This is a genomic window from Pseudomonas guariconensis (assembly GCF_015680235.1).
GTDB classification, from domain to species: Bacteria; Pseudomonadota; Gammaproteobacteria; order Pseudomonadales; family Pseudomonadaceae; genus Aquipseudomonas; species Aquipseudomonas guariconensis_A.
On the sequence record NZ_JADLJL010000013.1, the window covers coordinates 57505 to 115175 of the forward strand.

Sequence of the window (57671 nt, forward strand, 5' to 3'; positions counted from 1 at the left end):
TGACCGCCGGGCAGTTGCGCATCAGCCTGGACATGACCCAGTTCCGCCAGCCGATGACCATCAGCCTGCAGAGCATGGGCATCCTGGGTGCAATCCTGCTGGCCTTGGCGTTGGCCCTGAGCCTGCGCCTGGGGCGCCACATTTCCACGCCGCTGCTGCAGCTGCGTGTGTGGCTGCGCGACCCGCACCACTACACCCCTGGCACCGACCGCCACGACGAAATCGGCGATCTGGCCCGCCAGTTGCACAACCGCCTCGCCCCGCCGCCGCCGGAGCCTGAGGAAGTGGAAGAGGACGATTTCGATGTGGACGAGGTGGATGAGCACGCCGCCGCGCCCAAGCCGCTGGCGAAAGCCAAGGCCACGACCACCGATGACGAAGACGACGATGCCTTCGCCGACCTGATCGACACCGAGCAGAGCCCGGCCAAAGCGGCGGCGGTCGAGTCGGACGAACCGCAGTACAGCGCCGTGCTGGCTGTGCAACTGGGCTCCCAGGAGCAACTGCGCCGCCTGCCACGCACCCGCCTGACCGAACTGCTGGAGCGCTACCGCGACTGCCTGGAGCAGGCGGCTTCGCTGTACGAAGGCGAAACCCACACGCTCAAGGATGGCAGCACGCTGTTGCTGTTCCATAGCCGCAACTGTGGCGAAGACTACCTGACCAACGCCATCTGCTGCGGCGAGCTGCTGCGCGCCCTGGGCCATGCCCTGCAGATCGAGGTGGCCGACAGCGGCATCACCCTGCAGCTGCAACTGGGCCTGACCCTGGGTGACGACCTGCAAGGCCTGGAGCAGGTCGACCTGCTGATGGCGGAAAAGGCCCAGGACGCCCTGGCGCTCTCCCAACACAGCCGCAACCTGCTGCTGGTGGAACGCAAGATCAGCGACGACACCCTGATCCGCCAGCGTGCCCGCATCCGCCCGATCGCCAGCCCCGAAGGCGCCTGCTGCGTCGAGCGCCTGATGGAGCCCTATCCCTCCATGCTCGAACGCCAGCTGGCACGGATGCACGAACGCCGGGCCTGACAGGAACATCCGCCAGCGCGGCCCCTCCTGTAGGAGCGGCCTTGCGCCGCGATGGGCCGCAAAGCGGCCCCAAAACCTGTGAATTCAATGTACCTATGCCAACGAGGCGCCTGGTTTACGGCCGCTTCGCGCCCGATCGCGGCGCAAGGCCGCTCCTACAGGGGGCCTGTATAAGCCAAAAAAAAGCCCGCATCGCTGCGGGCTTTTTTTGTGTCCGGTCAGAACCGGTAGACCTCCATGTCGGTCCGAATGGGCGAAGCCATGGGGATCTTCGGCTTCTCTGGCCCTTTCTTGACCTGGGTCGGTGCGGACTTCTTTGGTGGCGCTTCCTCGGCGATGGCCGGCTGGTTGGCCAGCGGCTTGAGCGCTGTGCTGAGCTGCTCGGCCAGTTTCTGCAGCAGTTGCCCCTGGGCCTGCACCTGTGACGACTCGGAGCCCTCGTGCGGTTGCTCCAGGTGCACGATGCGGTTGTCCCGCACCTTGCCGCGGCGATCGAGCAGGCGCCATTGGGCGTCCAGGATCGCCGGCTGGTTGCGGCCGGAGTCCAGGCGGGTGATCGACAGCAACACCTGCACGTCCGGCGAGAAGCCGGCGGTGGCCGGTGCCAGGACGACGCGCTGGCTGTCCAGGCGCCAGGCGAGCTGGCGCACCAGCAGTTGGTCGATGTCCGCCGAAAGGCTGCCCGCCCAACGACCGTCGGTCGCCGATGTCAGGCTGCCGTCAGGCTGACGCTGCAGGAAGGTTTCACGCTGAAGGTAATCGGCTACCGATACCGGGCCGAGTACGACGGCCATGCCGGCACTCTGCGAGGGCTGGCCTGGGTCACCACTGTCCAGCTGATACAAGGCCACCGGCTGATGCATGCTGCATCCGCTCAGTCCCAGCAGACCCGTCATCAACAGCGCAAATGGAAGGCGCAGAAATTTCATTCATCCCATCCAAGCGGTCGCCCCGAGGCAAACCGCAGTGATACTCATGTAGATTCTTGCAGGCACACAGCCACGCTGGCGCCGCAAGGGCACTATCATCCGCGAAATAACCGTCCGACTCCAGCATTTCTGCCTGGAATGACGCTGAAATTGCCGCTCCAGACAGACAGCCGGTTCACTCGGGGCGTTCCACCGCCATGCCATCGACCCGCTGGAAGCCGCGTGGCAGCTTGCTGCCGCGCCGGCCCCGCTCACCTTTATAGTGCTCAAGGTCATCGGGCTTGAGAGACAGAGTACGCTTGCCAGCCTGCAATACAAGCGTCGCGCCCTCACCCACGACGGCAAGATCGGTGACGTATTCTTCCCGGTTGGCGACCCGGTCCCCGGGTACGCCGATGATCTTGTTGCCCTTGCCCTTGCCCAGCTGCGGCAGGTCGCTGACCTTGAAGATCAACAAGCGACCCTCGGTGGTCACGGCTGCCAACCAGTCTTGCTCACGGTCGGCGACCGGCCGTGGCGTCATTACCTTGGCGCCGTTGGGCAAGCTGAGCAGGCCCTTGCCGGCCTTGTTCTTGGCCTGCAGGTCCTCGCCCTTGACCACGAAACCATAGCCGGCATCCGACGCCACCACATAGAGCGCGTCATCTTCGGGCAGCAGCACGCAGTCGAAGGTCGCCCCTGGCGGCGGCGCCAATCGACCGGTCAATGGTTCGCCCTGGCCCCGCGCCGATGGCAGGCTGTGGGCGGCCAGCGAGTAGCTGCGCCCGGTGGAGTCGATGAACACGGCAAACTGGTTGGAGCGACCGACGGCAGCGCCTTTGAAGCCATCCCCGGCTTTGTAGGAAAGCCCGGTGGCATCGATATCGTGACCCTTGGCACAGCGTACCCAGCCCTTTTCCGACAAGACGACGGTGACCGGCTCGGTCGGCATCAGCTCGTTTTCCGACAAGGCCTTGGCCTCGGCACGCTCGACGATCGGCGAACGGCGGTCGTCGCCGTAGGTCTCGGCATCCTTGATCAGCTCGCTGCGTACCAGCTTGCGCAGCTTGGCGTCGCTGCCCAACAGGGCCAGCAGCTTGGCCTGTTCCTTGAGCAGTTCGTCCTGCTCGCCGCGAATCTTCATTTCCTCCAGGCGCGCCAACTGGCGCAGGCGCGTCTCGAGGATGTAGTCGGCCTGGATCTCGGTCAGCTCGAAGCGGGCGATCAGCGCCTGCTTGGGGTGGTCTTCGGTGCGGATGATGTGGATCACTTCATCCAGGTTGAGGAAGGCGGTGAGCAAGCCTTCCAACAAGTGCAGGCGTTTCTCGACCTTGTCCAGGCGGTGCTGCAGACGGCGGCGCACGGTGCCGATGCGGAACTGCAGCCACTCTTGCAGCAGCGCACGCAGGTTCTTGAGCTGTGGGCGCCCATCGAGGCCGATGATGTTGACGTTGACCCGGTAGCTGCTTTCAAGGTCGGTGGTGGCGAACAGGTGCTGCATCAGCTCGTCGGCATCCACACGGTTCGAGCGCGGGATGATGACGATGCGGCACGGGTTCTCGTGGTCGGACTCATCGCGCAGGTCAGCGACCATCGGCAGCTTCTTGGCCTGCATTTGCGCGGCGATCTGCTCCAACACCTTGGCCCCGGAGACCTGGTGCGGCAGCGCGGTGACAACGATGTCGCCATCCTCGACCCGGTACACGGCACGCATGCGGATCGAGCCGCGGCCGCTCTCGTAGAGCTTGAGGATTTCGGCTCGCGGCGTGACGATCTCGGCCTCGGTCGGGTAGTCCGGGCCCTGGATGTGCTCGCACAGTTGCTCGATGGTGGCCTTGGGCTCATCCAGCAGGCGCACGCAAGCACTGGCGACTTCCCGCAGGTTGTGCGGCGGCACGTCGGTGGCCATGCCCACCGCGATACCGGTGGTGCCATTGAGCAGGATATTCGGCAGGCGCGCCGGCAGTACGGCCGGCTCCTGCAAAGTGCCGTCGAAGTTCGGCACCCAGTCGACGGTGCCCTGGCCCAGCTCGCTGAGCAGCACCTCGGAATAGCGCGACAGGCGCGCCTCGGTGTAACGCATGGCGGCGAACGACTTGGGATCGTCCGGCGCACCCCAGTTGCCCTGGCCGTCGACCAGGGTATAGCGGTAGCTGAACGGCTGGGCCATCAGCACCATGGCCTCGTAGCAGGCCGAGTCGCCGTGGGGGTGGAACTTGCCGAGCACGTCGCCGACGGTACGCGCCGACTTCTTGTGCTTGGCGTCGGCATCGAGCCCCAACTCGCTCATGGCATAGACGATGCGTCGCTGCACCGGCTTCAGGCCGTCGCCGATATGCGGCAAGGCACGGTCCATGATCACGTACATGGAATAGTTGAGGTAGGCCTGTTCGGTGAAGTCAGCCAGGGAACGGCGTTCGACGCCTTCGAGACTGAGTTCCAGTGAGTCGCTCATGCGGGCCTCGTCATTTCAAGTTCTGGCGCAGCAGCAAGGTACCGCCACGCTGGGTAAATTCAAGTTGTTTCAGGGCGCTCATGCCCAGCAGCACCTGCTCGCCATCGAGGCCGGGAACCACCAGTGCGCGCACGTCGCGCAGGTGGATATCGCCCAGCTGCAGGTCGCTCAGACGCGTGCGGTAGCCTTGGGTGCGGCCGTTGGCGGTGCTGAGGATCACCGGCGCGCCGGGCTGCAGGTCGAGGTCGCGGGCCAACGACTCGGGGATTGCCACATCGGTGGCCCCGGTGTCCAGCATGAAACGGACGCTGCGGCCGTCGATCGCGCCGTCGGCGATGAAATGACCCTGGCCATTGCTCAGCAGGCGCACCTCGATGAAGCCTTCGCCGTGCTCGGACTGCACCTGGGTATTGGGGTTCTGCTGACGCTCTTCCCATTGGCCGAAGAAGCGCGTGGCGAGGAACATCGCCCCCGCCCAGGCCACCACCAGCAGGACACGCCCCGCACGCTTGCCTGGCGGTTGGCTCACGGCTTGGCGCTCCAGCCGCCCTCAGGGGCTGCGAACCGCCATACGATCGGGCGCCTCTCGCCATCGGCGCGGTCACCGCTGTTGTTGTCCAGGCCGATCCAGGCGCCGGAGGCATCGATGACCAGAGCCTCGGCCAGGCCGTACGGCTGGTCGTAGCGACGCTCGTCGACCAGCGCATCGGCAGCGAACGACCAGCAGCGCTCGACCTTGCCGCTGTCGGTGTCGCGACGGCAGATGCGGTAGGCATTGCGCTCGAGGGTGAACAGCTTGCCTTCGTACCAGGCCAGGTCGGAGAAGTCGCGCGACATGGCCTGGGGCTCGGGCATCTGCGGCGGCTGCATCTCGACCCCGGCTTCGCTGAGCAGCACGCAGCGGCGCCCGCAATTCCACACCGACTGCTGGCGCTCGATGGCGACCAGGCCGCGCCGTTCACGCTCGGCAGCCAGCCACAGGCGGTTGCCCGCCGGGTTGATCGCCAGGCCCTCGAACAAGGCGTTGAAATGCAACAGCATGCCACTGGCGCGGGCCTGTCGGACCATGGACGGGTCGATGTGTAGCCATTCAGGCTCGCCCTCGACAGGCACTTGCAGCACCGCCGCATGGGCTTCGCTGACCAAGTAGAAATTGCCGGCCTGATCGCACGTTATGCCTTCGAAGTCCAGCTCACCGCCGCGAATGTAGGACACCGCCCAGTTACGCGAGCGCAACCCCCACGGCAGGCCGCTCTGCGGCACCGGCGGCGGGGTGAAGGTCAGCGGCTGGGCACGCCATACTTCGCCCTGCTGGTCGAGGCGGTAGATGCGGTCATCGTCGCGGTCGGACACCGTCCACAACGCGCCACGGCACCAGGCCAGGCCCGAGAGGTTGCCGCCGCGCATGCCTTCGACCGGGTACTCTGCACCGAGCTTGAGCTCCGGCCAACTGCCCGCCTGGCTCGGCAGCGCCAACAAGGCCAGGCAAACGGTAGCCAGCAGGCGGATCAAACCAGAACCTCGGCGAGGTTACCCTTGGTTTCCAGCCAACTCTTGCGGTCGCCGGCGCGCTTCTTGGCCAGCAGCATGTCCATGATCTCGGTGGTGCCTTGCACATCGTCCAGGGTCAGCTGCACCAGACGCCGGGTATTCGGGTCCATAGTGGTTTCGCGCAGCTGCGGCGGGTTCATCTCGCCCAGGCCCTTGAATCGGGTGACCTGCGGCTTGCCACGCTTCTTCTCGGCGACCAGGCGGTCGAGGATGCCATCGCGCTCGGCTTCGTCCAGGGCGTAGTAGATCTCCTTGCCCAGGTCGATGCGGTACAGCGGCGGCATGGCCACGTAAACGTGGCCGGCCTCCACCAGCGGGCGGAAGTGCTGGACGAACAGTGCGCACAGCAGGGTGGCGATGTGCAGCCCGTCGGAGTCGGCGTCGGCCAGGATGCAGATCTTGCCGTAACGCAGTTGCGAGAGGTCGGCAGCACCCGGGTCGACACCGATGGCCACGGCGATGTTGTGCACTTCCTGGCTGGCCAACACCTCACCGCCATCGACCTCCCAGGTGTTGAGGATCTTCCCGCGCAGCGGCAGGATGGCCTGGTACTCCTTGTCCCGTGCCTGCTTGGCCGAGCCGCCGGCCGAGTCACCCTCGACCAGGAACAGCTCGGCGCGCATCGGGTCCTGCCCCGCGCAATCGGCCAGCTTGCCCGGCAGCGCCGGGCCTTGGGTGATGCGCTTGCGCTCGACCTTCTTGCTCGCCTTCAGGCGCCGGCCGGCGTTGCTGATGGCCAGCTCCGCCAGTTGCATGCCCAGCTCCGGGTGAGCGTTGAGCCACAGGCTGAAGGCATCCTTGACCACACCGGAGACGAACGCCGCCGCCTCGCGGGACGACAGACGCTCCTTGGTCTGGCCAGAGAATTGCGGTTCCTGCATTTTCATCGACAGCACGAAGGTGATGCGTTCCCACACATCCTCCGGCGCCAGCTTGACGCCTCGCGGCAGCAGGTTGCGGAACTCGCAGAACTCGCGCATCGCATCCAGCAGGCCCTGGCGCAGGCCATTGACGTGGGTACCGCCCTGGGCGGTAGGGATCAGGTTGACGTAGCTCTCCTGGACACTGTCGCCGCCTTCCGGCAGCCACAGCAGGGCCCAGTCCACGGCTTCCTTGTTGCCGGCCAGGCTGCCGCAGAACGGCTCGTCGGGCAGGCGCAGGAACTCGCTGACCGAGTCGACCAGGTAGGAGCGCAGGCCGTCTTCGTAATGCCACTCGACCTTCTCGCCGCTGGCCTTGTCCTCGAAGCTGACCAGCAGGCCTGGGCAGAGCACGGCCTTGGCCTTGAGCACATGCTTGAGTCGGCTGATGGAGAACTTGGCCGAGTCGAAGTACTTGGGGTCGGGGCTGAAGTACACGCTGGTACCGGTGTTGCGCTTACCAACCGTACCGACCACCTCCAGCTCGCTGGCCTTGAAGCCATCGGCGAAGGTCATCTGGTATTCGTTGCCATCGCGCTTGACCCGCACACGGACCTGGGTCGACAGGGCGTTGACCACCGAGATACCGACGCCATGCAGGCCGCCGGAGAACTGGTAGTTCTTGTTGGAGAACTTGCCGCCGGCATGCAGCTTGGTGAGGATCAGCTCGACCCCGGACACGCCCTCTTCGGGGTGGATGTCCACCGGCATGCCGCGACCGTCGTCGCACACTTCCAGGGAATGGTCGGCATGAAGGATCACCTGCACCGAGCGGGCATGGCCAGCCAGGGCTTCGTCGACACTGTTGTCGATGACTTCCTGGGCCAGGTGGTTCGGCCGGCTGGTATCGGTGTACATGCCCGGCCGCTTGCGGACCGGGTCAAGGCCCGAGAGGACTTCGATGGCGTCTGCGTTATAGGCGCTAGCGCTGGGATTGGCCATGGGGTCTCGTCGTCAGTCTGGTGAATGCAAAAAGATCAAAATACAGAAAAATCGAGCGTCGCATACTGCCCGCGGGCGATGCCGGCGAAGGCCAGCAGGGACGGCAGGCGTTCGGCGAAGCCTTGGAAGCTGTGGTCGCCGCCGGCCTGGATACGCAAGGCACAGGCTTGGTAATAGCGTTCGGCGTGACGATAGTCCAGGGTTTCGTCGGCGGTCTGCAACCATACCTGGTAGCGGCTGGCGTCCTGAGGCGGCGGTACTTCGAGTTCGGCCAGGGCCTGAACATGGTCCAGGGTCAGTTCCCAGGTCTCGTCGGTGTACAGGTTGCGCTGGGAGCCCAGGTAGCCATCGAACAGCCGGTGTGGCCCGACTGCCGGGTTGATCAGCAGGGCCTTCAGACCATGGCGCTCGGCCAGGTAGGTGGCATAGTAGCCACCGAGCGAGCTTCCCACCAGCAAAGGGGCATCGAGCTCGGCGATGGCCGCTTCCAGCTGGGCAATGGCCTGACGCGGGTGATGATGCAAGGCCGGCACGCGCAGGCGTTCGGCCAGGCCCAGAGCCTGCATCACTGCCTCGAGCTGACGCGCTTTCTTCGACAGCGGCGAGCTGTTGAAGCCATGGATATAAAGGATGGAACCCGACATGCTGCTCCCGGAATCTGCGGCTTCGCGCCCGCTGAGGCGGGCGCAGGGACGCGCAGTGTAGCGCGTTCACCGGGTTTTGGCGCCGCACAAGGGTTTTAGCAACATATTCGTCACGGCCGAAGGGCCGCTTCGCGCCCCATCGCGGGACAAGCCCGCTCCCACACGAATCACCGCCAAGCCTGTGGGAGATATCTTAACCCTTTGGGCTGCGCTGTCGCGCAAAGAACAGGTAGCTAGCGCTGGCCCCCTGTGGGAGCGGGCTTGTCCCGCGATGGGCCTTTGCAGGTCCCTCAGTACCCCGGGCTGTCGAAGTCCAGCTTCACCTCGAAATCCCGCGCCCGCTCGACACCCGTTTCCACCCGCCCGTCGCCATGCAGGCGCAGCCAGCGATAACCCGGCTGCTCTTCGCTGACCTGGAAATCCTCGCTGCGGGCCGCGAACTGGATGCAGGTCGATGGCGTGGCCAGCAGGCGAACGCCATCACGCCGCTCATCCCACGGCTGGTGGATATGCCCCCAGAGCACAGCCTTGACCTGTGGATAACCGCGCAGGCACGCCCACAGTTCATCAGCATTGCGCAACCCGATCGGCGCGATCCAGGCACAACCGATATCCACCGGCTGATGGTGCAGGCACACCAGGCAATGCCGCTCACCGGCACCGGCCAGCGCCTGATCCAGAATGGCCAGCTGGTCCTCGGCCAGCCAACCATGGGTGGCGTCGGGCACGTTCGAGTTGAGCATGACGATGCGCCAGGCACCCAGGTCGGTCACCGCCTGCACCAGGTCGCTACCCTGCGCGACCTCGGCCATCACCCGGGCCTCGTCATGATTGCCCGGCAACCATCGGCTCGGTGCGCCAAGCGAGGCGCTCAACTGGCGGAAGGCTTCGTAGGAGGCGACGCTGCCATCCTGGGAAAGGTCGCCCGTGCACAGCAGCAGGTCGATGCGCCGCTGCTCGCGTCGTACCTGCTCGACCACATGACGCAGGCTGTCGCGGGTATTCATGCCCAACAAGGTGCCGCCAGGGGTGGCGAACAGATGGGCATCGGTCAGTTGCACCACATGAAGCGGCGCCGGGTCTTGGGCGTGATTGGGCTGCGGCACGGGCCGTCTCCTCGAGCGGATTCAGCGCGATTATCGGCTGCCTGCGCGCGCCGGGCAAAGGGCCTTGCCCGACCGGCGTCACATTTTCAGCGAACGGCTTCCAGTTCGTGGCCGCAAGCCAGGCAGTGGCTCAGCCATTCACCCAGGAACAGGTTGAGCTGGGCCTTCTCGTCCGGCTGGTGCATCGCCGCGTTGGGGTACGGGTAGATGCTGCGCAGGCGCCGGGTGTGCTCGGCGCTGACCACCTCGGCCATGCGCGCGTCGTGATACACCTGCACCTCCAAGTGCGGCACCGGTAGCCACGGCAGGCTGTGCTCCTGGCGCACCCGAAGGGTAGTGGTGTAGGGGCAGGCCAGCAGCACATCGAGCACCAGCACGCCGAGCATCTGGTCGCCCTGGGTCATGCCGATGCGGCGCGAGCTTTGGGTGGTGCGCATGTCAGGCAACAGGCGCATCAGCCGGGCATAGTTGGCCTCGCAGGCGGCCTGCAGCCCGGCCAGGTCGACCCGGTAGCGCTCGCGCAACAGGTTCACTTCCACATACCTCGCACTTCATCGCGGTTCAGCGCCAGCCATTGCAGGCCGATGATGGTCGCGGCGTTGCAGATGCGCCCGTCGCGCACGGCCTGCAAGGCATCCTCGAAGGCCCAGACGCGTACGCGGATGTCCTCGCCCTCCTCCTCCAGGCCGTGAAGCCCGCCGGCGCCCTCGCTGCTGCAACGCCCCAGGAACAGGTGAACATATTCATCGCTGCCGCCCGGCGACGGGAAATAGCGGGTCATCGGCCACAGCGCGCTGAACGCAAGGCCCGCTTCTTCTTCAGCTTCGCGGTGGGCGACTTCCTCGGGCTGCTCGTCCTTGTCGATCAACCCGGCGACCATCTCGATCAGCCAGGGGTTTTCCACCTTGCCCATGGCACCGACGCGGAACTGCTCGATCAGCACCACCTCGTCGCGCAGCGGGTCGTACGGCAGTACGCAGACCGCGTCGTGGCGCACGAACAGTTCGCGGCTGATCTCACGGCCCAGACCGCCGACGAACAGTTCGTGACGCAGGCGCACTTTGTCGAGCCGGTAGAAGCCCTGGAAGCAGTTGGCCCGTTCGACGATCTCGACCGCCTTGGGTTGCGAATTCAACGTGTCTGACATGGAAATCCTCGTTACCTCGTTTACCGCATCGCGCCATCCTACTCTGCGTACCGCCGTGTTTCACCCCTTTCCGGCGACCGTTGAGGCAACCGGGACAGAGCCTCTCTACTCTGTTAGCTTAGTGGCGAACCGACGGCTTCGCCGACGGTCAAAGGCCGACTCCCTTTGTTCTGCAAGGATCATCATGACGCTTGTCAAACTGACTTCCGTGGCCGTGCTGGCAATGGCCCTGGGCGCCTGCCAGAGCTTGTTCGAGCCCAACTACCGGGCCCCGCTCGAGGTCAAGCGCGACGCCTGGGAACACGTCAAGCCCGGTTGCAGCGAGAGCGACTGCCCACTGGTGAACATCGACACCATCCACTTCCCGGCCCTGCCCAAGCTCGACGCCATCGTCGAAAAACGCCTGTTGCAGTTGACCGAGGACAACCAGCACAGCGGCGCGCCCACCTCGCTGCAGGCCTACGAGCAGCAGTACTTGGCCAGCGCCGAGAAGCGCAACAGCAGCTACCTGCAGGCCAAGGTACGCGAGCAGCATGACGGGCTGGTGATCATCGAGCTGTCCAGCTACCTGGACAGCGGCGGCGCCCACGGCATGCCCGGGCGCGGTTTCATCAACTATTCACGCAAGCTGGACAAGGTCCTGACCCTGCAGGACATGCTCCTGCCCGGCCAGGAAGACACCTTCTGGAAGACCGTGGAAGAGTCCCACCGTGCCTGGATGATCAGCACCGGCATGGACAAGGACCCGGAGTTCATCAAGACCTGGCCGTTCCGCAAGTCCCCCCATGTGGCCCTGACCTACGGCGCGGTCGTGGTCAAGTACGAGGTCTATGCCATCGCGCCCTATTCCATGGGCCACATCGAGCTGAAGATCCCCTACCCACGCCTGAACGGCGTGCTCAGGCCTGAGCTGTTTCCCGGCCGCGGCTGAGGCTCAGCAGGCCGTGCAGCCCCCCTGCCAGCAGCAGTGCCGGCAGGGTCGCCCCCAACTCCGGCGCGACATTCGCCATCAGGTGATACGCCGCCACGCCCACTGCCCAGGCCAGCAGTGCCTGCCAGTGTAGCCCGGCCACCAGCGTCGGCATCTGCCGCCGACGAACGACGAAGTGGTCCATCAGCACCACGCCGAACAGCGGCGCGAACACCGAGCCGATCAGCAGCAGGAAGTTCTGATACTGGGCCAGCGGCGCCAACAGGGCGACCAGGGTGCACAGCACGCCGATGGCCAGAGCCAGGTGCTCGACCTTCAAGTGCACCAGCAGGCCGGTAGACACCGCCGCCGAGTGGATGTCGGCGAAGGCGTTTTCCGACTCGTCCAGCAGGATGAGCAACAGCGGGATACCTAGCCCGGCACCGGCCAGGGCCAGCAGCAGGGCATTGACTTCACCACTGGGCGCGAAGGCCAGGGTGTAGGCCACGCCCAGGCTCATCAGCCAGGCATTACCGATGAAGAAGCCCAGTGCCGTGCCGCCGAATACACGGCCGGCGCGCTGGCCGAACCGCGAATAATCGGCGATCAACGGCAGCCACGACAGCGGCATGGCGATGACGATGTCGAAGCCCACCGCCAGCGACATCGAGCCATCGCCGGCGCGCTGCCACAACCCGGCCAGATCGGCCTTGGCGAACAGGTTCCAGGTCAGCCACAGGCAGGCGCCGAGCAGCAGCCAGATCCCCCACTTGCGCAGCACCTTGCGCACGAAGGCCAGCGGCCCGCTGACGGCGAGCAGGGTGGCCAGGGCGCCGAAGCACAAGGTCCAGAGCACCGGGCTGGTCCAGGCGCTGCCTTCGCCGAAGGCGCGGGCGCCCAGCAGGCTGGCGGCGTCACGCATGACGATGATCTCGAACGAGCCCCAACCGACCAGTTGCAGCAGGTTGAGCAGCGCCGGCAGGCGCGCGCCCTGGCGGCCCAGGCTGAGCCGCAGCGTGGCCATGGCCGACAGGCCCGTGTCGCTGCCGATCACCCCGGCGGCGGCCAACAGCAGCACGCCGACCGCCGTGCCCAGGACGATCGCCAGGATCGCTCCCGCCAAGCCCAGGCCCGGCGCCAGCAGCGCGCCGACCTGCAGGACCATCAGGCCGATGCCGAGGGAGAACCAGAGGGAAAACAGGTCGCGAGCGCCGAACTGGCGCTGGCTGTGGGGGACCGGGTGGTCCGGGGAGAAGTGGCTGGGTGTGCTCATGATGGCGCTCGCCGGGGTGTTATTGGTGTTCTTGGCGAGGACTGCGTCCTCGTTTCGCGGCACAAGGCCGCTCCTACAAGAGACCGCGCAGGACCTGAACCTTGCGCTGCCCCTGTAGGAGCGGCCTTGTGCCGCGAAAGGGCCGCGAAGCGGCCCCTCAACCGTCTTAGACTTTCTTGTACAGCTGGCTACCTTCCTGGCGGAAGCGTTCGGCCTGCTCGCGCATGCCTTCCTCCACCGAGACATCGGTCGCCTCGATACGCTGGTTGGCAGCGTATTCGCGCACTTCCTGGGTGATCTTCATCGAGCAGAACTTCGGCCCGCACATCGAGCAGAAGTGCGCCACCTTGGCCGACTCCTTGGGCAAGGTCTCGTCGTGGAAGGCACGGGCGGTGTCTGGGTCCAGGCCAAGGTTGAACTGGTCTTCCCAGCGGAACTCGAAGCGCGCCTTGGACAACGCGTTGTCGCGGATCTGCGCGCCCGGGTGGCCTTTGGCAAGGTCGGCGGCATGCGCGGCGATCTTGTAGGTGATGATGCCGGTCTTGACGTCGTCCTTGTTCGGCAGTCCCAGGTGCTCCTTGGGCGTCACGTAGCAAAGCATGGCGCAGCCGAACCAGCCGATCATCGCCGCACCGATGCCGGAGGTGATGTGGTCGTAGCCCGGCGCGATGTCGGTGGTCAGTGGGCCGAGGGTGTAGAACGGCGCCTCGTCGCAGCACTCGAGCTGCTTGTCCATGTTCTCCTTGATCAGCTGCATCGGCACGTGGCCGGGGCCCTCGATCATGCACTGCACGTCATGCTTCCAGGCGATCTTGGTCAGCTCGCCCAAGGTCTCCAGCTCACCGAACTGGGCCGCATCGTTGGCGTCGGCGATCGAGCCCGGGCGCAGGCCGTCGCCCAGCGAGAAGCTGACGTCGTAGGCCTTCATGATTTCGCAGATCTCGTCGAAATGCGTGTACAGGAAGTTTTCCTTGTGATGCGCAAGGCACCACTTGGCCATGATCGAGCCGCCGCGGCTGACGATGCCGGTCACGCGCTTGGCGGTCAGCGGCACGTAGCGCAGCAGCACACCTGCGTGGATGGTGAAGTAGTCCACCCCCTGCTCGGCCTGTTCGATCAGGGTGTCGCGGAACAACTCCCAAGTCAGGTCCTCGGCGATGCCGCCGACCTTCTCCAGGGCCTGGTAGATCGGCACGGTACCGATCGGCACCGGCGAGTTGCGGATGATCCACTCGCGGGTCTCGTGGATGTGCTTGCCGGTGGACAGGTCCATGACCGTGTCCGAACCCCAGCGAATGCCCCAGGTCAGCTTGGCCACTTCTTCCTCGATGGAAGAGCCCAGGGCGCTGTTGCCGATGTTGCCGTTGATCTTCACCAGGAAGTTGCGGCCGATGATCATCGGCTCCAGTTCCGGGTGGTTGATGTTGGCCGGAATGATCGCACGACCACGGGCGATCTCTTCACGGACGAACTCGGGCGTGATTTCCTTCGGGATGCTGGCACCGAAGCTGTGGCCGGCGTGCTGCTGGTCGAGCAGGCCGGCGGCGCGGGCTTCCTGCAGCTTCATGTTTTCGCGGATGGCGACGTATTCCATCTCGGCGGTGATGATGCCCTGGCGCGCGTAGTGCATCTGGGTAACGTTGGCACCGGGCTTGGCGCGGCGCGGGTTGCGCACGTGTGCGAAGCGCAGCTTGGCCAGGTCGGCATCGTTCAGGCGCTGCTGGCCGAAGTTCGAGCTCAGGCCGTCCAGGCGCACGGTATCGCCACGGGCCTCGATCCACGCCGAACGGACGTCGCCCAGGCCCTTGCGCACGTCGATGACGACGTTCGGGTCGGTGTATGGCCCGGAAGTGTCATAGACCAGCACCGGGGCGTTCTGCTCGCCGCCAAAATCGGTAGGGGTGTCGTGCAGGCTGATTTCACGCATGGGCACGCGGATGTCGGGGCGCGAACCTTCGACATAGACCTTGCGCGAACGGGGGAACGGTTGCACGGACTGCTGGTCGACTTGCGCCGACTCGCTGAGGTGGATCGATTTTTCTTGTTTGCTCATCACAGGCTCTCCAGACAGCGTGGAATGTCGGGGAGAACCTGAAGGAGGCGCGGAATGCACCTGGAACGGTGCTGGTGCCGGATACACGGAGGTGCCTTGAGCGTGAGCTACGACAATCCCGGACCTGGCACAAGATCTCGCCGGGAAAGCGAGCAATCTTGTTCCCTACGCAGGCGCTAACCTGATCAGGTTCAACGGGATCCGGAACTATCCGATCTCAGCCTTCGATTCAAGGCACCCCGACAAGAACATGCGCAGTCTAGACTCAAGTGGCCGGCAAAGCCAAGCGGGTAGATGCCGGGATGATGAAAGGCGTCGCGGAGATTGTGGCCGGATGCGCGTGGTACTAGACTGGCCCCTCATTCAATACTCACCAGTTCAGTAATTAATTTCGTACAAGGATTGCCCTATGCTGCGCAAACTCTCACTGGCGATTGCCGTGTCTTGTGCGTCCAACGGAGTGGTCTGGGCAGCGGATGTGCCCACGACGGTGAAGACCGACCTGATCAGCGTCTACCAGGAAGCGGTCGACAACAACGCCGACCTGGCCGCCGCCCGCGCCGACTACGGCGCACGCCGCGAAGTAGTCCCCCAGGCCCGCGCCGGGCTGCTGCCGAACCTGTCGGCCGGCGCCGAGATGATGAACACCCGCACCAAGTTCGACGAGCCTTCGGTCACCTCCAACCGCAGCGGCAATTCATGGAACGCGACCCTGGCGCAGCCGATCTTCCGCGCCGACCGCTGGTTCCAGTTGCAGGCAGCCGAGGCAGTCAATGAACAAGCGGCCCTCGAGCTGTCCGCGACCGAGCAGAACCTGATCCTGCAAACCGCGGAGAACTATTTCTCAGTACTGCGTGCCCAGGACAACCTGGCCTCGACCAAGGCCGAGGAAGCGGCGTTCAAGCGCCAGCTGGACCAGTCCAACGAACGCTTCGACGTTGGTCTCTCGGACAAGACCGACGTACTGCAGTCCCAGGCCAGCTACGATACCGCCCGGGCCAACCGGATCATTGCCGAGCGCCAGGTCCAGGACGCTTTCGAGGCCCTGGTGACCTTGACCAACCGCGAATACGGTTCGCTCCAGGGGGTGGTCCACACCCTACCGGTGCAGGTGCCGACGCCCAACGACGCCAAGGCTTGGGTCGAGACCGCAGCGCGGCAGAACCTCAACCTACTGGCCACCAACCATGCCGTCACCGCCGCCGAGGAAACCCTGCGCCAACGCAAGGCCGGCCACGCGCCGACCCTGGATGCGGTGGCCCGCTACCAGAAGGGCGACAACGACAGCCTGGGCTTCTCCAACCCGCAGCCCGGCGTGCGCTACAGTGGCGACGTCGAGCAGACCAGCATCGGCCTGCAGCTGAACATTCCGATCTACAGCGGCGGCCTGACCAGCTCCCAGGTACGCGAGGCCTACCAGCGCCTGAGCCAGAGCGAGCAGCAACGCGAGAGCCTGCGCCGCCAAGTGGTGGAAAACACCCGCAACCTGCACCGGGCGGTGAACACCGACGTGGAGCAGGTGCAGGCACGCAAGCAGTCGATCATTTCCAACCAGAGCGCCCTGGAGGCCACCGAGATCGGCTACCAGGTCGGTACCCGCAACATCGTCGACGTGCTCGACGCCCAGCGCCAGCTGTACACCTCGGTGCGCGACTACAACAACAGCCGCTACGACTACATCCTCGACAACCTGCGCCTGAAACAGGCCGCCGGCACCCTCAGCCCGCAGGATCTGCAGGACCTGGGGCGCTACCTGAAGGCCGACTACAACCCCGACAAAGACTTCCTGCCGCCAGACCTGGCTGCGGCAGCGGCCAAGAACTTCGAACGCAGGCCTTGAGATTGGCGGCGCTTTGCGCCCCTATCGCGGGACCGGATGGGATGGCGTCACAGCGGACCTGTGGGAGCGGGCTTGTCCCGCGATTGGGCTGCACAGCAGCCCCCAGCATCCACTTACGTCAACAGCCTCCCCAGCCCATCCAACAGCCGCTGCAAAGCCCCCTGGTTGGCCAGCATCACCGCCCTGCCCGCCTCGCCCATGCGCCGGGCATCCTGGGGCAACTCGACCAGCCGACGTACCGCCCCGGCCAAGCCGCTGGCATCGTCCACTTCCTGCAACGCCCCCGCCTCGCGCAGCATCGCGCTGATTTCCAGGAAGTTGAACACGTGCGGGCCCGTGAGTACCGGCAACGCCAGTGCCGCCGGCTCCAGCGGGTTATGCCCACCGGTGGGCACCAGGCTGCCGCCGACAAAGGCAATGTCGGCCAGGGCATAGAGGAACAACAGCTCACCCATGGTATCGCCGAGCAAGACCTGGGTCTGAGCTTCTACCGGCACGCCGGAAGAACGTCGCACGGTGGCGAACTGCGCTTGGCACAGGCCATGCACCGCATCGAACCGCTCGGGATGGCGCGGCACCAACACCAACAGCGCATCGCCATGAGCCTGTAGCAGTTGCCGGTGGGCCTCGAGGATCAATGCATCCTCACCCTCGTGGGTACTGGCCGCGATCCATACCGGGCGCTCGCCGGCCCCCCAGCGCTCACGCAGATCACGGGCACGCGGCTGAAGCTGCGCGTCGATCTTCAGGTCGAACTTGATCGAGCCGGTCACCTGCACGCACTCAGGCCGTGCGCCCAGGCTGCGGAAACGCTGCGCCTCGGTCTCGGTCTGCACTGCGATCAGGCTCATCTCGGCCAGCATCGGCCGGGTCAGACCGGCGAAACGCGCATAGCCACGGGCCGAACGCTCGGACAGCCGCGCATTGGCCAGGGCCACCGGAATGCCGCGCTTGGCGCACTGGTGGATGTGATTGGGCCACAGCTCGGTCTCCATGATGATGCCCAACCGCGGCCGGACATGATCGAGGAAGCGCCCCGCCGCCCAAGGCAGGTCATAAGGCAGGTAGCAATGCTGGATTCGCGGCTCGTCGGCGAACATCGCGCGGATCCGCTCCGAACCGGTGGGCGTCATGCAGGTCAGGGTGACCGGCAGGTCCGGGTAAGCCTTGAGCAAGGCGCGGATCATCGGCGCGGCAGCGATGCTTTCGCCCACCGACACCGCGTGCACCCAGATGCCGTCCCGGCGCATCGGCGCAAGCTTGCAAGCGAAGCGCTCGGCGATGCGCTGGCCGTAGGCCGGCGCCTTGCGCGCACGCAGGTACAGGCGCAGCGCAACCAGCGGCAGGCCTAGGTGGAAAAGCAGGGTATAGAGGGTTCTGTTCATGGCGACGCAGTGTACTAGGAACTGCACGAAAAGACCTGTCGGGCACCGCCTCTCAGCCGATGGCCCGCAGGTGCACAGCAAAGCGTTCGGCCAGCCACTGCGCCGCCGGCCCCAAGGGTTGGTCGCGGCGCCAGGCCAGTTCGACGACCAGCGCAGGCGGGCGCCACTCGCTGTCGAGTTCGACCATCTGCGCCTGGTAGGTCGGGTACTGCACCACATGCCGTGGCAGCCAGGCCCAGCCCAGCCCGCGCATCAGCAGCTCGGCCATGGCATAAAAGCTGTCGGCGCGCCACACCTGCGGGCTGATCGCCTCGCCCCCGGGGTAGCCGCTTTGCTGCGGTGTGATCAATAACTGCCGGTGACGAGCCAACTGCTGGCGAGTCACCTTCCGCTCGCCCGCCAGCGGATGGTCCACGGCACATACGGTGACCATCTCCACGCTGCCCAGGGCGCGGCGCTCCAACGACGCGGGAATGCGCTCGTGATGAAAGAACAACCCCAGGTCGGCGCGACGCTCCACCAGCTTGCGCGCCACGTCGCCCTGGGCGCCGCTGGCCACCTGTACTTCCAGGAAGGGGAAACGGCTGGCCAGCTCGTCGAGGCTGTCGATCACCGGCTGGTAGGGCATGGCCTCATCCTGGGCCACGCGCAACAAGGCTTCCTGGCCACGCATCAGAGCCAGGGCCCGGCCATCCAGGCGCTCGCACTGGCGCAGCAATTCTCGCGCATCCTCGAGCAGGGCCGCCCCGCTTTCGGTCAGCCGCGGCTGGCGGCCGCTGCTGCGCTCGAACAAGGTCACGCCCAGGTCCGCCTCCAGCAGCGCGATGGCATTGCTGACCGCCGACTGTGCCTTGTGCTGCTCCCGGGCGACAGCGGAAAACGAGCGCAGCTCGGTGACCCGCAAGAAGGTGCGCAGTTGGTCGAGATCCCACTGTTGGGCCATGCAACCTATCTCCATAGCAGATAGGTAATGACTTTACCCCATCCGACGAAAGTCTAGAATGCCCACCCAGCAACGGAGGACCCCGATCATGAATGCCTACACCTACCTGGCCATCGCCATCTGCGCCGAAGTCATCGCCACCGCTTCCATGAAGGCGGTCAAGGGCTTGAGCACGCCATTGCCGCTGCTGCTGATGGTCTGGGGCTATGCCGTGGCGTTCTGGATGCTGACCCTGGTGGTGCGCAGCATTCCGGTGGGCATCGCCTACGCTATCTGGTCGGGCCTGGGTATCGTGCTGATCAGCGTCGCCGCTCTGGTGATCTATGGGCAGAAACTGGATGTGCCGGCCATGCTGGGGATGGCCATGATCGTCGGTGGCGTGGTGGTGATCCAGCTGTTCTCCAAGACGGCCGGCCACTGACTGGCATCGGCTTTATCGTCGCTGCAGCCCTATCGCCGGGCAAGCCCGCGCCTACACGGGATCAGCGCAGCCCGGAAGGGCTGGGTGATCTCCCACAGGAACGGAGCCGTTGCTTGTGGGAGCCGGCTTGCCGGCGATGAGGCCCGCACGCGTCCACAGCCTGTATACTGGGCAACTGTCCCAGTTCTAGAGGTGCTCGCATGCCATCTGCCATTTCCACTGACGTGCTGATCGTCGGCGCCGGGGTCGCTGGCCTCTGGCTCAACGCAAGGTTGCGGCGCCTGGGGTATTCGACGGTGCTGGTGGAACGCGCAAGCCTCGGTGGCGAGCAGACCATCAAGTCCCAGGGCATCATCCATGGTGGTACCAAGTATGCCCTGCATGGGGCCTTGACCGGTGCCTCCGAGGCCATCGCCGACATGCCGCGCCGCTGGCGCGAGGCGTTGGCCGGCAATGGCGAACTCGACCTGGGCAAGACGCGCCTGCTGTCCGAGGCCCACTACCTGTGGTCCCCCGGCACCCTGGCGGGCAACCTCACCAGCTTCTTCGCCAGCAAGGCCGTGCGTGGCCGGGTCGACCAGGTCAAGGGCGAGCAACTGCCCCCTGCCCTGCAGGATCGCGCCTTCAAGGGCAAGGTCTATCGCCTGGCCGAGCTGGTCGTCGACGTGCCGAGCCTGCTCGCCAACCTGGCCGAACTGGCCGGTGACAGCCTGCTGGCCGGCGAACGCATCGAGCCGCTGCGCGAGGGCGACGAACTGCTCGGCCTGCGCGTGGATGGCCGTGAGATACGCGCCCAGCGTATCGTGCTCAGTGCCGGTGCCGGCACCGAAGCCCTGCTCCAGGCGCTGGGGCTGGAGCAGCCGGCCATGCAGCGCCGACCGCTGCACATGGTCATGGCCAAGGGGCCGAACCTCAAGCCGCTGTATGCCCACTGCCTGGGCGGCGGGCCCAAGCCGCGTGTCACCGTCACCACCCACCCGGCCCACGATGGCCAATGGGTCTGGTACCTCGGTGGCGACCTGGCCGAGGCCGACGGCGTGGCACGCGAACCTGCCGAGCAGATCGCCGCGGCGCAGAAGGAGATCGCCAGCCTGCTGCCTTGGGTCGACCAGGGCCAGGTGCGCTGGGCCACCTTGCGGGTCGATCGCGCCGAACCCGCGCAATCCGGGTTGATCCGCCCGGACAACGCCTTCCTCGCAGAGCAGCATCGCCTGCTGGTGGGCTGGCCGACCAAGCTGGCCCTGGCGCCCGACTTCGCCGACCGCGTGCTGGCGAGCCTGGAGCGCGACGGTATCCGCCCCGCCGCGCAACCTGACCTTGCCGACCTGCCTCGTCCCGCCCTCGGCGTACCTGCCTGGGAGCGACTGCTGCCATGAGCCTGCCGACCCTGCACGATTTCCTGCGGCCGCTGGGCAGCACCGGCCTGAAGGTCTCCCCGCTGGGCCTGGGCACGGTCAAGCTCGGCCGCGATCAGGGCGTCAAATACCCCAATGGCTTCACCATCCCAGGCGATGACGAAGCGCGCCTGCTGCTGGCCCAGGCCCGCGAGCTGGGCATCAACCTGATCGACACCGCGCCGGCCTACGGTCGCAGCGAGGAACGCCTGGGCCCCTTGCTGCGCGGCCAGCGCGACCACTGGGTGATCGTCAGTAAGGTGGGCGAGGAATTCGACAATGGCCAGTCGCACTTCGACTTCAGTGCCGCCCATACCCGCCGGTCGGTGGAGCGCAGCCTGCGCCGTCTGGAAACCGACCACATCGAACTGGTGCTGGTGCATTCCGACGGCAATGACGTGCAGATCCTGGAGCAACAAGGCGTCTACCAGACCCTCGCCGAACTCAAGCAGGAGGGCAAGATCCTCGGTTACGGGCTGTCCGGCAAGACCGTGGCGGGTGGGCTGAAGGCCCTGGAACAAGGCGATTGCGCCATGGTCACCTACAACCTCAACGAGCAGGCGGAGCGCCCGGTACTGGACTACGCTGCCGAACACGGCAAGGCCATCCTGGTGAAGAAGGCCTTGGCCAGCGGGCATATCTGCCTGGCACCAGGGGTCGATCCGGTGCAGGCCAGCTTCGAGCTGCTGTTCGCCCACCCTGGGGTGAGCAGTGCTATCGTCGGCACCATCAACCCGTTGCACCTGGCCCATAACGTGGCCACCGTCGCCCGAATCCTGGGCCAGCCTTGAGTCGCCCTGGCGGGCGCCCAACGCAAGGAGGAGCCTCGTGCCGCGAACGCTGATCCGCAAGAACCCGAGCAACTTCAAGACCCTGCCGCTGCACGTCGAAGCCACACCCGACGGCCTGACCTACCAGAGCATCGGGATGCCATTGAACTTCGGTCAGGTCCAGCAGCGCCGCAAGGCCATCGTGCTGGCAGACCACGAGCGTTTCGTGGTCGAGCTGGCCAACCTGGGGGTTTCGGTGCGTCTGACGCTGCACTGGCAAAACCGCGACTATTGGGTGCTGGTGCGTCAGCGCCGGCAGGACCGCGGCGATGTGGTGCTCAAGCTGATCTCAGGCTACGTGCCCGCCCAGGAGATCAACCTGCCGCTGCATACCGCCATCCAGGAAGTGGCCGAGGAATGCCTGCTGGAAACCCCGGAGGGCTGGCTCGGCGGGCGCTTCAACGACACTTGGCTGCCCGCGCCTTATGCCGACGCGCTACATTACCGCGAAGCCCTGCCGTTCGTGCTAACGCCCGAGTCCGGCGCGGCGCGCCCGGTGCATTGCGGCAACTTGATGCTGCTGGAACGGCCCCGTGCCTATGTGCACTTGCCCACCGCGTCGTTGCAGCTGATCTACGACCTGCGCCTGCAGGTGCCCCGGGAAGCCAAGTCGCTCAGCCTGTTCCATGTGGACGAGCGGCTCGAAGGCGACCAGCTGGTAGCACGGCTCAACCGCAAGCGGCCGGACCTGTACCTGATGCCACTGGTCGATGGCCAGCCAACCGCCGAGCTTTATACCTTGAAGAAGGACGAACTGGTGCTGGCCAGCACCCGTGGCCTATACCTGGCCGAGAGCTTTGCTCGACAAGACGGCTGGGTGGTCGGGGATGAGCGAATTCGCTGGAAGGACTGGATCAGGCAGCAGGGCCTGGAGGAACACCGGCTGGAGCCGGCCTCTCACCTGCAGCGCTTCGGCGACAAGGCGCGGGCGCTGCTGCAACGAGCGTTGCACAAGTAGGGTCGGGCTGCAGCGCAGACCATCGCCGGCAAGCCGGCCCCCACAGGTACCGCGGCGCCTCTGAAAGCAGCGCAGGGCAGGTGGGAGCCGGTTTGCCGGCGATAGGCTCGGCCTCAGTTCTTGCGGATCTTCTCGACGATCGCCGTGGTCGAGCTGTTCTCCACCAGCCCCAGCACCTTCACGGTGCCGCCATAGGCCTTGACGATATCGGCGCCGACCACCTGGTCGATACCGTAGTCCCCACCTTTTACAAGCACATCTGGCTTGACCTGGCTGAGCAGGTTCTCTGGCGTGCCTTCGGGGAAGCTGATGACCCAGTCCACCGCGCCCAGGCCTGCCAGCACGGCCATGCGCCGATCGACGCTGTTGATCGGCCGGCCAGGGCCCTTGAGGCGGCTGACCGAGGCATCGTCGTTGACCGCCACGATCAGGCGGTCGCCCTGGGCACGCGCCTGCTCCAGATAGGTCACGTGGCCTGCGTGGAGGATGTCGAAGCAACCATTGGTGAAAACGATCTTCTCGTTGTGCGCCCGGGCATCATCGATCGCCAGCAGCAGTTGATCGAGGGTCAGCACACCGCGTTCGGAGCCTTCTTCGCGCTGGATCGCACGGCGCAGTTCAGGGGCACTGATGGCCGCCGTACCCAGCTTGCCGACCACGATGCCGGCCGCGAGGTTGGCCAGGGCCACCGCGTGGGGCAGATCCTCGCCGGCTGCGATGGCCGCAGCCAGGGTGGATATGACGGTATCGCCGGCACCGGTGACGTCGAACACTTCACGGGCCCGCGCCGGCAGGTGCAGCGCCGGGTGGCCGGTGCGCAGCAGGGTCATGCCATGCTCGCCACGGGTCACCAGCAGTGCGCCCAGGTCGAGCTCCTGTAGCAATTGCAGGCCCTTGGCGACCAGTTCGCCCTCATCGGCGCAGCGACCGACGATGGTCTCGAACTCGCTGAGGTTCGGGGTGATCAGGCTGGCGCCGCGGTAGATGGAGAAATCCTTGCCCTTGGGGTCGGCCAGAACCGGGATGCCCTTGGCTCGCGCGGCCTCGATCAGGCTCTGGTGATTCTTGAGCGCACCCTTGCCGTAGTCCGACAGCACCAGCACCTTGGTGCCTTCGAGCAGGTCATCGACCTCCTCGCCCAGCGACAGCGGGTCGGTGGCGAACGGCTCTTCGAAATCGATGCGCAGCAACTGTTGGTGACGGCTCATGACCCGCAGCTTGACGATGGTCGGCTGGTGGGCGATGCGCTGGAACACCGAGCGCACACCCGCTGCGTGCAGGCTGTTGGCGAGGCTATCGGCGGCCTCGTCCTGGCCGGTCACGCCAACCAGCGAAGCCGGCGCGCCCAGGGCGGCGATGTTCAATGCGACGTTGGCCGCGCCACCGGGGCGATCCTCGATCTGCTCGACCTTGACCACCGGCACCGGGGCTTCGGGAGAAATCCGCGAGGTACCGCCATGCCAGTAGCGGTCGAGCATGACATCGCCGACCACCAGAACCGGGGCTTGATCGAAACGCGGCATGGACAACTTCATGGGCAACCCATATGAAAATAATGAACAGGGGCAGGATATTAGCACAGGGTCGGTGACGGCTTTACGGCCAGCGTCGATCTGTACGTTACCAATGATGATCGGGGCCGGTACGGCCCCGAGCCAGGGGAGATCAGGTGATGTCAGCCTTTTCCGGCGCGTCCAGGCCCATGGCATGCAGGCGGGCATAATGGCCATTTGCCTGAAGCAACTCGGCATGGGTACCGCGCTCGACCAGGCGCCCCTGGTCCATGACCAGGATCAGGTCGGCCTTCTCGATGGTCGACAGGCGGTGGGCGATCACCAGGGTGGTACGCCCCTGCATCACATGGTCCAGGGCAGCCTGGATATGACGCTCGGACTCGGTGTCCAGGGCCGAGGTCGCCTCGTCGAGGATCAGCAGCGGTGCGTTCTTCAGCAGAGCGCGGGCGATCGCCAGGCGCTGGCGCTGGCCACCGGAAAGCAGTACGCCGTTCTCGCCGACCTCGGTGTCGAAGCCCTTGGGCAACTGATCGATGAACTCCTTGGCATAGGCATCGGCGGCGGCGGCCTCGATGTCCTCGCGCGGCGCGCCGGCCAGGTCGCCGTAGGCGATGTTGTTGGCCACCGTGTCGTTGAACAGGGTGACATGCTGGGTCACCTGGGACACATGGCGGCGCAGGTTGCGCAGGCGATACTGCTCGATGTCCACACCATCGAGCAGGATCTGCCCGTTGGTGTGGTGGTAGAAGCGCGGGATCAGCGCGGCCAGGGTGGACTTGCCGCTGCCGGAGCGCCCCACCAGGGCGATCATCTGCCCAGGCTCGGCGGTGAAGCTGATATCGCTGAGCACCTGGCGCTCGGTACCTGGGTAGGTGAAGCTGAGGTTGCGCACCTCCAGACGGCCTTCCACGCGGTCTTTTTCCACGGTACCGGTGTCGACCTCGGGCTTCTCGTCCAGTTGCTCGAAGATGCTCTCGGCACCCGCCAGGCCCTTCTGGATGGTCGAGCTGACCTCCGAAAGCTGGCGGATCGGCTTGGGCAGCAGGCCCGCGGCCGTGATATAGGCCACCAGGTCACCCGCCGAGGCATCGCCGCGCAGGAACAGCACCAAGAACATCAGCGATGCCATGGCGCTGTAGATCACCAACTGCAGCAACGGCGTGTACAGCGCGCCGGTCTTGGTCATGCGCAGCTGCTTCTCGGTGTTGCCCTGGCTGGCGTCGTGGAAGCGTCGCTCCTCGTAGGCCTCGCCACCGAAGCTGCGCACCACGCGGTAGCCCTGGATGGTCTCGGAGGCCACGTGGGTGACATCACCCATCGCGACCTGGATCTTCTTGCTCTGCTTGCGGAATTTCTTGCTGGCGGTGCTCACCATCACCGCGATCACCGGCAGGATGGCGACCATCACCAGGGTCAGCTTCCAGTTCATCCACAACAGGTAGGCGAACAGGAAGACCACGGTCAGGCCTTCTCGGATCACCACCTTGATCGCATCGGTCGCCGCACCGGTGACCATGGTCACGTTGAAGGTGATGCGCGAGATCAGGTGGCCGGAGTTATGGTTGTCGAAATAGCGGTTGGGCAGCACCAGCAGCTTGTTGAACAGCTGCACCCGCAGGTCATGCACCAACCCCAGGGAGACCTTGGCCAGGTAGTAGTTGCCCAGGAACGACCCCAGGCCCTGCCAGGCCGCGATCAGGATGATCAGCAGCGGCACGGCCTGCAGCAGTTGCAGGTCGCGCAGGTAGGGGACATTGGGGAACAGCACCGCTTGGGGGTTGCTCAGCCCATCGACGAAGTATTTCAGGATCCCGGCCAGCATCGGCTGGGTCGAGGCAAAGATCACGAAACCCACGATACTCAGCAGGAAAATGCCGATGTAGGGTTTGACGTAGCTCAGCAGCCGGAAATAGATCTTCAGGCTGGAGGTATGCTCCGCCGGTAGCGGTGTTTCGGCCATCATCGAGCTCGCTGTTCAGGTTGAACCGGGAATTTTACCACAGGCGTCGTTTTCGGCACGCACCCAGGGCAGCAGCATGGCCAGGCCCACCGGCAGCCAGCTGATGAACCATTCGGCACGCGGGGTATCGGTGAGGCTGGCGGCATCGAATTGCATGGCGAGCGTGGAGAAAAAGAATCATGCCCTGTTAGTACAACTTGTTGCTCGGTGCCAAGGCGATACCGGCAAGGAACCAGACGAAGCCGAACCCAAGCCACGCCTGGGCCCAGTTTTTCTTGTACAACATCACTCCCCCAAAAAAGTCCAAACCCGTCATCATGGTACTGAGGCTTTATTTTCGGCATTATTGCCGGTCATTTTTGCTTGCCAGACGACAAGGCCCTACCCATGCAATGCTCCCGGCTCTCCCAGGTCGACTTCGATCAGCTGACACTCGGCGCCAAGGTTCTAGAGGCAGACAGCCACGGCGCCAAAGTCTACCTGCTTGGGGATGGAAATATCCTCAAGGTTTTTCGTCGCAAGCGTCTGATTTCATCTGCGCTACTGCGCCCCTACTCGCGGCGCTTCATCGATAACGCCGCCCGCCTGGCGCAAATGGGAATTCCCACGCTGGAAGTGATCAGCCATCACAAGCTCGACCTGCCAGGGCGTACCGCCGTGCTCTATCGGCCGTTGCCGGGTCAGACGCTGCTGCAACTGTCCCGTGAGCCAGGGTTCAGCTGGGACAGCCTGCTGCCGCAGTTGGTCGAATTGATCCGCCAATTGCACCGTTCAGGTATCTATTTTCGCTCGCTGCACCTGGGCAACGTGGTGCTGACGCCTGACCAGCGCCTGGGCCTGATCGACGTCGCGGACATGCGTTTCCTGCGCGCGCCGCTGCCGGCGCGGATGGTGCGCCGCAATGTGCAGCACATGGCGCGCTATATCGAGCGCGAGAATCTCGCCAAGCAGTTCCCGCTGGCGGCCTTGGAGGCCGCCCTGCTTCAGGGCTAGCGCCCCAACAGGCTGGCGACCCCGGCCAAGAACGCTTGCCAGCCCTGCTCCGGCGCCAGGGAGCGCCGCTGGACTGCCGCTGTGGCCTGGGGATCAAAGCTGGCGCAGCGTGCAATGGCCTGGCTCCAGGCCTCGACGTCAGCGACCGGCAAGTAGCAATCGACTTCGCCCAGTTGCTCGCGAAACACTGCAAGATCGCTGCAGATAACTGGAATATCCGCCAACACCGCTTCTTGCAACACCAGCCCCAGCCCCTCGGAGCGCGAAGGCAATAGCAAGCCATCGAAGGCACGGTACAGCTGGGAAAGGTCCGGCCTGTAACCGCACAGCCGCACGCTGGCGTCGAGCCCCAGTGCCTGTATCCGCGCCGCGAGGCGATCGCGCAGCTCGCCATCGCCGAAGATCATCAAATGCAGGTTGGGCTGGTGCTCGTGCGCCCTGGCGAAGGCCTCGATCAGCATTTCGAAGCCTTTGCTTTCCACCAACCGGCCCACGGCGCACAGCACGCGGCCTTCATCCTGGGCAGGGAGGCCAAGCGTCTGCCTGGCGGCATTGCGCGCAAGCAACTGGCCGCAGAACACGGCCGGGTCCATGGCAATGCGCAAGGTACGCACTGGCAGGCCGAGCTCCTGCTCGAGCGAGCGGGCCAGAGTGCCGGACACCGCGGCGATGGACAGACGCTCACGAGGCATACTGCGCAACAGGCTTATGTCACTGCCGCGTAGCCGGGTGGAGCCATGGAACAGGACCGCTGCGCGAACACCGGGCAACTGACGCAGCAGCGGCAGCATCAAGCGCGCGACACCCAGGCCATCGAGCAGCAACACGTCAGGCTGCGCCTGGCGCAAGGCCGCGCGCAGACGCAGGCGCAACCAGGGCACCATGAGGCGCTCCGGCATGCGCCCCTTGAGCGCTCGTTGCGGCAGGTTCCAGGTGCGTGTTTCACCCAACCCACCGCACCCCTGCTCACCGAGCAACAGCCAATTGCTCACGCGCACATCGGCCGGGGCATGCCCCAGCACCTGCCGGTGAACCGTGTGTATGGACGTATATTGCGGACCGCCCGACCACATCACATTGACGATGTTCATCGGGTTACGCCCCTCTGGAAAATGAATGGGCCATCAGGCACGCCGCTTCAACCGACAAGAAAACCGATCCCGGTGCCGACCACCAAACCCACCAACAGCGTGAGTATCAGTTTCTGGCGGTCCCGCTTGCGCCGCTTGGCCTTGCGCTGGACTTCCTCGGGCAGGGTCACGTGGTTACCGAAGCCAGTGTGCAGCACCGCGTCGCCTTCCAGGGTGACCGCCCCCAGGTTCAACTCGGCGTAGCGTCGCGACAGCGCCTTCTCACCAGAATAGGCGGCAAACGGCGCGCAGCGCTGGTAATCGCTTAGACGGCGCAGCCCTGGGTTGAGCGAAAATGCTTGCCATTCGGCCTTGTCGGACAGCAGCGGGTAGCACGGCACACCGGCGATCACCTGGCGGTCGCCCAGGTGGATATACGGGCTATGGATCGCCAGGTCATGGGCATGGCTGCGCAGCCAGACCTGCAACAGGTCCGGGCTGACCTCGAGGATCGCGCGCGAGTCCTCGACGAACCCCTGCCGGTAGAAGCGCCAGTCGTCTTCGCAATGGAAGATGTACGGCGTCTTCACCTGACCGTAGGCCAGGTCGATGGAGGGTAGCTGGCCCAGCTTGGGCCGGTTGACGAAGACCGTGCAGTGGGGCTTCCAGTGCATCGGTACAGCATCGTGGACTGCATCGTTCCCGGAGTCTTCGGTGATGAAGACTTCGCGGATCGGCGCGGTGTTGTATCGGTCGAAACTCTCGAGCGTTTCCTTGAGCAGGTCGAAACGCCCGCAACTGGTCACGACCACGGTGATATCACTGTTCTCAGAGAAGCGCACGGGGCTCCCTCCACCTTTGGACTATCAACGACTCACGCATTCCCTGCGACAGGCGCGCCATTGCTCAGAACCCCAGCCTCAGGCGCAGTCGCTGCCAGGCGCTCAGAGGTGGCTGCGGTCGCAGCGGAGGTTCCATGTGTTCGACAATGCTACGGCCCACCTGGGCGAAGCTGAAGCGCGAAACCGCCAGCTCCCGACCGTTGGCAGCGATGCGCGCGGCCAACGCCGCGTCCTGCCGTAGCGTGCGCAGTTTTTCCTGTAGCGTCGGGACGCTGTCGTACAGCACCACGTTGTGCATGTCTTCAAGGCCCAGGGCACGGTTTTCCGCCTCGCCCTGATCATAGGCCAGCAGCACGCAGCCACAGGCCATGGCCTCGAAGTTCTTGATCATGTACTCGCCCATGCCAACGTCGGCACTGACGAAGAAACGGATGCGGTTGAGCGTATTGCAGTAGTCCTCGCCCGACTTGGTGCGGGTGACCACCAGGTTTTCCACCTGGCCGAGCTCATCGAGCAACGCCTTGCGGCCGCTGTAGGCCACGCTGCCGGTGCTGCCGACGAAGGCCAGCTCGATATCGCGTTCGCGCGCCTGGTCGGTGAGCAGTTGTTCGTCATAGCCCTTGGGCACGAACACCGCGTCGAAACCTTCCTGGCGCAGGCGCTCGCTGACCATGTAGCCGGAACTGATCACCCGCGCCCACGGCAGGTGACGGTAGTGCGCACTGAACTTGCCGGTGTACTTGCACGGAATGTAGTTCTGGTAGGCATCGTGCTCGAGGATCACCAGGTTGGGCACCGTGCGGATGAAACCGACCTGGCGGATCTCCTGCTTGAAGCGCAGGAAGAACACGATCCGGTCGTAGCGGGTGACATCGACTTCACGCTTGAAGTAGCGACGCAGGTTGCGCTGGTCCTCGCTGGTCAGCCAGCGCAGGTCGCAGTCGCAGTGGGCGGCGACGCCGTCGTACAGGCGGTCCAGGATCGCCCGCTGCTCCTTCTGCACCAGAAATAGGACTTTCATTGCTTTCCTTGGGCTCTGTGCGCCATCAATCATTCGTCACGCTCGCGCGGGCAATGCCAGAACAGTTCGTGGCGGCGAACCGCCTTGCGGAAGAATTCGTTTTCGCCGTAGGCCGATGGTTTGCGCCCGGCCAGCCAGCATTGCAGCACCCGCCGCAGGCGGCGTTTGAACGGCGCGGGCGGCTGCAGGTCATGCATCATGCCCAACGCCATGGCCTTGTCGCGCTGGGTGGCAAGGTCCAGGACCCGGCTGTAGGGCGCCCAGGCCTGCTCGGCGCTCAACTGCGGCGGCAAGGCCACGCCATCGCCGCTGTCGCCCATGGGCCAGCGGTCGTTGTCGTGCAGATGGTTGGCGTAGTACAGCTGTGTTTCGGGCTGCCAGTCCAGGCCCTGCAAGGCTTCGTGCACCGCGGCCTGGGCACAGATGTGGTCCGGGTGCGGGTCGAGTTGCGGGTGCGGCATCACCAGCACGTGCGGCCGGGCCTGCTCCAGCAGGGCGCGCAGGTCAGCCAGCAGGTTGTGCCAGGTGGGTGCGCCGTCGGCGTCGCCCGGCAACGTAAAGGCATTGAAACGGCGGAACGGGCGGGTATCGGCCAAGTCCGCCTCGCGCGACCCCACCGGCTGTTCCGGCGCCGCCTGCATCGCAGGCAATTGCAGGCAGAAATAGCCCAGCTGGACGCAGCGTGCCTCGGGCACTCCAGCCCAACGCGGCACGGCAATGCTGTCCCAGGCGCGCAGTCGGCCCTTGAGCCGCGCCGCCTCGGCCTTGGGCAGGCCCATCTGTTGATAGTGCTCGGCTTCGATCTCGCCTGCGGTCAAGGTGACCACCCAGGCTTCGTCAGCCTGGCTGTACAGGCCATAGGCAGCCAGCTCGGCGTCGTCGGCATGGGGGGCGATGACCATGACCCGGCGCTGGCTCAGCTCGACCGACGGAGTTATCCACAGGCGCGGCGCACCGATCAATCGGCAATGCCGGCCACGCAGGCGCAACGCCCCGGCCATCAGCGGCGCAGCGAAGCCGGTGAGGTTGAGAAAGCGCACGCCATCCACGCCACGCTCGAAGGCCTGGCTGTCCTGCTGCGCTTCGCCGAGCAGTTCTACGCGCGGGTCGAGCCAGCGGCCTAGCCAGCTGCTTTTCACCCGCACTTCGAGAATCAGCGTTTCATCCCCGGCCAAGGCCACCTCGGCCTGCAGCACACCATCGCGAAGGCTGGCGGCAACCTGGCGAGCCTGGTCGCCGAAACGGTAGGCGTAGTCTTCGGCGGGCGAATAGAACAGGTGGTCGGCGAACCAGGCCTCATGCGCCACCCACAGCAGCGGCAACAGCAGCAGCGGCAGCCACCACCAGCCGAATACCCCTAGGGCGACCAGCGCGACCAGGCCTGCCAACAGGCCCAGGCGCTTGTTGCGTCGATGGCGCTTGAGCAGCTGCTGCTTGCGGCTCATGACTGGAACACCGGCACAGGGTTGCACCAACGGTCCTTGTACTCGCGATCGGCGCGACCGAAGGAGAACCGCAACGGCTTGTTGCGCGCTCGAGCGTCTTCCCAGGCGGCCTGGGTGTTGAGGAAACTCAACACGCTGCCAGGGCTGAAGGCCTTGGTCTCGGGGTCCACGCCGCCGTTGACGTACTCGACGCTGACCCACTCCGGCGCCTCGACCCGGTACACCAGCTGGATGGCGATAGGGGCGCCGTCGAGCAGCAGCACCGAGCCGATCAACAGCTCGCGCAGGCGCTCCAGCACCTCGGCCATGCGCGCTGCGCCGGTGGCCGGGAACCCCCAGCGACGCTGGAACAGGTCGCAGTACATCGCGGCGATTTCAGCGGCGGAGAAATCACTGATCGGCCGCACCACGCCGCCCGCCTCTTCCAGCAGGCGCAACTCGCGGCGCTGGTTGTAGCGAAACTTCTTGGACAGGTCTTCGTGGGCGCGCGCCATGGCCAGTTGCTCGGGCTGCGCCTTGAGGCCCGTGAACCTGCCTTGGTTCAGCTCCGACAGGTAACGCGCGGCATGGCGTAGCGGCGCCCCGGCATCACCGGCAGCCGGCAGGATGATCTCGGCGTTGCCGAGGTCGAACAGGCCTTTCTTGCCGTGACGCTTGAGCACGTCCTTGGACAGCGCCAGGTGCCGGCCCCAGGTGGGAATCGCAGCCTTGAGCTCGCCATCGTGGTGCCAGCCCAGGTAGCGCACCGGGATCTGGGCAAGATCGGCCAGTTGCTCGATCACCAGCGGATGGGTCGCGACGCTGCCGCCGAAACGCTGCCAGGCAGCGGCGTAGGTGGCCGCGTCGACAGGCGCCCAACCGCGTTCGCGAAAGGCCCGGATACGATTGAGCATCACGCCTCCGCCATCAATGCACGCACCTGCGGCAGCGCCCAGAAGGCGTCGCGCACGGCTTGGTCGGAAAAGCGCTGGTGCAGCCGTTGCAGCATATGTTCGGCGCATGCCTGGCGCTGCGACGCATCGAGCCCTGCCATGTGCTTGAGCCCCTGAGCCAGCTGGCCGGCATCCCCCAACGGGAACAACACGCCCACGCCCTCGACCACTTCCTGGGCACCGCCGCAGGCCGTGGCCAGCAAGGGTACGCCCGCGACCATGGCCTCCAGCAGGACCATGCCGAACGGCTCGTGATCCGAACTCAGGGCGAACACATCGAACGCCTGGAAATACCGACGGGCATCGGGTACCTGGCCGAGAAAATCGACCTGCCCGGCAATGCCCAGCGTCATGGCCTGGGCCTTGAGCGCTTCTTCCAGACGGCCCTTGCCCAGGATCGCCAGGCGCGCACCGGCGGGCAGGCTCGGCAGCGCCTCGGCGAAACCGCGCAGCAAGGTGGCTTGGTCCTTGTCCGGGTGCAGGCGCCCGACGTTGCCGACGATCCAGGCCTGCGGGTCGAGCCCCAGGGCCCGGCGCGCTTCTGCACGGGGCACAAGGCTCGCCTGCAGGGCCTGTACGTCGATCCGGTTGTACAAGGTCTGGATACGTTCGGCCGGCCAGTTGGCCAGGCAGCGGCGCATGTCGTCGCGCACCGCGTCCGAGACGCCCAGCAGGCTCAGGCGCTTGCGATACAGGTTGGCGAACAGGCGCCGGCCCCTGCGCTGGTAGTCGCCGAACGCATGGTGCACGCCGATCACCGGCAAGCCGGTGCCCAACAGCGCCACGTAGATCGGCTTGAAGCGGTGGGCGATACAAAAACTGAAGTTGCGCGCGGCGGCGATCTTGCGCAGGGCCGCAATGGCCCCGAGCTTCAGGCCGCGCACGGCCTTGGAGCTGAACTCCAGGAACAACACCTCGTCCGAGGCGCAGCCGGCCGCGACCTGGGGGTCGGCCTTGCCGGTCAAGAAGACCGTGGTGACCTGGTAGCCACGCCCCTGGAACAGGCTGGCGTATTGACGGGCGCAGTCCAGGAACGGCCCGTCATAGCCATGGCAGAACTGCAGGACGCGCCGTTCAGAGCGGTTGGTCATAAGGCGCTGCGCCATCCTTGACCACCAGGATGTCTTCCATGATCAGGTACTGCAGGTCCGAGCCGAAGAACATGTTCAGGGCATCGGTCGGCGAGCAGATCATGGGTTCGCCACGACGGTTGAGCGAGGTGTTCAGCGATACGCCGTTGCCGGTCAGGTCCTCGAGGGCCTTCATCATGTCGTAGTAGCGTGGGTTGTACTCGCGCTTGAGGACCTGGGCACGCGAGGTACCGTCCTCATGGACCACTTCAGGCACGCGGGTCTTCCACTCCTCGGCCACCTCGAAGGTGAAGGTCATGAACGGCGCCGGGTGGTCGACCTTGATCATCTGCGGCGCGACGGTGTCGAGCATCGACGGGCAGAAGGGTCTCCAGCGCTCGCGGAACTTGATCTGCTCGTTGATCCGGTCGGCCACGCCCGGCACGCTCGGGCAGCCAATGATGGAGCGACCGCCCAAGGCGCGTGGGCCGAACTCCATGCGGCCCTGGAACCAGGCCACCGGGTTGCCATCGACCATGATCTTGGCGATGCGCTGCGGCATGTCGTCGAGCTTGCGCCACTTGGGCGCGTTCGGGTGGCGGGCGCAGGCGGCGATCACGTCTTCGTTGGAGTACGCAGGGCCGAGATAGACATGTTCCATCTTCTCGACCGGCACGCCACGGGCGTGAGACACATAGGCTGCGGCGCCGACCGCGGTACCGGCGTCGCCGGACGCCGGCTGCACGAACAGCTCCTTGACGTCCGGGCGGGCGATGATCTTCTGGTTGAGCTTGACGTTCAGCGCGCAGCCGCCAGCGAAGGCCAGCTTGCCGGTCTGTTTGAGGGTGTCGCCCAGGTAGTGGTCGATCATCTGCAGGGCGAGCTTCTCGAACAGCGCCTGCATGCTCGCCGCGTAGTGGATGTACGGCTCGTCGGCGATGTCGCCTTCGCGCTTGGGGCCCAGCCATTCGATCAGCTTGGGCGAGAAGTAGAAGCCCTTGCCCTTCTCTTTATAGCGACGCAGGCCAATGACGTTGGCGTATTCGGTGTTGATCACCAGTTCGCCGTTCTCGAAGCTGGCCAGACGGGAGAAGTCGTACTTGCTGGCATCGCCGTACGGGGCCATGCCCATGACCTTGAACTCGCCGTCGAGCATTTCGAAACCGAGGAACTCGGTGATCGCGCCATACAGGCCGCCCAGGGAGTCCGGGTCGTAGAACTCCTTGATCTTGTGGATCTTGCCGTTCTCGCCGTAGCCGAAGAAGGTGGTGGCGTACTCACCCTTGCCGTCGATGCCGAGGATCGCGGTCTTTTCCTTGAAGCCCGAGCAGTGGTAGGCGCTCGAGGCGTGGGCCAGGTGGTGTTCGACCGGTTCGATCTTGATCTTCTTCGGGTCGAAGCCCAGCTGCTCCAGGCACCAGACGATCTTCTTGCGGTAGCGCTTGTAGCGACGGTTGCCCATCAGGATCGCATCGAGGGCGCGGTCCGGGGCGTACCAGTAGCGCTTGGCATAATGCCAGCGTGCCTTGCCGAACAGGCTGATGGGGGCGAACGGGATGGCCACGACGTCGACGTCGGACGGCTTGATGCCGGCCTGCTCCAGGCAGAACTTCGCCGACTCGTAGGGCATGCGGTTCTTCGCATGCTTGTCACGCACGAAGCGCTCTTCTTCGGCGGCGGCAATCAGCTTGCCGTCGATGTACAGGGCCGCGGAAGGGTCATGGCTAAGGGCGCCGGACAGGCCAAGAATCGTCAATGCCAAGGGTCTAGCCTCTTCATTCGGTAGAGATGCGCCGACGGCCTCATGGGCGGACGGCGGCTAAAGGGCGGGATTATAACGCAAACATATGCGCAACGCGGCAACCTGTACCGGCCTCATCGCCGGCAAGCCGGCTCCCACAGGTACAGCGCAGGCCTCAAGGGCGATGGTGTATCTGTGGGAGCCGGCTTGCCGGCGATGAGGCCAGCACAGGCAATCAAGATTATTCGGCGATCAGCCAATCCATGCGGAAGCTGCCGGCGGTCTGCGCCAGCTCCTTGGCCAGCCAGGGCAGCAGCTCCTTGAGCTCGTCCTCCAGGCCCCACGGTGGGTTGGCGATGGCCAGGCCCGAGCCGTTCAGCCCCTGCGGGCTGTCTTGGTGATGCACGTACAGCTCGACCCGCAGCAGCTTGGGCGCGCCGGTGCTGGTCAGGTCCTGGTAGAAACGGGTCAGGGAACGCTGGTCCTTGATCGGGTACCAGATCGCCGCGACGGTTTGGCGCATGCGGCCGATCGCTTCCTTCATCGCCACGGTGCAGCGCTTGAGCTCATCGGCCTGCTCGAAGGGCGGGTCGATCAACATCACGGCGCGCTTTTCCTGCACCGGCAGCAAGGCTCGGGGCACATGCCAGCCCTCGCCCAGGTGCACGACCACCCGCGGGTCCTTCTTCATGTTGTCCTTGAGCAGCGGGCCGTCCTCGGGATGCTTCTCGTTGAGCAGCGCGCGGTCCTGCTGGCGCATCAGACGCCGCGCCAGCTCCGGGGAACCTGGGTAGTAGCGCAGCTCGCCATCGGGGTTCATGCGCTTGATGATGCGCAGGTAATCGGCGGTGACGGCCGGCAGGTCATCGCGATTCCACAGGCGGGCAACACCTTCGAGGTATTCACCGGTACGGGTCGCCTGGTCACCCTGCAGGTCATACAGGCCAAGGCCGGCGTGGGTGTCGATATAGGCGAACGGCTGTTCTTTGCGCGACATCAGGGCGATGAGGCGGGTCAGCACGATGTGCTTGAGAACGTCGGCGTGGTTGCCGGCGTGGAAGGCGTGACGATAGTTCATGGCGACTCCTGCGGGGGTGGCAAGTTTACCTTGTCATGCAGGTGGCGTCAGGCCTGGCTGTCGGAGTTGACCTCATCGTCGGCAAGCCGGCTCCCACAGGAACCCTGGAACCTTTCGGACCGGGTTCACTGTGGGAGCCGGCTTGCCGGCGATGAAGCCGACTCCCATCACAGGCTTACTTGTCAGCGTGATACGCCGCGTCGGCCTTCTCGAAGCGCGAGACCATGCTGGTCGATGGACGACCCAGCTTGCTCACCACGACGATGGCGATGCTGGCGAACAGGAAGCCCGGGATGATCTCGTACAGGCCCAGGCCAACATAGTTCTTCCATAGGATCACGGTCAGGGCACCGACCACGATGCCAGCCAGAGCGCCGTTGCGGGTCATGCCCTTCCACAGTACCGAGATCAGCACCACCGGACCGAAGGCGGCGCCGAAGCCGGCCCAAGCGTAGGCCACCAGGCCCAGCACGCGGTTTTCCGGGTTGGCGGCCATGGCGATGGCGATCAGGGCCACGGCCAGGACCATCAGGCGGCCGACCCAGACCAGCTCACGCTGGGAAGCACCCTTGCGCAGGAAGGCCTTGTAGAAGTCTTCGGTCAGGGCGCTGGAGCACACCAGCAACTGGCAGCTCAGGGTGCTCATCACCGCGGCCAGGATGGCCGACAGCAGCACACCGGCGATCCAGGGGTTGAACAGGATCTTGGCCAGCTCGATGAACACACGCTCGTGGTTCTCGGTGACAGGGCCCGCTACCTCGGGGTGCGCCGAGAAGTAGGCGATGCCGAAGAAGCCCACAGCACAGGTACCAGCCAGGCACAGGATCATCCAGGTCATGGAGATGCGGCGGGCCTTGGCGATGGATTTCACCGAGTCGGCGGCCATGAAGCGCGCCAGGATGTGCGGCTGGCCGAAGTAGCCCAGGCCCCAACCCATCAGCGAGATGATGCCGATGAAGGTTGCGCCCTTGAACATGTCGAAGTTCGTCGGGTCTTGCAGCTCGATGGCCTGGAACGTCGCATCGAAGCCGCCGGTGGAAATCAGCACGATGATCGGGGTCAGGATCAGCGCGAAGATCATCAGCGAGGCCTGCACGGTATCGGTCCAGCTCACCGCCAGGAAGCCACCGATGAAGGTGTAGGCGATGGTCGCTGCGGCGCCGGCCCACAGGGCGGTCTCGTACGACATGCCGAAGGTGCTTTCGAACAGGCGGGCGCCGGCGACGATGCCGGAGGCGCAGTAGATGGTGAAGAACACCAGGATGACGATGGCCGAGATGATCCGCAGCAGGCCCGACTGGTCTTCGAAACGGCTGGAGAAGTAGTCCGGCAGGGTCAGCGCATCACCGTTATGCTCGGTCTGCACGCGCAGGCGACCGGCGACGAACAGCCAGTTGAGGTAGGCACCGACGGTCAAGCCGATGGCGATCCAGGCTTCGGACAGGCCCGCGAAATAGATGGCCCCAGGCAGGCCCATCAACAACCAGCCGCTCATGTCGGAGGCACCGGCGGAAAGCGCGGTGACCACGCTGCCGAGGCTACGGCCGCCGAGAATGTAGTCGGAGAGGTTCTTGGTGGAGCGATAGGCGGCGAAGCCGATCAGCACCATTACTGCGATATAGATCACGAACGTGATCGTCAATGGATTGCCCATGGTTGTGCCCTGGCGTTTGTTTTTATGTTCAAGCGACCGCCCGCACGACGGTTGCACCTAGGCGGCGAATCCTATGCAACAACGCGAACAGGGTGCAACCATTTTTCGATGGCAAGTTGCACCCATTCGTGCATTTTCGGAAAAATCCTGCTTTTTGCGCCTTTTTGGAGCATAGACAGCCTTTTTCATAAGAAAACGCACCAAGAACAGGCTTTTTCGCGGTGTAAGAAAATCCGCCTGACGAGTTGCACCTTTTCCACGGAAAAAACGGGTTGCACCCGGTTGCACCCGAATTATCCTACAGCTAATCTTGCGTCCAGCTTAGGCCACGCCCGTGGCAATAACGAGGATAAAAAATGGCGACGACCACCCTTGGGGTCAAACTCGACGACCCGACCCGTGAGCGACTCAAAGCAGCTGCGCAGTCCATAGACCGCACGCCGCACTGGTTGATCAAGCAAGCGATCTTCAATTACCTGGAGAAGCTCGAGGGTGGCGCCACCCTGCACGAACTCAGCGGCCAGGCCGGCAACCCTGCCGATGACGCCGGCGAGATCCAGCCCGACCACAGCCACCAGTGCTTCCTGGAGTTCGCCGAGAGCATCCTGCCGCAATCGGTGCTGCGCGCTGCGATCACAGCCGCCTACCGCCGCCCAGAGCCGGAAGTGGTGCCGATGCTGCTCGAACAGGCTCGCCTGTCGGTCGAGCAGGCAGACGCGACTAATAAGCTGGCCGCCGGCATCGCCGAAAAATTGCGCAACCAGAAGAGCACCGGCGGCCGTGCCGGTATCGTCCAGGGCCTGCTGCAGGAATTCTCCCTGTCGTCCCAGGAAGGCGTGGCCCTGATGTGCCTGGCCGAAGCCCTGCTGCGCATCCCCGACAAGGGCACCCGTGACGCGCTGATCCGCGACAAGATCAGCACCGGTAACTGGCAGCCGCACCTGGGCAATAGCCCGTCGCTGTTCGTCAATGCCGCCACCTGGGGCCTGCTGCTGACCGGCAAGCTGGTCTCCACCCACAACGAATCCGGCCTGACCTCCTCGCTCACCCGCATCATCGGCAAGAGCGGCGAGCCGATGATCCGCAAGGGCGTCGACATGGCCATGCGCCTGATGGGCGAGCAATTCGTCACCGGCGAGACCATCGCCGAAGCCCTGGCCAACGCCAGCCGCTTCGAGTCCAAGGGCTTCCGCTATTCCTACGACATGCTCGGCGAGGCTGCCCTGACCGAGCATGACGCCCAGAAGTACCTGGCGTCCTACGAGCAGGCGATCCACTCGATCGGCAAGGCTTCCCACGGCCGTGGCATCTATGAAGGCCCAGGCATCTCCATCAAGCTGTCGGCCCTGCACCCGCGCTACAGCCGCGCCCAGTACGAACGCGTGATGGAAGAGCTGTACCCGCGCCTGCTGTCGCTGACGCTGCTGGCCAAGCAGTACGACATCGGCCTGAACATCGACGCCGAGGAAGCCGACCGCCTGGAGCTGTCCCTGGACCTGCTCGAGCGCCTGTGCTTCGAGCCATCGCTGGCCGGCTGGAACGGCATCGGCTTCGTCATCCAGGCCTACCAGAAGCGCTGCCCGTACGTGATCGACTATGTCATCGACTTGGCCAAGCGCAGCCGCCACCGCCTGATGATTCGCCTGGTGAAAGGCGCCTACTGGGACAGCGAGATCAAGCGCGCCCAGGTCGAAGGCCTGGAAGGCTACCCGGTCTACACCCGCAAGGTGTACACCGACGTTTCCTACATCGCCTGTGCACGCAAGTTGCTGTCGGTACCCGAAGCCATCTATCCACAGTTCGCCACCCACAACGCCCACACCCTGTCGGCCATCTACCACATCGCCGGCCAGAACTACTACCCGGGCCAGTACGAGTTCCAGTGCCTGCATGGCATGGGCGAGCCGCTGTACGAGCAGGTGGTGGGCAAGGTTTCCGAAGGCAAGCTGAACCGCCCATGCCGCGTCTATGCACCGGTCGGCACCCATGAAACCCTGCTGGCCTACCTGGTGCGCCGCCTGCTGGAAAACGGCGCCAACACCTCGTTCGTCAACCGCATCGCCGACCACTCGATCTCCATCCAGGAACTGGTCGCCGACCCGGTCGCCAGCATCGAGCGCATGGCCACCCAAGAAGGCCAGATCGGCCTGCCGCACCCGCGCATCCCGCTGCCACGCGACCTTTACGGCAACGAGCGGGCAAACTCGGCCGGCATCGACATGGCCAACGAGCATCGCCTGGCATCGCTGTCCTGCGCCCTGCTTGCCACTGCCCACAATGACTGGAAGGCCGCACCGTTGCTGGCCTGCGCCGCCAGCGAGCAGCCGGCCGCACCGGTACTCAACCCGTCGGACCACCGCGATGTGGTGGGCCATGTGCAGGAAGCGACCGTCGCCGATGTCGACAACGCCATCCAGTGCGCCCTGAACGCCGCACCGATCTGGCAGGCCACCCCGCCAGCCGAGCGCGCCGCGATCCTCGAGCGCACTGCCGACCTGATGGAAGCCGAGATCCAGCCACTGATGGGCTTGCTGGTGCGCGAAGCCGGCAAGACCTTCGCCAACGCCATCGCCGAAGTGCGCGAAGCCGTGGACTTCCTGCGCTACTACGCCGTCCAGGCACGCAATGACTTCAGCAACGACGCCCACCGACCGCTGGGCCCGGTGGTGTGCATCAGCCCGTGGAACTTCCCGCTGGCGATCTTCACCGGCCAGGTTGCCGCCGCCCTGGCCGCCGGCAACCCGGTACTGGCCAAGCCGGCCGAACAGACCCCGCTGGTCGCCGCCCAGGCCGTGCGCCTGCTGCTCGAAGCCGGTATCCCTGAAGGCGTGCTGCAACTGCTGCCGGGCCGCGGCGAGACCGTCGGCGCCGGCCTGGTGGGCGATGAACGCGTCAAGGGCGTGATGTTCACCGGTTCCACCGAAGTGGCGCGCCTGCTACAGCGCAATATCGCCGGTCGCCTGGATGCCCAGGGCCGCCCGATCCCGCTGATCGCCGAGACCGGCGGCCAGAACGCCATGATCGTCGACTCCTCGGCGCTGACCGAGCAAGTGGTGATCGACGTGGTGTCCTCGGCGTTCGACAGCGCCGGCCAGCGTTGCTCGGCCCTGCGCGTGCTGTGCCTGCAGGAGGACTCCGCCGACCGCGTGATCGAGATGCTCAAAGGCGCCATGGCCGAAAGCCGCCTGGGCAACCCAGAGCGCCTGTCCGTGGACATCGGCCCGGTGATCGACGCCGAAGCCAAGGCTGGTATCGAGAAGCACATCCAGGGCATGCGCGAGAAAGGTCGTACCGTGTACCAGGTGGCCATCGCCAATGCCGAGGAATGCAAGCGCGGCACCTTCGTCATGCCGACCCTGATCGAACTGGAGAGCTTCGACGAGCTCAAGCGCGAGATCTTCGGCCCGGTACTGCACGTGGTGCGCTACAACCGCAAGGACCTCGACCAGTTGATCGAGCAGATCAATGCCTCCGGCTACGGCCTGACCCTGGGCGTGCATACCCGCATCGACGAGACCATCGCCAAGGTGGTGGACAACGTCAATGCCGGCAACATGTACGTCAACCGCAACATCGTCGGTGCAGTGGTCGGTGTGCAGCCGTTCGGTGGTGAAGGCCTGTCCGGCACCGGCCCGAAAGCCGGTGGCCCGCTGTACCTGTACCGCCTGCTGTCGACCCGCCCAGCCGATGCCATCGCCCGCCACTTCCAGCGTGCCGATGGTGAAAGCAAGGCCGACAGCGCCCTGCGCGACCAGTTGATCAAGCCGCTGCACACCCTCAAAGCCTGGGCTGGCAGCAACCAGCCTGAGCTGGCCGCGCTGTGCGAGCAGTTCGCCGAACAGTCGCAGAGCGGCATCACCCGCGTACTGCCAGGCCCGACCGGCGAGCGCAACACCTACACCGTATTGCCGCGTGAGCATGTGCTGTGCCTGGCCGACAATGAAGCTGACCTGCTGGCCCAGTTCGCCGCCGTGCTGGCCGTGGGCAGCTCGGCAGTATGGGCTGACGGCGAGCCGGCCAAGAGCCTGCGCACCCGCCTGCCCAAGGAGCTGCAAGCGAAGGTCAAGCTGGTGGCCGACTGGCAGAAGGACGAAGTGGCCTTCGACGCGGTCATCCACCACGGCGACTCCGACCAGCTGCGCAGCGTCTGCGAGCAGGTGGCCAAGCGCGCCGGTGCCATCGTCGGTGTGCATGGGCTGTCCAGCGGCGATCACCAGATCGCCCTGGAGCGCCTGGTGATCGAACGGGCGGTGAGCGTGAATACTGCTGCGGCGGGCGGTAACGCCAGCCTGATGACCATCGGCTGACGCTGGGGTTGTCGAAGAAAAAGGAGAGCTTCGGCTTACTGCAGGTCAGTTAAGCTATTTGCGGCATTTCATTGGGGCTGCTATGCAGCCCATCGCGGCACAAGGCCGCTCCTACAGGATCATGTGACCTTGCCAATGGCGGGTTTCCTATAGGAGCGGCCTTGTGCCGCGATGGGGCGCGTAGCGGCCCTAATTGATTAACTGACTGGCATTAAGCTTCGGCTCCTCATTAGGCATTGCGTTTACCGAACCTCCACCACCCTCCTTTGGGTGAATCTGCTTTAGCGGGGGCTGGCAGTATTGGCTTTGAAAAGCTTATCGTCATCTTTTGCTCACCACGCTTCTCTGCACTTAGAGTTTCCGGAGTAAGAGATAAAGATTGGCCACCTTTGCGATCCGTCAGCACATACAAATACGTCGTACGCTCAATCTCTACAAAGACATCGTCCGCTTTCTCACCGTCACTCAACTGAAACAGCTTGCTTGAAGTCACACGGTACACATCCTTGCCAACCGTAATCTTGTGCCTAGGATCAAATTGGGGTTTTTCTTTCCCGTCTCGATGACGCGGACTCGTGAAAAACTTACCGACAATGGGCATTCCGAAAGCGCTAGCAGTGCCCTCCGCGAAATGTCCCTGATGTGCAACCCGTGAAATGATCGACTTATACTGGGCCGACAAATAGGCATCAATATTTGATTGCGTCAATACGGTTTCTTTATCGTCAGCCGGATTATAGAGCGTATAAACGGACCGAGGAAGATCCTTCTCAAACACCAATGCGACACCATTCTCTTCAGTGACTTGCTCCGAGGGTGCCGTGGGACAAAAGCGCTCTACTTCTCGCCTCAGCTCAACAGTCAGATTAACAGAGTTACCCTCTTCATTCTGATTGGCATAAGTAATGGCACCCTCAAAAGCGAACTCAGGGGGAAAATTAATTACCTCATCCAAATGTTTCCAAACCTCATGCCCCAGCATATTCTCAAAGCTCAGTGCTGCTTCTCTCCCGTCTCGGTCTCTTAATGTCACTGCCCGATTCCGAACCATACAATATAGATTCAACCCATCCACCGTCCCCGCCGGGTCCGCACTCAACCAACGCCCCGCCCACGGCTGGTAATACCGATAACCGTAGTAATAAAGCCCTGTCGCATCCCGTTCCTTACCCGAATACCTGATCGTTTTGTAACGCCCTTCGATCTCGTTTCGTGCCACCCAGACCGCCGTACCGCCGAACGGGTAATACTCCTCCTGGCTGATCACATTGCCCGACCCATCGAGCTCCAAAGCACTGCTGCCAATCAGGCTGTCGTAGCTGTAGCGCAGTTGATCGTTCGCAATGTCCAGCGGTTTACCGGTCTCCCAGTGCAGCATTCGAACCTGCGCGCGACCGGCTTCGCCCACCGTCATGACCTGCAGGCTTTCTGCAACCTTCTCGCCCATGGAGGTACGCCGAAGCTCCAACCCTGGGAGATAAGTTACCCGCTGAGTCAGCATGCCCCCAGCCGTGCGCTGGAGGCTGCTCTTGAGCACACGCTGGCTGGCACTGTCGTATCGGTAGCTTTCGCAGTCGTCCAAGCCGCCTTCGCGCGTCACCGGCGCGACGTATCGCACCTCGGCACGCGGCGTCCAGGCCAACTGCTGGCCTGGCAACAACACGTTCTGCTGGCCTGCTGCGCCGAACAACGCCTCGACCTGCCGTGGGTCTGTCGCAAGGCTGCTCAACACCGCACGGTTGCTGCGATCACTCACGGTGATCTCAGTGGTATAGCTGTTGTTGGTGGCTGGGGCACTATGACGGATCTGGGTCAGATTACCTGCGCGGTCATAGCGATAGGTGCGGGTGTATTGGGTGTAGGTGGCACTGTCGAAGGGGTTAAGGTGTGGGAGGTTACGACTTTGCCCGGCATTCGCCATTTCGCGGCCAGTGGCACTGGCCAGCCGGTAATGGCTGTCGTAGGTGTAAATGTTTTCCGGCACCATCTTCTGGTTGCGCCAGAACCGTGTAGCCTCGGCGTCGTTGCGCACACTGAGCACATTGCCTACCGGATCGTAGGTATAACGCAAGTCTTGAAGCGCACTCGCGCTGCTTGAATAGCGCGCCGTACGCGTCGTCTTGATGCCAGCCAAGCGTTGCGTTATGGCCTCGTAGGTGTAGGTGGTAACCACACCGTTGCCATGCTCTTCGCGCAGTTTCTGCCCTGCCGCCGAGTAGGCCAGGGACTTGACGATTACCTGCTCTGCCGCCCCCTTGCGGGTCAGCCAACTGCCAATGAGCTGGCCCGCAACATCATAAGCGACGCGCTGCACATTGCCCGCGGCATCGATGATCTCCAGTGCGGTACCGGTAGCATCTGTAATAGCTAGCGTCGTGTGGGCCTGGCTCATCGGCTCCAGATCGCTGTCCCAGGCAACAGGCCCATCGCCTCGCCAATCGACGACCGTTTCAGGGTTGTCGCCATCTTTTAGAAGGCGCCGAGTGGTCGACAATGCAGCGCCTGTCAGGGCTATGCTGCCCCGCTGCACCAGACCTGCGGTGTCGTAGTGGCTGATGCACACTCCAGCCAGATTCAGGTGTTGCTCGTCTACACTGCGGCCACCGTAGACAAAGCGTTCGGTGATGCAGCAAGCATCACCACCTATTTGTTCAAGCACGTAAAGCGGGCGCCCCAGGAGGGCAGCATCCTCATATTGAAAGGTTTGCGTCACGGCCTGACTGCAATCCTCCTGGCCATTTTCCTGCGTCCGTATGTTGCTCATTTTCAGGAAAGGCCGACCGGCAGCATCATTCAGGGAAACCGTGGTGCCCGCATCGGCACTTTGGGTATGCAGGGCGTTGCCCAGCAGGTCGGTTACATGGATAAAGTTTGCCTGGTTTACCTCGCCCAAGCGCGGATCGGCACTTCGACGTAGAGCGCCACGGGCATCGTAGTGATGGCGAGTGATGTATGAGTCTGTCCGCTGCACATCGGAGGGATGGCGATAAAAGGCAATTTCGCGAACGGTCAAGCCACGGTCGAATACCGTCACCGTCGGGGTATTGTGATGGAGTGCAGGGTCAATGACTGGCATGTGGAAAAGTCCCTTACATTAAAAATAAACTGTCACGCTGTGACAGGTCTGCGCCACAAATAGCGAAAATGGATGACACACTCAGCGTACCCATCTAAAACTCAAATAATGTAAGAATTATTCGCACACCAAACAGGACTTTCGCCATCATGCCAACAATCACCCAAACTTCGATATCCCCCTCTAGAACAACCATTGGAATGATGAGCTATATTCTTTGATGGCACCTACTTGACGACGGCTTCGGCTGAACTCACCGCGCATGCTGAGTTCGTCCCATGCGCCAGATCCACCAGAGGCTGCGGCCATATTTGGGACATTTCATTTGGGCTGCTATGCAGCCCATCGCGGCACAAGGCCGCTCCTACAGGATGATTTGACCTTGCCAATAGCGGGTTTCCTGTAGGAGCGGGCTTGCCCCGCGATAAGGCCAGTTCAAGCGGATGGTAGGCCTCCCGTGTCACTCCATCAGAGCTGTTTCGGCTCCCTGAGCCCATTGGCAGGCGAGGCCGACCTAGGCTGGTGGCGAGTGATGGCGATCCCCGCCGCGACTATCGCGATGCCCACATAGGCTGTCCAATGGATGGCATCACCGAACATCAACGCTGCCCATAGCAATGTCACAGGCGGCTCCAGATAGACCAGGGCCGAGACACGGGTCGCCGACAGCTTCTTCAGCAATACCCATAGGCTCAGGTAGGCAATGAATGTGGAGAACAGGGTCAGCCATGCAACGGCTACCCAGACCTGCGTGCTGCCCGGTACCTCGATCAAGCCCAACGGCGCCCCTGTAGCAGCGAGCAGTGCCAGCGTCGCGCACGATTGCAGGAACAACGGCATCAGCAAGCCATCCTTGCTATGGTCGGTCTCCAGCACGGCCTGCCGCCGCTGATACAGGGTGGCGATGGACAACGTCACCGCGGCAATCAGCGGCAGGGCGTACAGCCAGGGGGCGAGTTGGGTCGTGGACAGGCTGTATTCACCGAGTATGACTACGCTGACACCCGCGAATCCGCCCCCAAGCCCCAGCCACTCTTGCCGACCACTGCGCTCATGCTGATCGTTGCGGCTCATCGATGCCGTGATCAACGGCTGCAGCGCACAGATGATGGCGGCGATCCCCGCTGGCAGCCCACCACGGATGGCAATGTAGGCGCTGACCAGGTAGGCGAACTGGGCCAGGAAGCCGATCACGGCGTTGTAGCGCACCTGAGCCCACGACAGCGTACGCAGCCGGTGCGCGACGAACGGCAGCAGGCAGATACTGACCAGCAAGAAACGCCAGAACAGCAGGTTGATGGCGCCGGCGTCTTCGGTGCCCAGCCGGGCACCAATGAAGCCCGAACTCCAGGACAGCACGAAGATGGCTTGCAGCAGGATCAGGTATAGCGCACTGCTTGGCATGGTCACGCCCCTGTGTGATGCAATTGCTCGAACGTAATCGGCTCGATGCCGATACGCGCGAACTGTCGGGCGGGCGATCGGTGCAAGGCCCAGTGCAAGCCCAACCAGTTGGGGATGGTCGCCGGGATGCCATCGTCGGAGGCCAGGTGCCAGAAACGGTTGGCGTCCTCGCGAAAGTAGGGGCAATGAAACGACAACACCAATGACATGCGCCGCCCGCTGAGCACTGGGCGAACGCCATGGAACAATCGGCTGCCGTAGATGAACAGGGCATCGCCAGGCTCATTCAGCCGCGCGGTTTCGAAGGTGCGATGATCCAGCGCATCGAAGGTCTCGACCGTACCGTTATGGAACAGGAACTCGCCCCCGCTGTAATCGGCAGGCCCCGACAACACGATGTTCAGCACATAGTTGGTGCCGTCTGTGTGCCACATGCCCCGTTGCTGCTGTTGCTCGGCAGGCTTGGGGTAGTAATAGTTGACCTGCGAGCGGGCGTTGAGCATCGGGTACGGTACCAGCGGCACGCCCGCGATGCGTGAGACGGCCAACAGGAACGCACGGCTGCGCATCATGTCGTTGATGAACGAAGACAATGCCGTCACCCCTCGGGTGCGCCGGGAAATGATCCAGTCACTGTCGCCCGCCCCATCCTCCAGGCGGGCGCAAATACCTTGCAAGGCGGCGACGCCCTCGGCAGTGAACAAACGATGGACGACCGCCACCCCGGTGATCGCATCCGCTGCGATGGTCGGATGCGGGCTATGGGCATAGCCAAGCGCCTCAAGCGTCCGGGTGTCGCTGACGGTGTGCCCCTGCTGGCAAAGCAGATCGTCCCGCCAGACTACCTGTTCGTCCAGGCAGCTCGACGACGGTTGCGGCGTACGCTTCAACGTCGACTTGAGCGCCAGCTTCACGCGCCCTAGGCCGCGCTCGAACAAGGGTAAGGTGTCTGTTTGGTTCATGATGTGTCCGTCCCAGAGGAGTCGCTACTGAAGGTATTTCGCGATCTGATAACGCACCGAACCGTCACCACTGGCGAACTCGTCCACCACGCTGCAGTTGCAGTGCCGGGCTCTGATGCGGCGGAACTGTTCGGGCGTGTATTTGAGGCAGATATTGGTCAGCAGGTAGCCCTGCTGCCGCAAGTACTGGACAGGCTGAAGGGTCACGGCCACATGGATCGACTCGTCCAGGAGCCGTAACGGCAGGAGGATGGCTTCGTGCTCGCCCGACGGGGTAAAGCCTTGTTGAAGCGCCACCATTCGCGAGAACTCGACCATGCAGGGGTTGGCATAGAACGCGAGGATGGCGTTTTCCAGGCCTTGGTCGTACACCTGCATTTCCGAAAGGATGTAGGTCGCATCACCTGCAAGATTACGGATCAGCCGCCCGGTGCTCACGGGCAGCTCGTTTCCTTCCTGGAACCCCAACAGGGTGATCAGGGTGAGTTCCTGGTCGTGACGCAATGCGTCATGGGTGACGGTGCGGTAGTCGGCGGCCATGTAGTTGAAGCTGCCCGCCCCTTGCACGATGGGACGCACGGCATCGCTCATGGCGATTTCCGAGGCCTGGTTGATGTCGATGGCGGTATAGCGGATGGAGCTGGACGTTTGGGCCATGCGCTTGAGCAGGCATGCGCTCTTGATCGGCTCGGGCCCCAGCTCGACATAGTGAACGCGGCGCCCACTGCCCAGAGCAGCCAACCGCTCGGCAACGTTGCCGATGACATTCTTGAGCGCCCCCTGCCCCTGCGCATCGGCGCATAGCCCACTCTGGCCCACGCCCTGCTCGTTCAAGGCACGCATGAGCAGGAAGATCTCGTGGTTGAAACGATGATCTGCCAGAGGGCCGGGCTCTGGCTGGGCCAGGGTCGAGTACTTCTCGTGGTTCTCGACGGTCCATAAACGCACGTTCTGGTAGGAGGGGTTGCGTACGAGTGCATCTACAACGAAGTCGTTCAGGCTCATCCGTATCATTCCATTGCAATTCGGGGGGAGGCATGCCTTGACCCCACAGTAAGAGGGGGTATAAAGCCTGTACAGTTGAATAAATCGAAGCGCTGATTCGATCCGAGCAAATCAGGTGGCGACATGGGCAAAGGCCTCGACATCGATGTACTGCGAACCTTTCAGGCAGTCGCCCGGCTAGGCCGCTTCAAGGATGCGGCCGACTATGTCCACCGCAGCCCCTCGGCGGTGACGACGCAGATCCAGAAGCTGGAAGAAAAGCTCGGGCAACAACTGTTCGCGCGCAGCAACCAGTCGGTGGAACTGACCCCGGCAGGTCGGCAGTTGCTGGGCGAGGCCACACATTTCCTGATGGCCCATGACAAGCTGCTGGCAAAATTGTCGCCACAGCAGATGACCGGCAAGGTGCGCCTGGGGGTGCCCGACGGCTATGCCGCCGACCTCATGAGCGACTTCCTGCCGGTGTTCGTGGCCCGCAATCCGAAACTGGAGCTCGAAGCCGTGGCGCGCTCCAGCGCGGAGCTTATCGACCTGTTTGCGCGACAGCGGCTGGACCTGGCAGTAGCGGTCAGCCATGAAACCTGGGAGCAAGGTGAATGGCTGCGCTCGACCCAGCCGCGTTGGGCTTCAGCCCCCGGCTTCATCCATGATCCAGGCCGCCCTTTGCCGCTGGCACTGCAGTTGAAGGGCTGCCCGTACCGGGAAGCCGCCCTGCAGGCCTTGAAGGCCCACGGCATTGCCTACCGCATCCTGCTGGAAAGCGCCAATTGGCATGCGGTGCTGGCCTGCATGAGAAGTGGCCTGGCTGTCGGCATCGTCGAAGGGCTGGACAGCGGGGACACCTCGCTTGCGTTCGTAGAGGGGATGGGCCTGCCCGACTTCGCCGAGCACCATGTTTACCTGCTCACGGACACCTCCCACCATGTCGCGCTACACCTGAACGCGATGTTGAAAGCCGCCATCCAGAAGGAAGGCGCCGCCCAGTGATACCGCCGACTCGCCTTGGTGAATGGCTCGCTGCATGTTAATCCCTGACCTGCAGGTACCGGGCTGCCATAATGACCAGGCATCGCCCGAGGTCGCGCCCCACCCGCCAAGGCATGCAAAAGGGTGGCTCTAGGGGGAGCCACCGCGCACCGGAGGTTTCCGCATGTTCGATTCCAGCGCCCTGCTGCAACAGCGCTTCAAAGCGCTGCGCAGCTCGGCCGAACTGTTTTCCTTGCGCCATGTGAAGCAGTCGCACCAGAGCCTGTCGGTGCGCCGCAATGTGGCCGAGCCGCCTTCTTTCAGCCAGGACGAAGGCGCGATGCTCACCGTACGCGTCAATGGCGTCGAGGCCTACGCCGCCACCGCCGACCTGTCCCAGGCCGGGCTGCAGCGCGCCCTGGAGCAGGCCGAAGCCCTGGCCCGCACCATCGCCGCCCACAGCTTGCTCGACCTGCGTGACCAACCGGTGCCAAGCCAGCGTCACGACCATGTCTCGCCCAACTTCGATCAGCCCCTGCCAAGCCTGGCCGAGTGCCTCGAGCTGCTCGCCAGCGAGTCGGCCAGCGTGCCCAGGGACAGCCGCCTGGTGGACTGGCAGGCGAGCCTGGGCACCAGCCTGGTCGAGCAGACCTACCTGAACTCGGCCGGTGCCGAGCTGCGCCATGCCCAACGCTTCCTGTTTCCCGGCCTGAGCGTGACCGCCAGCGATGGCCAGGACAGCCAGTGCCGCAGCCTGGGCCGGGAGAATTTCGGCCAGCAGGGCGGCTTCGAGGTCATCGAGCGCTGTGGCCTGGTCGGCGCCGCCCGCCGCATCGCGGACGAAGCCCTGCAACTGCTGCTGGCGCCCAATACCCCCAGCGGCCCCCGCGACCTGCTGCTGATGCCCGACCAGATGATGCTGCAGATCCACGAGTCCATCGGCCACCCGCTGGAAATGGACCGCATCCTGGGCGACGAGCGCAACTACGCCGGCACCAGCTTCGTCAAGGCGAGCGACTTCGGCCACCTGCAGTACGGCTCGAACCTGCTCAACGTGACCTTCGACCCGAGCATCGGCGAAGAACTGGCCAGCTACGCCTTCGATGACGACGGCACCCAGGCGAGCAAGCAGTACCTGATTCGCGACGGCCTGTTGCTGCGCCCCCTGGGCGGTGCTCTGTCGCAATACCGCTCGGGCCTGGAGGGCGTGGCCAACAGCCGAGCCTGCGGCTGGAACCGTGCACCGATAGATCGCATGGCCAACCTCAATATCGAGCCCGGCGACCGAACGCTCGCGCAACTGGTTGCCGGTATCGAGCGCGGCATCCTGATGCGCACCAACCGCTCCTGGTCCATCGACGATGCGCGCAACAAATTCCAGTTCGGCTGCGAGTGGGGCCAACTGATCGAAGACGGCGAGCTCAAGGGGGTGGTGAAGAATCCCAATTACCGCGGCATTTCCGCCGACTTCTGGCGCAACCTGTGCGCAGTCGGTGACCGCAGCACCTTCCAGGTGCTCGGCACGCCCAACTGCGGCAAGGGCGAACCCAACCAGGTGGTACGGGTCGGTCACGCCTCGCCGGCCTGTGTGTTCCGCCAGATCGACGTTTTCGGAGGGGACGCCTGATGACCACCCGCTACCAGCAACGTTTCCAAGACCTGCTCGACGCACTGCGCAGCGCCATCGAGCCAGGGGAACACTTCACGCTTGGCTACAGTGCCGAGCAATCGCAGTTCGTGCGTTTGAACCATGCCAAGGTGCGCCAGGCAGGCCTGGTCAGCCAGGCCAGTGTCCACCTGCGTCTGGTGCGCGACGGCCGCCAGGCACAGCAGCAGGTCACCTTAGGCGACGACACCGCGCTCGATAGTCAACGCCTGCGCGGCGCCCTGACACAATTGCGCCAGACCTTGCCGCTGCTTCCCGCCGATCCCTACCTGAGCCTCGATGAGCGCGCCTGGCACAGCCACAGCCTGCTGGAACAGCCGCTGCCGGAATTGGGTGAAGTGCTGGCACGGATCGAGCGCGAGGCCGGCGACTTGGACCTGGTCGGGATCTATGCCGCAGGCCCGATCTGCCACGGCTTTGCCAGCTCTTTCGGGGCCTTCGGCTGGCACCAGGCCAACAGCTTCAACTTCGACTGGAGCCTGTTCCATGCCAACGGCCAGGCGGTCAAGGCCAACTATGCAGGCCAGGCCTGGAGTGCCGAACAGTTCGTCGCGCGCCTGCGCCAGGCCCGTGAGCAACTGGCATTCCTGGGGCGCCCGGCGATTACCCTCAAGCCCGGCAGCTATCGGGCCTACCTGGCACCAGCGGCCATGGACGAGATCGCCGGCATGCTCTGCTGGGGGGGCTTTTCTGCCCAGGCGCTGGCTACCGGCAACAGCGCGTTGCAGCGCCTGTACAACGGCGATGCCTGCCTCAGCCCGCTGGTCAGCTTCGACGAACACGTCAGCGGTTCGCTGAGCCCACCGTTTTCCGATGAAGGCTCGCCTCGCCAGGACCTGCGCCTGATCAATGAAGGCCGCGCCCTGGAGCGCTTGGTCAGCGCACGCAGCGCTGCCGAGTTCGAACTGCAGGCCAACGGCGCCGACGGCTACGAGTCGCCTTGCGCGCTGAGCCTGGCGCCAGGGCACTTGGCATCGGCGCAGGTTCTCGAGCGCCTGGGCACAGGCCTGTACATCAGCAACCTCTGGTACCTGAACTATTCCGACCTGCCGGCCGCGCGCATGACCGGGCTGACCCGCTTCGCCACCTTCTGGGTCGAGGATGGCCAAATCCAGGGGCCGGTGAGCACCATGCGCTTCGATGACAGCCTGTACAGCTTGCTGGGCAGCCAGCTGGAAGACCTGACCTGCGAGCGGGAGCTGATCCTGTCGACCAGCACCTATGGCCAGCGCAGCACTGGGTCGAGTCATTTGCCGGGAGCGTTGGTCAAAGCCCTGACATTGACATTGTGATTGCAGAACAGGGGCTGCTGCGCAGCCCTTTCGCGGCACACGGCCGCTCCTACAAGGGCGCCACTGCGCCCTGAAGGGGCGGCCTTGTGCCGCGATCGAGGGCGACGCCCTCGCCATGGAAGCATCATGCAGCTCTGGAACAATGAGGTTCACATGCCCGAACGCGCCCCGCTGGACCCCGTCACCGCCCGCTGGATCCCCTGGGTGGTGGCCATCGCCTTCTTCATGCAGTCCCTGGACGGCACCATCCTCAATACTGCCCTGCCCGCCATGGCCCGTTCCCTGGCCGAAGACCCGTTGCGCATGCAGGGCGTGATCATCGCCTACATGCTCACCGTCGCGTTGTTGATCCCCGCCTCGGGCTGGATCGCCGACCGCTTCGGAACCAAGCGCATCTTCTTCAGCGCCATCGTCCTTTTCAGCCTTGGCTCGCTGCTGTGCGCCATGGCCAACAGCCTGACGTTCCTGATCCTCGCCCGGGTCATCCAGGGCCTGGGCGGCGCCCTGATGCTGCCGGTCGGTCGGCTGGTGGTGCTGCGCGCCTATCCACGCTCGGAACTTGTGCGGATCATGAGTTTCGTCACCATCCCCGGGCTGCTCGGCCCACTGCTCGGGCCGACCCTCGGCGGTTGGCTGGTGGAGATCCTCAGCTGGCACTGGATCTTCCTGATCAACCTGCCCGTCGGCGCGCTGGGCTGCTACGCCGTGTGGAAGTTCATCCCCGACCTGCGCGGCGTCGAGCGCACGACCTTCGACGGCCCCGGTTTCATCCTGTTCGGCGCGGCAATGGTGCTGATCACCATCGCCATGGAAGGCCTGGGCGAGCTGCACCTGCCACACCTGCGAGTGATGCTCCTGCTGTTCGCCGGCATGGCATGCCTGGCCGCGTACTGGCTGCGCGCCGGGCGCGACCCGGAGCCGCTGTTCCCGCCCAGCCTGTTCCGCGTGCGCACCTTCGCCATCGGCATCCTCGGCAACCTGTTCGCGCGCCTGGGCAGCGGCGCCCTGCCCTTCCTCGTGCCGCTGCTGTTGCAGGTGGCGCTGGGTTACTCACCGGCCGAAGCCGGCATGAGCATGATCCCGCTGGCAGCGGCGGCGATGCTGGCCAAGTCCATCGCCAGACCGCTGATCGAACGCTTCGGCTACCGCATCATCCTGACCGGCAACACCCTGTTGCTCGGTGCGCTGCTGGCCAGCCTGGGGCTGGTGGACGAACAGACTCCCTATGCCTTGCTGCTGGTACAACTGGCCCTGCTCGGCGCGGTGAACTCGATGCAGTTCACTGCCATGAATACCGTGACCCTGATCGACCTGGACGACGCCCACGCCAGCAGCGGTAACAGCCTGCTATCGGTGGTCGCGCAATTGTCGCTGAGCCTGGGCGTGGCTTGCGCCGGCGCCCTGCTCGGGGGCTTCAGCGCAGCCGGCAGCGCCGAGGGCGTGGAAAGCACCCTGGGCGCCTTCCAGCTGACCTTCCTGACCATCGGCCTGATGGCGATGCTGGCGGCGGCGATCTTCCTGCAGCTCGCGCCGACGGACGGAAGGCGTGCCCGTCGTCAGGAAGCGCACATGGAGTCGTAGGGCGAATGGCCACGAGGCTGGTAGACTGTGCGGCATTTTTCGCTTCGCAACGCAGGCCCGCCTCGTGACCACCGACTCCACCGCCTTCGCCACCCTGCCGCTGTCCGCTGCCATGCTGGCCAACCTGGACGCCCTCGGCTACACCTCGATGACGCCGATCCAGGCCCAGAGCCTGCCGGTCATCCTCAAGGGCCAGGACCTGATCGCCCAGGCCAAGACCGGCAGCGGCAAGACCGCCGCCTTCGGCATCGGCCTGCTCAACCCGATCAACCCACGCTACTTCGGCTGCCAGGCCTTGGTGCTGTGCCCCACTCGCGAGCTCGCCGACCAGGTGGCCAAGGAGCTGCGTCGCCTGGCCCGAGCCGAGGACAACATCAAGATCCTCACCCTCTGCGGCGGCGTCTCGCTCGGCCCGCAGATCGCCTCGCTGGAGCATGGCGCGCACATCATCGTCGGCACCCCGGGCCGGGTGCAGCAACACCTGGACAAAGGCACCCTGGTGCTGGACGGGCTCAATACCCTGGTACTGGACGAAGCCGACCGCATGCTCGACATGGGCTTCTTCGACGCCATCGCCAGCATCATCGGCAAGACCCCATCACGCCGCCAGACCCTGCTGTTCTCGGCCACCTACCCAGCCGGCATCGAGCAACTGGCCGCCGATTTCATGCGCAAGCCGCAGCAGGTGAAGGTCGAAAGCCTGCACGCCGACAACCAGATCGAGCAGCGCTTCATCGAGATCGACCCGCAACAGCGCCTGGAAGCCGTCACCCGCGTGCTGGGCCATTACCGCCCGCAATCGTGCGTGGCGTTCTGCTTCACCAAGCAGCAGTGCGAGGACGTGGTCGCCCATCTGACGGCCAAGGGCATCGTCGCCCAGGCGTTGCACGGCGACCTGGAGCAGCGCGACCGCGACCAGGTGCTGACGATGTTCGCCAACCGCAGCAGCTCGGTACTGGTCGCCACCGACGTGGCCGCCCGCGGCCTGGACATCGATGGCCTGGACATGGTCATCAACGTCGAGCTGGCCCGTGATGCCGAGATCCATGTGCACCGCGTCGGCCGTACGGGCCGTGCCGGCGAGAAAGGCATCGCCATCAGCCTGGTCGCCCCCGCTGAAGGCCACCGTGCCCAGGCCATCGAAGACCTGCAGAAACGCCCACTGCGCTGGGAACAGCTCGACAGCCTGAAGAACAAGGGCGGCGAACCCCTGCTGCCAGCGATGACCACCCTGTGCATCGCCGCCGGCCGCAAGGACAAGCTGCGCCCGGGCGATATCCTCGGCGCGCTGACCGGCGACGCCGGCATCCCCGGCAAGCAGGTCGGCAAGATCGCCATCTTCGACTTCCAGGCGTTCGTGGCCGTAGAACGCGCGGTGGCCAGGCAGGCCATGCAGCGGCTGAACAGCGGCAAGATCAAGGGCCGGTCCCTGAAAGTCCGCATCGTCTGACCTATTTTGTTGGGGCCGCTGTGCGGCCCTTTCGCGGCGCAAGGCCGCTCCTACAGGGACTGCGCTGTCTTTGTAGGAGCGGCCTTGCGCCGCGAAAGGGCTGCTCAGCAGCCCCGGTAGTCTTGAAGAGGTAACACCGTGCACTCCACCGACGTGATCATCCTCGGCGCCGGCGCCGCAGGCCTGATGTGCGCCCAGCTCACCGCCCGCCGCGGCCGCCGCGTGCTGGTGCTCGACCATGCCAACAAGCCGGGCAAGAAGATCCTCATGTCTGGCGGCGGTCGCTGCAACTTCACCAATATGTACACCGAGCCGGCCAACTTCCTCTCGCACAACCCGCACTTCTGCAAGTCAGCCCTGGCCCGCTACACCCAGTGGGATTTCATCGAACTGGTCACCAAGCACGCAGTGCCCTACCACGAGAAAAAGCTCGGTCAGCTGTTCTGCGACAACAAGGCCAGCGACATCCTCGACATGCTGCTGGCCGAATGTGACGACGCCGGCGCCGAGATCCGCATGCACACCAGCATCGAACAGATCGAGAAGACCGAGAGCGGCTACCTGCTGCAGACCAACGCCGGCCAGTTCGCCTGCCAGTCCCTGGTGATCGCCACCGGCGGCCTGTCGATCCCGACCCTGGGCGCCACCGGCTTTGGCTACCAGGTGGCGCGCCAGTTCGGCCACAGCCTGCTGCCCACCCGTGCCGGCCTGGTGCCGTTCACCATCACCGAGCCTCAACTCAAGGCACTGTGTAGCGAACTTTCCGGCACGTCGCTGGACTGCATCGCCAGCTGCAATGGCACCAGCTTCCGGGAAAACCTGCTGTTCACCCACCGTGGCCTGAGCGGCCCGGCGATCCTGCAAATCTCCTCGTTCTGGGAGGCCGGCGACACGGTCGAGCTCAACCTGCTGCCGGATCGCGATGCACTGGTCTGGCTGCAAAACGTTCAGGCCGAACGGGCCAATGCCGAGCTCAAGACCGTGCTGGGCGAGGTGTTCACCCGCAAGCTGGCCAATCTGCTGGCCGAGCAGTGGTTCGTGTCCAAGCCGATGAAGCAGTACACGCCGGCCGAACTGGCCGAGGTCGCCGAAAAACTGTCGGCCTGGCAGGTGGTGCCAGCCGGTACCGAGGGCTACCGCACCGCCGAAGTGACCCTGGGCGGCGTGGATACCCGCGAGGTCTCGTCCAAGACCATGGAGTCGCTCAAGAGCCCAGGGCTGTATTTCATCGGCGAGGTGCTGGACGTGACCGGCCACCTGGGTGGTTTCAACTTCCAATGGGCCTGGGCTTCGGCCAACGCCGCGGCGCAGTTCGTGTAGAGTAGAATCCTTTCAGCAGCACGGAACGCTTCTTGCTGGACCGTGCGGTAAAGCCGGCATTGATCGGGGCTGCGTTGCAGCCCATCGCGAGGCAAGCCCGCTCCTATAGGAGCGGGGCTGCCTCGTGATGGGGCACCCCAAGATGGACGGCGTGAAAGGTATCCATTCGATCACTGCCAGCAGGCCACCATGTCATCGAGCTCGTTCCGCCATTCTTTGCGTCGCCTCTGGGGCCAAGACAAGTTCAGCTACAGCATCCGGGTAACGGTCGCCCTGACCGGCAGCATGGCCCTGTGCTGGTACCAGGACGAAATGGCCCTGCTGATCCCGCTGTTCCTGGGCATCATCGCCAGCGCCCTGGCCGAGACCGACGATGGCTGGCAAGGCCGCCTGAGTGCCCTGGCCGTGACCTTGGTGTGCTTCGCCATCGCTGCCCTGTCGGTGGAGCTGTTGTTCCCCTACCCCTGGCTGTTCGCCGGCGCGCTGGCCCTGGCCACCTTCGGCCTGACCATGCTTGGCGCCCTGGGCGAGCGCTACGGCGCAATCGCCTCGGCCACCTTGATCCTTTCGGTGTACACCATGATCGGCGTGGACCAGCGCGGCGGCGAGGTCAG

Annotated in this window: 44 protein-coding genes, 1 pseudogene and 1 riboswitch (2 of these 46 only partly in view); of the genes and pseudogenes, 16 read left to right on the forward strand and 29 right to left on the reverse strand. The window is 64.5% G+C overall.

Features of this window, described 5'->3' with window-relative positions:
- Window positions 1–1028 carry the 3' portion of a histidine kinase gene (locus tag IRZ56_RS11650; protein WP_196145070.1) on the forward strand. Its footprint begins 427 nt before the window's first position, so the window shows 1028 of its 1455 coding nt (coding positions 428–1455); its start codon lies off the left edge, out of view; its stop codon occupies window positions 1026–1028.
- Window positions 1029–1246: 218 nt separating this feature from the next.
- Here the strand turns inward: IRZ56_RS11650 and IRZ56_RS11655 are convergent, their stop codons facing one another.
- The 9 genes from IRZ56_RS11655 to IRZ56_RS11695 all read right to left on the reverse strand — a co-directional run bounded on the left by IRZ56_RS11655 (window position 1247) and on the right by IRZ56_RS11695 (window position 10701).
- Window positions 1247–1957, reverse strand: coding sequence for a PqiC family protein (locus IRZ56_RS11655; protein WP_196145071.1), 711 nt, complete (start codon window positions 1955–1957; stop codon window positions 1247–1249).
- A 175-nt stretch (window positions 1958–2132) separates the two neighbouring features.
- Window positions 2133–4391, reverse strand: coding sequence for a DNA topoisomerase IV subunit A (gene parC / locus IRZ56_RS11660; RefSeq protein ID WP_196145072.1), 2259 nt, complete (start codon window positions 4389–4391; stop codon window positions 2133–2135).
- Window positions 4392–4401: 10 nt separating this feature from the next.
- The gene (locus IRZ56_RS11665; RefSeq protein WP_196145073.1) at window positions 4402–4920 is read right to left on the reverse strand and encodes a retropepsin-like aspartic protease family protein; all 519 of its coding nucleotides are present in this window, start codon (window positions 4918–4920) and stop codon (window positions 4402–4404) included.
- Window positions 4917–5903 (reverse strand): esterase-like activity of phytase family protein, encoded by a 987-nt coding sequence (locus tag IRZ56_RS11670; protein ID WP_196145074.1) that lies wholly within the window; start codon window positions 5901–5903, stop codon window positions 4917–4919. The genes IRZ56_RS11665 and IRZ56_RS11670 overlap by 4 nt, the downstream gene beginning before the upstream one ends.
- On the reverse strand, window positions 5900–7804 hold the full coding sequence (parE, locus tag IRZ56_RS11675) for a DNA topoisomerase IV subunit B (protein ID WP_196145075.1): 1905 nt from the start codon (window positions 7802–7804) through the stop codon (window positions 5900–5902). The genes IRZ56_RS11670 and parE overlap by 4 nt, the downstream gene beginning before the upstream one ends.
- Before the next feature lie 35 nt (window positions 7805–7839).
- Entirely contained in the window at window positions 7840–8448 is a 609-nt protein-coding gene (locus IRZ56_RS11680; RefSeq protein WP_196145076.1) for a YqiA/YcfP family alpha/beta fold hydrolase, read from the reverse strand.
- Window positions 8449–8738: 290 nt separating this feature from the next.
- The gene (gene cpdA / locus IRZ56_RS11685) at window positions 8739–9554 is read right to left on the reverse strand and encodes a 3',5'-cyclic-AMP phosphodiesterase (RefSeq protein WP_196145077.1); all 816 of its coding nucleotides are present in this window, start codon (window positions 9552–9554) and stop codon (window positions 8739–8741) included.
- A gap of 86 nt (window positions 9555–9640) precedes the next feature.
- Window positions 9641–10093 (reverse strand): DUF1249 domain-containing protein, encoded by a 453-nt coding sequence (locus IRZ56_RS11690; protein WP_084854129.1) that lies wholly within the window; start codon window positions 10091–10093, stop codon window positions 9641–9643.
- On the reverse strand, window positions 10084–10701 hold the full coding sequence (locus tag IRZ56_RS11695; protein WP_196145078.1) for an NUDIX domain-containing protein: 618 nt from the start codon (window positions 10699–10701) through the stop codon (window positions 10084–10086). The genes IRZ56_RS11690 and IRZ56_RS11695 overlap by 10 nt, the downstream gene beginning before the upstream one ends.
- Window positions 10702–10885: 184 nt before the next feature.
- Here IRZ56_RS11695 and IRZ56_RS11700 point away from each other — a divergent pair, with 184 nt between their 5' ends.
- Complete coding sequence (locus IRZ56_RS11700; RefSeq protein WP_196145079.1) at window positions 10886–11632, forward strand: RsiV family protein; 747 nt, start codon at window positions 10886–10888, stop codon at window positions 11630–11632.
- Here IRZ56_RS11700 and cytX read toward each other — a convergent pair.
- Complete coding sequence (cytX, locus tag IRZ56_RS11705; protein WP_196145080.1) at window positions 11601–12884, reverse strand: putative hydroxymethylpyrimidine transporter CytX; 1284 nt, start codon at window positions 12882–12884, stop codon at window positions 11601–11603. The genes IRZ56_RS11700 and cytX overlap by 32 nt on opposite strands.
- A gap of 166 nt (window positions 12885–13050) precedes the next feature.
- The gene (gene thiC, locus IRZ56_RS11710; RefSeq protein ID WP_196145081.1) at window positions 13051–14937 is read right to left on the reverse strand and encodes a phosphomethylpyrimidine synthase ThiC; all 1887 of its coding nucleotides are present in this window, start codon (window positions 14935–14937) and stop codon (window positions 13051–13053) included.
- 145 nt (window positions 14938–15082) lie between these two features.
- Window positions 15083–15189, reverse strand: a riboswitch (TPP riboswitch).
- 157 nt (window positions 15190–15346) lie between these two features.
- Here thiC and IRZ56_RS11715 point away from each other — a divergent pair.
- Window positions 15347–16777 (forward strand): TolC family outer membrane protein, encoded by a 1431-nt coding sequence (locus tag IRZ56_RS11715; protein ID WP_196145082.1) that lies wholly within the window; start codon window positions 15347–15349, stop codon window positions 16775–16777.
- A gap of 113 nt (window positions 16778–16890) precedes the next feature.
- On the opposite strand, the gene waaA is transcribed toward IRZ56_RS11715, so the two are convergent.
- A complete protein-coding gene (gene waaA / locus IRZ56_RS11720; RefSeq protein WP_196145113.1) occupies window positions 16891–18162 on the reverse strand; it encodes a lipid IV(A) 3-deoxy-D-manno-octulosonic acid transferase in 1272 nt (423 codons plus the stop codon).
- Window positions 18163–18214: 52 nt separating this feature from the next.
- Window positions 18215–19105: a LysR family transcriptional regulator gene (locus IRZ56_RS11725; protein WP_196145083.1), complete on the reverse strand. Its 891-nt coding sequence runs from the start codon at window positions 19103–19105 to the stop codon at window positions 18215–18217.
- A gap of 88 nt (window positions 19106–19193) precedes the next feature.
- Between IRZ56_RS11725 and IRZ56_RS11730 the strand changes: the two genes are divergently transcribed.
- The 4 genes from IRZ56_RS11730 (at window position 19194) to IRZ56_RS11745 (ending at window position 22708) form a co-directional block, all read left to right on the forward strand.
- The gene (locus tag IRZ56_RS11730) at window positions 19194–19526 is read left to right on the forward strand and encodes a DMT family transporter (RefSeq protein ID WP_196145084.1); all 333 of its coding nucleotides are present in this window, start codon (window positions 19194–19196) and stop codon (window positions 19524–19526) included.
- Between the two features lie 200 nt (window positions 19527–19726).
- Window positions 19727–20902 (forward strand): NAD(P)/FAD-dependent oxidoreductase, encoded by a 1176-nt coding sequence (locus IRZ56_RS11735; RefSeq protein ID WP_196145085.1) that lies wholly within the window; start codon window positions 19727–19729, stop codon window positions 20900–20902.
- Window positions 20899–21711: an aldo/keto reductase gene (locus tag IRZ56_RS11740; RefSeq protein ID WP_196145086.1), complete on the forward strand. Its 813-nt coding sequence runs from the start codon at window positions 20899–20901 to the stop codon at window positions 21709–21711. The genes IRZ56_RS11735 and IRZ56_RS11740 overlap by 4 nt, the downstream gene beginning before the upstream one ends.
- 37 nt (window positions 21712–21748) lie before the next feature.
- A complete protein-coding gene (locus tag IRZ56_RS11745; protein ID WP_196145087.1) occupies window positions 21749–22708 on the forward strand; it encodes a metal ABC transporter ATPase in 960 nt (319 codons plus the stop codon).
- A gap of 113 nt (window positions 22709–22821) precedes the next feature.
- Here the strand turns inward: IRZ56_RS11745 and hldE are convergent, their stop codons facing one another.
- From hldE to IRZ56_RS11760, 3 genes and pseudogenes are all read right to left on the reverse strand, one after another.
- Window positions 22822–24243: a bifunctional D-glycero-beta-D-manno-heptose-7-phosphate kinase/D-glycero-beta-D-manno-heptose 1-phosphate adenylyltransferase HldE gene (gene hldE, locus IRZ56_RS11750; protein WP_196145088.1), complete on the reverse strand. Its 1422-nt coding sequence runs from the start codon at window positions 24241–24243 to the stop codon at window positions 22822–22824.
- Window positions 24244–24373: 130 nt separating this feature from the next.
- Window positions 24374–26182, reverse strand: coding sequence for a lipid A export permease/ATP-binding protein MsbA (gene msbA, locus IRZ56_RS11755; protein ID WP_196145089.1), 1809 nt, complete (start codon window positions 26180–26182; stop codon window positions 24374–24376).
- 15 nt (window positions 26183–26197) lie between these two features.
- Window positions 26198–26353 (reverse strand): annotated as a pseudogene (locus IRZ56_RS11760) (polymerase); the annotation flags it as partial.
- 216 nt (window positions 26354–26569) lie between these two features.
- Between IRZ56_RS11760 and IRZ56_RS11765 the strand changes: the two are divergent.
- Complete coding sequence (locus IRZ56_RS11765; RefSeq protein ID WP_196145090.1) at window positions 26570–27175, forward strand: toluene tolerance protein; 606 nt, start codon at window positions 26570–26572, stop codon at window positions 27173–27175.
- Here IRZ56_RS11765 and IRZ56_RS11770 read toward each other — a convergent pair.
- The 9 genes from IRZ56_RS11770 to putP all read right to left on the reverse strand — a co-directional run bounded on the left by IRZ56_RS11770 (window position 27172) and on the right by putP (window position 38028).
- On the reverse strand, window positions 27172–28266 hold the full coding sequence (locus tag IRZ56_RS11770) for a glycosyltransferase (RefSeq protein ID WP_196145091.1): 1095 nt from the start codon (window positions 28264–28266) through the stop codon (window positions 27172–27174). The genes IRZ56_RS11765 and IRZ56_RS11770 overlap by 4 nt on opposite strands.
- A gap of 47 nt (window positions 28267–28313) precedes the next feature.
- Entirely contained in the window at window positions 28314–29087 is a 774-nt protein-coding gene (locus IRZ56_RS11775) for a glycosyltransferase family 2 protein (protein ID WP_196145092.1), read from the reverse strand.
- 64 nt (window positions 29088–29151) lie between these two features.
- Window positions 29152–30108: a glycosyltransferase family protein gene (locus IRZ56_RS11780; RefSeq protein ID WP_196145093.1), complete on the reverse strand. Its 957-nt coding sequence runs from the start codon at window positions 30106–30108 to the stop codon at window positions 29152–29154.
- Between the two features lie 29 nt (window positions 30109–30137).
- Window positions 30138–31553 (reverse strand): PIG-L deacetylase family protein, encoded by a 1416-nt coding sequence (locus IRZ56_RS11785; RefSeq protein ID WP_196145094.1) that lies wholly within the window; start codon window positions 31551–31553, stop codon window positions 30138–30140.
- Window positions 31550–32446, reverse strand: coding sequence for an antimicrobial resistance protein Mig-14 (locus IRZ56_RS11790; protein WP_196145095.1), 897 nt, complete (start codon window positions 32444–32446; stop codon window positions 31550–31552). The genes IRZ56_RS11785 and IRZ56_RS11790 overlap by 4 nt, the downstream gene beginning before the upstream one ends.
- Window positions 32446–33576 carry a glycosyltransferase gene (locus tag IRZ56_RS11795; protein ID WP_196145096.1) on the reverse strand — a complete coding sequence of 377 codons (1131 nt, stop codon included), beginning with the start codon at window positions 33574–33576 and terminating at the stop codon, window positions 32446–32448. Before IRZ56_RS11795 ends, IRZ56_RS11790 begins: the two co-directional genes overlap by 1 nt.
- Window positions 33560–35317 (reverse strand): carbamoyltransferase, encoded by a 1758-nt coding sequence (locus IRZ56_RS11800; protein WP_196145097.1) that lies wholly within the window; start codon window positions 35315–35317, stop codon window positions 33560–33562. The genes IRZ56_RS11795 and IRZ56_RS11800 overlap by 17 nt, the downstream gene beginning before the upstream one ends.
- A 220-nt stretch (window positions 35318–35537) precedes the next feature.
- Entirely contained in the window at window positions 35538–36374 is an 837-nt protein-coding gene (locus tag IRZ56_RS11805) for a 23S rRNA (adenine(2030)-N(6))-methyltransferase RlmJ (protein WP_196145098.1), read from the reverse strand.
- 175 nt (window positions 36375–36549) lie between these two features.
- Window positions 36550–38028: a sodium/proline symporter PutP gene (gene putP / locus IRZ56_RS11810; RefSeq protein ID WP_196145099.1), complete on the reverse strand. Its 1479-nt coding sequence runs from the start codon at window positions 38026–38028 to the stop codon at window positions 36550–36552.
- A 356-nt stretch (window positions 38029–38384) separates the two neighbouring features.
- On the opposite strand from putP, the gene putA reads away from it, so the two are divergent.
- Entirely contained in the window at window positions 38385–42335 is a 3951-nt protein-coding gene (gene putA, locus IRZ56_RS11815; RefSeq protein WP_196145100.1) for a trifunctional transcriptional regulator/proline dehydrogenase/L-glutamate gamma-semialdehyde dehydrogenase, read from the forward strand.
- 229 nt (window positions 42336–42564) lie between these two features.
- On the opposite strand, the gene IRZ56_RS11820 is transcribed toward putA, so the two are convergent.
- From IRZ56_RS11820 to IRZ56_RS11835, 4 genes are all read right to left on the reverse strand, one after another.
- Entirely contained in the window at window positions 42565–45411 is a 2847-nt protein-coding gene (locus IRZ56_RS11820; protein WP_196145101.1) for an RHS repeat-associated core domain-containing protein, read from the reverse strand.
- Between the two features lie 468 nt (window positions 45412–45879).
- Entirely contained in the window at window positions 45880–46815 is a 936-nt protein-coding gene (locus IRZ56_RS11825; RefSeq protein ID WP_196145102.1) for a DMT family transporter, read from the reverse strand.
- A gap of 2 nt (window positions 46816–46817) precedes the next feature.
- The gene (locus IRZ56_RS11830) at window positions 46818–47777 is read right to left on the reverse strand and encodes a 2OG-Fe(II) oxygenase (protein WP_196145103.1); all 960 of its coding nucleotides are present in this window, start codon (window positions 47775–47777) and stop codon (window positions 46818–46820) included.
- Window positions 47778–47801: 24 nt separating this feature from the next.
- Entirely contained in the window at window positions 47802–48782 is a 981-nt protein-coding gene (locus IRZ56_RS11835; protein WP_196145104.1) for a hypothetical protein, read from the reverse strand.
- Between the two features lie 123 nt (window positions 48783–48905).
- Between IRZ56_RS11835 and IRZ56_RS11840 the strand changes: the two genes are divergently transcribed.
- The 7 genes from IRZ56_RS11840 to yccS form a co-directional block, all read left to right on the forward strand.
- Window positions 48906–49769 carry a LysR family transcriptional regulator gene (locus IRZ56_RS11840; protein ID WP_196145105.1) on the forward strand — a complete coding sequence of 288 codons (864 nt, stop codon included), beginning with the start codon at window positions 48906–48908 and terminating at the stop codon, window positions 49767–49769.
- Window positions 49770–49932: 163 nt separating this feature from the next.
- A complete protein-coding gene (locus tag IRZ56_RS11845; protein ID WP_196145106.1) occupies window positions 49933–51375 on the forward strand; it encodes a TldD/PmbA family protein in 1443 nt (480 codons plus the stop codon).
- Complete coding sequence (locus IRZ56_RS11850) at window positions 51375–52706, forward strand: TldD/PmbA family protein (RefSeq protein WP_196145107.1); 1332 nt, start codon at window positions 51375–51377, stop codon at window positions 52704–52706. Before IRZ56_RS11845 ends, IRZ56_RS11850 begins: the two co-directional genes overlap by 1 nt.
- A 153-nt stretch (window positions 52707–52859) precedes the next feature.
- A complete protein-coding gene (mdtD, locus tag IRZ56_RS11855; RefSeq protein ID WP_196145108.1) occupies window positions 52860–54287 on the forward strand; it encodes a multidrug transporter subunit MdtD in 1428 nt (475 codons plus the stop codon).
- Between the two features lie 112 nt (window positions 54288–54399).
- Window positions 54400–55737 carry an ATP-dependent RNA helicase DbpA gene (dbpA, locus tag IRZ56_RS11860; protein WP_230381249.1) on the forward strand — a complete coding sequence of 446 codons (1338 nt, stop codon included), beginning with the start codon at window positions 54400–54402 and terminating at the stop codon, window positions 55735–55737.
- 138 nt (window positions 55738–55875) lie between these two features.
- The gene (locus IRZ56_RS11865; RefSeq protein ID WP_196145110.1) at window positions 55876–57057 is read left to right on the forward strand and encodes an NAD(P)/FAD-dependent oxidoreductase; all 1182 of its coding nucleotides are present in this window, start codon (window positions 55876–55878) and stop codon (window positions 57055–57057) included.
- 189 nt (window positions 57058–57246) lie between these two features.
- A protein-coding gene (gene yccS / locus IRZ56_RS11870; protein ID WP_196145111.1) for a YccS family putative transporter crosses the window boundary here: on the forward strand, window positions 57247–57671 show its 5' portion. 1756 nt of this gene lie beyond the right edge of the window; 425 of the gene's 2181 nt are visible here — the first part of the coding sequence; it begins with the start codon at window positions 57247–57249; its stop codon lies beyond the right edge, outside the window.

Excerpts from the sequence above, each read along its gene's own strand:
- IRZ56_RS11850 (WP_196145107.1), top strand. The coding sequence starts at position 51,375 with ATGACCACCCGCTACCAGCAACGTTTCCAAGACCTGCTCGACGCACTG.
- mdtD (WP_196145108.1), top strand. The coding sequence starts at position 52,860 with ATGCCCGAACGCGCCCCGCTGGACCCCGTCACCGCCCGCTGGATCCCC.
- IRZ56_RS11845 (WP_196145106.1), top strand. The coding sequence starts at position 49,933 with ATGTTCGATTCCAGCGCCCTGCTGCAACAGCGCTTCAAAGCGCTGCGC.
- IRZ56_RS11825 (WP_196145102.1), bottom strand. The coding sequence starts at position 46,815 with ATGCCAAGCAGTGCGCTATACCTGATCCTGCTGCAAGCCATCTTCGTG.
- putP (WP_196145099.1), bottom strand. The coding sequence starts at position 38,028 with ATGGGCAATCCATTGACGATCACGTTCGTGATCTATATCGCAGTAATG.
- IRZ56_RS11695 (WP_196145078.1), bottom strand. The coding sequence starts at position 10,701 with ATGTCAGACACGTTGAATTCGCAACCCAAGGCGGTCGAGATCGTCGAA.
- IRZ56_RS11730 (WP_196145084.1), top strand. The coding sequence starts at position 19,194 with ATGAATGCCTACACCTACCTGGCCATCGCCATCTGCGCCGAAGTCATC.
- IRZ56_RS11805 (WP_196145098.1), bottom strand. The coding sequence starts at position 36,374 with ATGAACTATCGTCACGCCTTCCACGCCGGCAACCACGCCGACGTTCTC.
- IRZ56_RS11655 (WP_196145071.1), bottom strand. The coding sequence starts at position 1,957 with ATGAAATTTCTGCGCCTTCCATTTGCGCTGTTGATGACGGGTCTGCTG.
- parC (WP_196145072.1), bottom strand. The coding sequence starts at position 4,391 with ATGAGCGACTCACTGGAACTCAGTCTCGAAGGCGTCGAACGCCGTTCC.
- IRZ56_RS11835 (WP_196145104.1), bottom strand. The coding sequence starts at position 48,782 with ATGAGCCTGAACGACTTCGTTGTAGATGCACTCGTACGCAACCCCTCC.
- dbpA (WP_230381249.1), top strand. The coding sequence starts at position 54,400 with ATGCTGGCCAACCTGGACGCCCTCGGCTACACCTCGATGACGCCGATC.
- IRZ56_RS11795 (WP_196145096.1), bottom strand. The coding sequence starts at position 33,576 with ATGACCAACCGCTCTGAACGGCGCGTCCTGCAGTTCTGCCATGGCTAT.
- parE (WP_196145075.1), bottom strand. The coding sequence starts at position 7,804 with ATGGCCAATCCCAGCGCTAGCGCCTATAACGCAGACGCCATCGAAGTC.
- IRZ56_RS11785 (WP_196145094.1), bottom strand. The coding sequence starts at position 31,553 with ATGAGCCGCAAGCAGCAGCTGCTCAAGCGCCATCGACGCAACAAGCGC.
- hldE (WP_196145088.1), bottom strand. The coding sequence starts at position 24,243 with ATGAAGTTGTCCATGCCGCGTTTCGATCAAGCCCCGGTTCTGGTGGTC.
- IRZ56_RS11770 (WP_196145091.1), bottom strand. The coding sequence starts at position 28,266 with ATGAACATCGTCAATGTGATGTGGTCGGGCGGTCCGCAATATACGTCC.
- msbA (WP_196145089.1), bottom strand. The coding sequence starts at position 26,182 with ATGGCCGAAACACCGCTACCGGCGGAGCATACCTCCAGCCTGAAGATC.
- putA (WP_196145100.1), top strand. The coding sequence starts at position 38,385 with ATGGCGACGACCACCCTTGGGGTCAAACTCGACGACCCGACCCGTGAG.
- IRZ56_RS11700 (WP_196145079.1), top strand. The coding sequence starts at position 10,886 with ATGACGCTTGTCAAACTGACTTCCGTGGCCGTGCTGGCAATGGCCCTG.
- IRZ56_RS11740 (WP_196145086.1), top strand. The coding sequence starts at position 20,899 with ATGAGCCTGCCGACCCTGCACGATTTCCTGCGGCCGCTGGGCAGCACC.
- IRZ56_RS11715 (WP_196145082.1), top strand. The coding sequence starts at position 15,347 with ATGCTGCGCAAACTCTCACTGGCGATTGCCGTGTCTTGTGCGTCCAAC.
- IRZ56_RS11725 (WP_196145083.1), bottom strand. The coding sequence starts at position 19,105 with ATGGCCCAACAGTGGGATCTCGACCAACTGCGCACCTTCTTGCGGGTC.
- IRZ56_RS11790 (WP_196145095.1), bottom strand. The coding sequence starts at position 32,446 with ATGCTCAATCGTATCCGGGCCTTTCGCGAACGCGGTTGGGCGCCTGTC.
- IRZ56_RS11830 (WP_196145103.1), bottom strand. The coding sequence starts at position 47,777 with ATGAACCAAACAGACACCTTACCCTTGTTCGAGCGCGGCCTAGGGCGC.
- thiC (WP_196145081.1), bottom strand. The coding sequence starts at position 14,937 with ATGAGCAAACAAGAAAAATCGATCCACCTCAGCGAGTCGGCGCAAGTC.
- IRZ56_RS11735 (WP_196145085.1), top strand. The coding sequence starts at position 19,727 with ATGCCATCTGCCATTTCCACTGACGTGCTGATCGTCGGCGCCGGGGTC.
- IRZ56_RS11780 (WP_196145093.1), bottom strand. The coding sequence starts at position 30,108 with ATGAAAGTCCTATTTCTGGTGCAGAAGGAGCAGCGGGCGATCCTGGAC.
- IRZ56_RS11765 (WP_196145090.1), top strand. The coding sequence starts at position 26,570 with ATGCAATGCTCCCGGCTCTCCCAGGTCGACTTCGATCAGCTGACACTC.
- IRZ56_RS11840 (WP_196145105.1), top strand. The coding sequence starts at position 48,906 with ATGGGCAAAGGCCTCGACATCGATGTACTGCGAACCTTTCAGGCAGTC.
- IRZ56_RS11680 (WP_196145076.1), bottom strand. The coding sequence starts at position 8,448 with ATGTCGGGTTCCATCCTTTATATCCATGGCTTCAACAGCTCGCCGCTG.
- IRZ56_RS11820 (WP_196145101.1), bottom strand. The coding sequence starts at position 45,411 with ATGCCAGTCATTGACCCTGCACTCCATCACAATACCCCGACGGTGACG.
- cytX (WP_196145080.1), bottom strand. The coding sequence starts at position 12,884 with ATGAGCACACCCAGCCACTTCTCCCCGGACCACCCGGTCCCCCACAGC.
- waaA (WP_196145113.1), bottom strand. The coding sequence starts at position 18,162 with ATGAACAGAACCCTCTATACCCTGCTTTTCCACCTAGGCCTGCCGCTG.